This is a genomic window from Agromyces sp. NDB4Y10 (assembly GCF_001620055.1).
Lineage (GTDB): Bacteria > Actinomycetota > Actinomycetes > Actinomycetales > Microbacteriaceae > Agromyces > Agromyces indicus.
In genome coordinates, this window is sequence record NZ_LQGY01000002.1 from 1 (window position 1) to 57,671 (window position 57,671).

The following is a 57,671-nucleotide window of genomic DNA, read 5'->3' on the forward strand; positions in this document are numbered from 1 at the left end:
CGGGATCCTCGTGCTGCCGGGTCTCGCCGCCGGCGCCGCCGGCCCCGCCCGCCTACGGCGGAGGGTCGCCGTTCGACACCGGCGCCGCCGAGTCGCCCGCCGCCGCCGCAGCGTACGACGGGACCCCGCAGTCCGCCTACGGCGCCGCGCCGAGCGCGGCCTACGGCTCCGCGCCGGGCGCCCCGGACGCGGGATACGGCGCCGGGTACGGCTCCGCGCCCTACCAGCCGGCCCCGGCCAAGCCCACCGCGGTGTTCAGCATCATCTCGCTGATCGCGGGCATCATCGGCATCATCGGCTCCGGCATCGTGATCATCCCCTTCGTCGGCGGCATCCTGCAGCTGATCGTGCCCGCCGCGGCCGTCGTGCTGGGCTTCATCGGCCGCCGCAAGGAGCCGTGGGCCAAGGGCATGTGGCTGACCGGCATCGTGCTCGGCTTCGTCGGGATCGCGATCGCGCTCATCTCGATCGTCGCCTGGGCGGCGCTCTTCGCGGTCAGCGACACCTCGTACACGTACTGAGGACGGCGCGGGTGAGCGACGAGCGGATGCCCCGCGGCGACGAGCGCGCCGCGCCGGGCGGATCGCCGTCGCCACCCGAGCCCGACGCGCTCCGCGGGATCGACACGTCCCCGCCGGCGCCCCAGCGGGAATTCGACGTGCCGTACGACACGGGCGAGCTGCACGGGCTCCCCACGGGGCAGCTCCTCGCGCTCGGGCGCCCGGCCCCCGAGCCCGAGTACGTCGAAGAGGAGGAGCAGCGTCGGTTCTGGAGCCGGCTCTCGGCGGGGCTCGGCATCCCGGGCGCCGTCGCATCGCTGTTCGTCGGCTGGATGCTCCCGCTGTCGATCGCGGCGATCGTGTTCGGGGTGATGGGCCTCCGTCGCGAGGAGGGCGCGCGCGTCCCGGCCTTCATCGGCATCGGCACCGGCATCGCGGGGCTCGTCTTCTCGGGCGTGTGGATCGGCTACTACGCCATCGTCTTCGGCGCGCTGCCGCGCTGAGTCGTCCCGGCGGATGCCGCGGGCGATCCGCGCCGGTCAGAGCCGCTCGACGAGCAGGGCGACGTGGCGACCCTCCTCGCGCGTCAGCACGACGGTCGCCGCGGTGTCGCCCTTCAGCTTCAGGCGCGTGCGGAGTGCCGCCGGGTCGACGTCGACGCCGCGCTTCTTGATCTCGAGCGTGCCGACGCCGCGGGAGTGCAGCGCCTGGCGGAGGTGCCGTTCATCGGCGGGCAGTCGCTCGATCACGCGGAATCCGCGGGCGAACGGGCTGTCGAACTCGCGATCGGCCGTGAGGTAGGCGATGCCCTCGCTGAGCATCCACCCGCCGTTGGCCCGGGCGAGGTCGCCGATCAGCCGCGCTCGGATGACCGCGCCGTCGGGCTCGTACAGGTAGTCGCCGAGCGGGCCCACGGGCGCGTCCTCGCTGTCGGCCGGGGCGACGAGCTCGTGCGCCGCGTCCCCGCGGATGACGAGGGCGGCGCGTCCGACGCCCGGCCGGGCCAGCGGCCCGGTCCAGACCGCGAGCTCGACCACGTCGCCGTCGACCGACACCCACTGCGCCTCGGTGCCGGCGGGGACGAGGTCGCGGTCGGTGCCGGGCCCGAGCTTCACGCCGACCGGCATCCGCTCGGCCAGGCCGAACGCGAAGTCGAGCGACGGCGAGTAGTCGGCGGCATCCGCGATCCGCTTGGTCGTGCCGCCCGCGGTGGTGCGTCGCGCCGGGTCGAGCCACGCGGCGTCGATGCCGCCGAGGGGCACGTCCTCTGCCGCGGAGTGCAGCACCTGCGCACGCGGGAACGGCGTCAGGTTGAACGCGGCGATCGCCGCGGTCACCTCGTCCGCGTCGGCGGCGGTCACCTCCAGGTCCATCGCGGCGAACGCCAGCGCGTCGCCGCCGATGCCGCAGCCGAGGTCGGCGACGTGGCGGAGGCCGGCCCGCGCGTACCGGCCGGCGTGGAGGGCGGCGACGCGGAGCCGGGTGGCCTGCTCGAGCCCGGGCTCGGTGAAGAGCATGCGATCGGCGAACTCGCCGAACTTCGCGCGCGCCCTGGCCCGCAGACGCGACTGCGTCAGGACGGCGGCGACGAGGCCGGGGGAGTGCCCCCTGCGTCGCAGGTCGGCGACCGTCTTCACGACGTCCTCGCGGCCGGTCCAGGCGGGCAGGGAGTCGAGCAGGTCGAGCCCTTCGGGTGAGAGCAGTTCGACGAGCTCGGCGCGTTCCACGCGGACACGCTAGCACCGCGGCATCCGCTGGCACTCACGTTGCACGAGTGCCAGAACCGCCCTAGACTCCTGTTAGCACTCTCATTCAGAGGCTGCTAACCCCAGTCTTCGTCAAGAAAGAGGTCAACCGTGTCGGTTTCCATCAAGCCGCTCGAGGATCGCATCGTCATCAAGCAGGTCGAGGCCGAGCAGACCACCGCGTCGGGTCTGGTCATCCCCGACACCGCCAAGGAGAAGCCCCAGGAGGGCGAGGTCGTGGCCGTGGGCCCGGGCCGCATCGACGACAACGGCAACCGGATCCCGCTCGACGTGGCCGTCGGCGACAAGGTCATCTACTCCAAGTACGGCGGCACCGAGGTGAAGTTCGGCGGCGACGAGTTCCTCGTCCTCTCGGCCCGCGACGTGCTCGCGGTCGTCGTCCGCTAGTCGGTCCGACAACCTCCGCGGCCCGGATGCCACACGGCATCCGGGCCGCGTCGTCGTCTCCGGCGGGGGATCGTCCCCGGGGCGACCGGGCGGGAGCGCCTGCGGCGGGATGTCGACGAATTCCGGCAGTCCCGCAGCGTCGGTCGTGTCGGCCGCCGAGCGTAGGCTTTCCCGGTGAGCACCGCACCCACCGTCGCCGACGCCCGCCCCTCGCCCGCGGGCGTGAGCCGGAGCGGGCTCGTCTATGCCGTCGCGGCCTACGGGCTCTGGGGATTCCTGCCGATCTACTTCATCGCCCTGGCGCCTACGGGGCCGGTCGAGATCGTCGCCTGGCGCATCCTGCTCTCGCTCGTGTTCTGCGCCCTTCTCATCGCCGCCACGAGGTCCTGGCGGGCCTTCCGCGCGCTGCTGCGCGACCGCCGCGTCGTGCTGACGATGGGGGCCGCCGGCGCGCTCATCTTCGTCAACTGGCTCACCTACGTCTTCGCCACGCTCAACGGGCAGGTCGTCGAGGCCGCGCTCGGCTACTTCATCAACCCGATCGTCACCGTCTTCCTCGGGGTGATCGTCCTGCGCGAGCGCCTCAACGCGACGCAGTGGACCGCCGTCGGAATCTCGATCGTCGCGGTCGTCGTCCTCGCCGTCGGCTACGGGCAGCTGCCGTGGATCGCGCTGGTGCTCGCCTTCAGCTTCGGCTTCTACGGGCTCATCAAGAAGCGCGTGGGCCACCGCGTCGACGCCGTGTCGGGACTGACGCTCGAGACCGCGTGGCTCGCCCCGTTCGCCGCCGTGCTGCTCGTGGTCGTGGGCGCGACCGGCGCCATGACGATGGGAACTGCGGGGGTGTGGCACACGGTGCTGCTGCTCGCCGCGGGGGCCGTGACCGCGATCCCGCTCCTGCTGTTCGCCGCCGCATCGCGCCGGCTGCCGCTGACCTACATGGGTTTCATCCAGTACTTCGCGCCATTCATCCAGTTCCTGGTCGGCGTGGTCGTGCTGCGCGAGCCGATGCCGCTCGAACGGTGGATCGGGTTCGGACTGGTCTGGGTCGCCCTCGCGGTGCTCACGTTCGATCTCCTGCGGGGGGCTCGCGCCCGTCGTGCGGCGGCCGTCGAGCCCGTCTGACCCGCCCCCGATCGGGGGGTCCGAGCGCGGCTGCGGGCCGGATTCCGCTTTGCCGGAAGCGTGCGCGAACCGGCTGGTCGACGCGGGTTTCGTGCGCAGAACGACGCATGCGCGGCGATGTCGTCGCGAAGCGGTGGGTGTTACCGGGTTGTGATCCGATGTCCTTGTTTCCGCATTGGCCGGGCAATACTGTCAAAACCATCGGTGTCGCAAGGCACCGGGAAGTGTCCCAATCCTTCAGTCCCAAGGAGCAACATGAGCGTATTCGCGAAGGCACGGGCCTCGCGCTCGGGTCGCGCAGCTTGGACGGGCATCGCCATCGCCGGCGTCAGTGCCCTCCTCCTGACCGCGTGCAGCACGGGCGGCACCAGCGAGCCCGAGGAGTCCGAGGCGCCCGCCGAGACCGGCGACGCCCAGCCCATCGAGGCGGGCGAGCGCGACCTCACCCTCAAGGTCGGCACGATCCTCCCGCAGTCGGGTGCGCTCGCGTTCCTCGGCCCGCCCGAGGAGGCCGGCGTGGCGCTCGCCGCGCAGGACATCAACGACGCCGACCTGGGCCTCCAGGTCGAGGTCGTCTACCGCGACTCCGGCGACACCACGACCGACACCGCGACCGTCTCGGTCACCGACCTCCTCTCGCAGGACGTGTCGGCGATCATCGGCGCCGCCTCGTCGGGTGTGTCGAAGACCGTCATCGACCAGATCGTCGCCGCGGGCGTGGTGCAGTTCTCGCCCGCCAACACGTCGGCCGACTTCACCAACTACGACGACAACAACCTGTACTGGCGCACGGCTCCGTCCGACGTCCTGCAGGGCGAGGTGCTCGGCAACCTCATCGCCGAGGACGGCAACGCCACGCTCGGCATGATCGTCCTGAACGACGCCTACGGCACGGGCCTCGCGCAGTTCACGCGCGACGCGTTCGAGGCCGCGGGCGGCGAGGTCGTCGCCGAGGCGCTCTTCAACGAGGGCGACTCGAGCTTCGACGCGCAGATCTCCGAGGTCACGGCGGCCAACCCCGACGCGATCGCGCTGATCACGTTCGACCAGGCGAAGATCATCACGCCGGCCCTCGTCGGCAGCGGCTACCCCGGCGACAAGCTGTACTTCGTCGACGGCAACCTGTCCGACTACAGCGCGGACTTCGCGCCCGGCCTCGTCGCCGGCTCGAAGGGCACGCTGCCCGGTCTCGACGTGGGCACCCTCGGTGACTTCACCGACCGCCTGCTCGAGGTCGACCCGGCCCTGCAGGACTACAGCTACGCGGCTGAGTCCTACGACGCGCTGGTCCTCATCGCGCTCGCGGCCTACGCGGCCAACAGCGTCGAGGGCACCGACATCGCGTCGTACCTGCGCCAGGTCTCGGGCGGTTCGGGCGAGGGCGAGAAGGTCGACACCTTCGCCGCCGGCGCCGAGGCGCTCGCCGAGGGCAACCAGATCGACTACGACGGCCCGTCCGGCCCGGTCACGTTCGACGAGAACGGCGACCCGACCGAGGCGACCATCGGTATCTTCCAGTACCTGGACGACAACACGTACGAGCGCATCGGCGACGGCTGATCCACTCGCACACGAAGGGCCCCGGCTTCGGCCGGGGCCCTTCGGCGTGTCCGGGGGTCGGTGGCCGGAGACCGCATCGGGAACCCTGACGCGGGGCGGGCAGCACCCGACGCATGGGTGACCGGGCGCAGCTCGGCAGCCGTCAGCGGGGCGTCGGCGCGGTGCGCGATGGCGCCCCGCAGATGGGCGCACGCAGCCGCATGCGCCCGTACGCAGCCGTAACGCGTACATGCGGCCGTACGCGCCCGTACGCGCCCGTACGCGGCCGCCCACGGACGCCCAGGACGAAGACCGCTCGTCCCCGTCGACGCGCTCAGCGCCCGCTGGCGGGCGCGTGAGTCCCCGGCGGGTCCTCGCAGCCTGCCACGCCGCCTCGGCCCCGACGTCGGTCCGTGCGGCCGCCACGGCGGCCCCGCGGCCTCGGGGTGCAGACAGACGAACGGGGCGGAGGATGCCGCAGCATCCCCCGCCCCGTCGTGTGCGAGTACGGTCCTACTCGTCCGTCCCGAGCGTGCCCAGGTAGAGCCCGATCACCTTGGGATCGTTGAGGAGGTCGCGACCGGTGCCCGTGTAGGCGTCGCGGCCCTGGTCGAGCACGTAGCCGCGGTCGCAGATCTGCAGGCAGCGGCGCGCGTTCTGCTCGACCATGATGGTCGTCACTCCCGCGCGGTTGATCTCCTTGACCCGGAGGAACGCCTCGTCCTGACGCACCGGCGAGAGGCCGGCGCTCGGCTCGTCGAGCAGCAGCACGTGCGGGCCCATCATGAGCGCCCGCGACATCGCGACCATCTGGCGCTCGCCGCCCGAGAGCGAACCGGCGCGCTGGCCGAGTCGCTTCTTGAGGTCCGGGAAGATCTCGGTCACGAACTCGAGCCGGTGCTTGAGGTCCTTGGGCTTCTGGAAGACGCCCATCTCGAGGTTCTCCTGGATGGAGAGCGAGGGGAACACGTTGTTCGTCTGCGGGACGAACCCGACCCCCTTGGCGACCAGCTTGTTCGCCTTGAGGTTGGTGATCTCCTCGCCCTGCAGGAAGATGCCGCCCTCGCGGACCTTCACGAGACCGAAGATCGACTTCAGCAGCGTCGACTTGCCGGCGCCGTTCGGGCCGATGATGCCGATGAGCTCGCCCTCGCGGGCGGTCAGCGAGCAGCTGTTGAGGATGTTGACGCCCGGCAGGTAGCCGGCCGTGACGTCCCGCACCTCGACGACCATGTCGCCCGTGGGCTCGAGCACCGGGCTCGCGGTGGGTTCACTGTTCGTCATCGATGAGCTCCTTGATCGCCTCGACGTGGCCGGTGTCGGTCGAGCCGAGGTCCGTGTCGTGGTGGGCGCCGAGGTAGGCGTCGATCACGGCCTGGTCCTGCATGACCTCGTGCGGGTCGCCCTCGGCGACCACGCGGCCCTCGGCCATCACGATCACCCAGTCGGCGATGTGACGGACCATGTGCATGTCGTGCTCGACGAACAGCACGGTCATGCCCTGGGCCTTGAGGTCGAGGATGTGGTCGAGCAGCGACTGGGTCAGCGCCGGGTTGACGCCGGCCATCGGCTCGTCGAGCATCACGAGGGTCGGGTCGCTCATGAGCGCCCGCGCCATCTCGAGGAGCTTGCGCTGTCCGCCGGAGAGGCTCGCCGCGTAGTCGTCCTTCTTGGCGTCGAGCTTGAACCGCTTGAGCAGGTCCAGCGCCTTGTCCTCGATCTCGCGATCCTGCTTGCGCCAGAGCGACGGGATCAGTCCGCGGAAGATGTTCTCCCCGGTCTGGTCCTTGGCGCCGAGCTTCATGTTCTCCATGACGGAGAGCAGGCCCAGCGACTTCGTCAGCTGGAACGTGCGGATCAGGCCCATGCGCGCGACCCGGTAGGCCGGGATGTGCGCGAGCGAGCGGCCCTCGAAGGACCAGTCGCCCGTGTCGGGCTTGTCGAAGCCGGTCAGCAGGTTGAAGAAGGTCGTCTTGCCGGCACCGTTCGGCCCGATGAGCGCCGTGATGGCGTTGCGCGGGATCTCGACGTGCTCGACGTCGACGGCCGTGAGGCCGCCGAACGTGCGCTTGACGCCGTCGGCGATGAGGATCGGGTCGACCTTCTTGACGCCCGGGGCGGGGTCGCCGACGTGGAGCCCGGTCGACTTGACGGGCTTGGCCTTGGGTGTGATTTCACTTGACAAAAGCAAGCTCCTTCTTGTTGCCCAGGATGCCCTGTGGCATGAACACCACTATCAGCATGATCGCCACGCCGACCAGGATGAACCGGAGCTGACCGGCCTGCACCTGCGTCATGAACGGCAGCCACCCCGCCTCGACGGCTCGGGCGATGAAGCCCGAGAAGAACGAGAGCAGCACCCAGAAGACGATGGAGCCGAGGATGGGCCCCAGGATGGTCGCGGCCCCGCCCAGGAGGAGGATCGCGTAGATGAAGAACGTCAGCGTCGGCTGGAAGTAGCTCGGCACGACCGCGCGTGGCATCACGAAGATGATGCCGGCGACGGTGCCGAACAGGCCGCCGAGGATGAGGCTCTGCATCTTGTAGGAGTAGACGTTCTTGCCGAGCGCGCGCACGGCGTCCTCGTCCTCGCGGATGCCCTTGATGACGCGGCCCCAGGGGCTGCGCATCAGCAGCCACGTGAGCAGCGCCGCGAGGATCACGACGATCCATCCGAGGATGAGGAAGAACCACGCCCGGTCGCTGAACACCCACGGGCCGAAGCCGTAGCGTCCGTCGGGCAGCGGGTTCAGCGTGAGCAGGTCGCGCTGGTACTCCGAGAGGCCGTTCGCCGAGCCCGTGACGGGGGCGAACTCGTTGGTCGTGAACGTCAACCGCAGCACCTCGGCCGCGGCGATCGTCACGATCGCGAGGTAGTCGGCGCGCAGCCGCAGCGTCGGGATACCCAGGATGAGTGCGAAGATCACCGACGCCAGCAGCGACGTCAGGAGGCAGGCCCACCACGGCCAGCCGAGCTTCAGTGCCGGGATGGCGTACCCGTAGGCGCCGAGCAGCATGAAGCCCGCCTGTCCGAAGTTCAGCAGGCCCGTGAAACCGAAGTGGATCGCGAGACCCAGTGCGGCCAGTGCGTAGGCGGCGGTGGTCGGGCTGATCAGCTCGACGGCCGCGTTTCCGAAGATTGCTCCCCAGTCCATGTCGTCGCCCTCCTATCCGATTCGCTCTCGACGACCGAGGATGCCCTGCGGTCGGAACAGCAGCACCACGATCAGGATGACCAGGGCGCCCACGTACTTCATGTCGCTCGGCAGCCACAGCGTGGAGACCTCGACGAACAGGCCCACGATGAGCGAGCCGACGAGGGCGCCGAACGCCGTGCCCAGCCCGCCGAGCGTGACCGCGGCGAACACGAGCAGGAGGATCTGGAAGCCCATGTCCCAGCTGACGCCGGGGCGGAAATAGGCCCACAGGATGCCGGCGAGGCCGGCCAGCAGCGCGCCGAGCACCCAGACGATGCGGATGACGCGGTCGACGTCGATGCCGCTCGCCGAGGCGAGGGGCGCGTTGTCGGAGACCGCGCGCGTGGCCTTGCCGATCCGGGTGCGCAGGAGGAAGAACGCCACGGCGAGGAGCACCACGATGCTCACGCCCATGCTGACGAGGTCGACCCACGACAGCGCGACCGCGCCGAAGCGGATGTCGGACGGCAGCGTCGCGCCCGGGAGCTGGCTCGTCGAGCCGCCGTAGAAGAACTGGTACGTGTACCGGAGGGCGAGCGAGAGGCCGATGCTGACGATCATCAACTGGATCAGGCCGACCCCGCGCCGTCGCAACGGCTTCCACAGGGCGGCGTCGAGCGTCCAGCCGAGCGCCGCGCTGAGCACCAGCGCCACGATGATCGCGAGCCACAGCGGCCACGCCAGGTTGACGCCGAAGGTCAGCACCATCAACGCGCCGAAGGTGATGAGCTCCGCGTGCGCGAAGTTCGACAGCCCGGTCGTGCCGAAGATGAGCGAGAGGCCGATGGCCGCGAGCGCGAGCAGCAGGCCGAAGTTGAGGCCGCTCACCACGCGCTGGACCACCTGGTCGAAGTAGTTGACGGTGACCCGCTGGCCTTCGCCGAGGAAGAAGTTCACCGCCTTGCGCTTGGTCAGGCCGAACTCGGCGGTGACGGTGTCCTGCCCTTCGAGCACGACGACGCCCTCGGGGAGCGTGTCCTGGTCGAGGGTGACCTCGTACTCCGCCTTCTCCGGCACGCCGATCGTCCAGCGCCCATCGGCGTCGGTCTCGGTCTCGGCATCGAATCCGTTGCCCTCGACGGTGATGAGCACGCCCTCGAGCGCCTCACCCTCGAACTGCACGTTCCCGGTGAAGAAGTACTCGTACTCCTCCTCGGCGGCCGGATCGTCCGTACCCCCTTCGTCCGCCACCGCAGGGGACGCTGCGATGCCGGACAGAGTGAGTGCGGAGATCAGTATTCCGAGGAGGATGAGCCACCTCCCGCGAGAACGTGTGGGGACTGTTCGCGTGGGTTCCACTGCACCTCCAAAGGTCCCGACCGCGGGTGGGGTCGGGATCTGGCTTCCTGACGACGACGCCGTCGACAGTACGTGCCGATTATGTCCCAAGTGTTTCGCACGAGAGCACAAACGGCCCTCGATTGTTATCCGGGGAATGCCGACGGCGCAAACTCGCTTAACATCGATGTACCGCACCGACGCTCGGACCCGGCAGATCCGCCGGGTCGACGGCTCGTGCGCCCGACTCCACACACACGAAGGGGCGACATGGATCAGGCAGATCCGTTCGGTTTCACCGGGCTCACCTACGACGACGTCCTGCTCCTGCCGGGGCACACCGACGTGATCCCGAGCGAGGCCGACACGAGCTCTCGCCTGACCAAGCGGATCACCGTCGCGACGCCGCTGCTGTCCGCCGCGATGGACACGGTGACCGAGGCCCGGATGGCGATCGCCATGGCCCGCCAGGGCGGCATCGGCATCCTGCACCGCAACCTGTCGATCGCCGAGCAGGCCGAGATGGTCGACCGCGTGAAGCGCAGCGAGTCGGGTATGGTGTCGAACCCCGTGACGACGACCCCGGATGCCACCGTGGGCGAGGTCGACCAGCTGTGCGCGACCTACCGCGTCTCGGGCCTGCCCGTCGTCGACGCCGAGGGCATCCTCGTCGGCATCATCACGAACCGCGACATGCGGTTCGTCTCCGACTTCGAGAAGCCGACGACCAAGGTCGCCGACGTCATGACGCGGATGCCGCTCATCACCGGACGCGTCGGGATGGACCCCGACGAGGCGATCGCGATCTTCGCGCAGCACAAGGTGGAGAAGCTCCCGCTCGTCGACGAGCAGGGCCGGCTGACCGGCCTCATCACGGTGAAGGACTTCGACAAGTCCGAGCAGTACCCCAACGCCACGAAGGACGCCGAGGGCCGGCTGCGCGTCGGCGCGGCGATGGGCTTCTTCGGCGACGCGTGGGAGCGCGCCGAGGCGCTGCGCGACGCGGGCGTCGACGTGCTCGTCGTCGACACGGCGAACGGCGAGTCGGCGGGCGTGCTCGACATCATCCGTCGGATCAAGGCCGACCCCACGTTCGCCCACATCGACGTGATCGGCGGCAACGTCGCGACCCGCGAAGGCGCCCAGGCGCTGGTGGACGCGGGCGCGGACGCCGTGAAGGTCGGCGTCGGGCCGGGTTCGATCTGCACGACCCGCGTGGTCGCGGGCGTCGGCGTGCCCCAGGTCACGGCGGTCTACGAGGCCTCGAAGGCGACCAAGCCGGCCGGCGTGCCGCTGATCGCCGACGGCGGCCTCCAGTACTCGGGCGACATCGCCAAGGCGCTCGTCGCGGGCGCCGACACCGTCATGCTCGGTTCGCTGCTCGCCGGCACCGCCGAGAGCCCGGGCGAACTCGTCTTCCAGAACGGCAAGCAGTTCAAGACGTACCGCGGCATGGGCTCGCTCGGGGCGCTCCAGACGCGCGGCAAGAAGACGTCCTACTCGAAGGACCGCTACTTCCAGGCCGACGTGCCGAGCGACGAGAAGCTCATCCCCGAGGGCATCGAGGGCCAGGTGCCGTTCCGCGGCCCGGTGTCGGCGGTGGCGTACCAGCTCGTGGGCGGGCTCCGTCAGTCGATGTTCTACGTCGGCGCGCGAACGGTCGAGGAACTCAAGGCGAAGGGTCGCTTCGTGCGCATCACGCCGGCCGGGCTGAAGGAATCGCACCCGCACGACGTGCAGTTCGTCGTCGAGGCGCCGAACTACACGAGGTAGGTCTCGGTACGCGCCGGCCTGCGGCCGGTGCTCCTCGACCGCCGGGTCTCGGTACGCGCCGGCCTGCGGCCGGTGCTACTCGACCGCCGATCCCCGGGCCTCGGCGAGGCGCGTGATCGCCTCCGAGAGCACCTCGGGCGAGCACGCGAGGTTGAGCCGGGCGTGCCCGCGCCCCGCTTCGGCGCCGAACATCGGTCCGTTGGCGAGCGCGACGCGGGCCCGCTCGAGTGCGACGGCGGCGGGGTCGTCGCCCCAGCCGAGCGCCGAGAGGTCGAGCCACGCGAGGTAGGTGGCCTGCGGCATCCGGTACCGCACCCCGGGGAGCTCGTCGGCGAGGAGGTCGGCGAGCAGGCGCCGGTTGTCGTCGATCGAGCCGAGGACCCCGTCGAGCCAGCGGCCCCCGTGCCGGAACGCCGCGATCGACGCGATCGCACCGAACTGGCTCATCCGCCATTCCACCTCGTACGGGAACGCCGTGCGCACCGCGTCGCCGCGCTCGCTCGCGCTCAGCACCAGCGCCGCCTTGAGGCCGGCGATGTTGAACGCCTTCGTGGCCCCGGCGACCGTGACGCCGTGCTCGCGGGCGGCATCCGACACCGTCAGGAACGGCACGTACGGCGTCTCCGGCTGCGAGAGCGGCCCGTGCACCTCGTCGGACACGATCACGGCGTCGAAGCGCGCCGCGAGGTCCGCCAGCGCGGCCAGCTGCTCGCGCGGGTGCACGAGCCCCACCGGATTGTGCGGGTTGCACAGCACCATCGCGCGCGCACCCGCGGCGAACGCCGCCTCGATGCCGTCGAGGTCGAGCGCCCAGCCCTCGTCGATGCCGCCCGCGAGGGGCACCTCGATCACCGCGCCGCCCGCCTCGGTGACGAGGTCGAAGAACGGGGGGTAGATGGGCGGGTTCACGATCACGCCCTCGCCAGGGGAGATCACCTGCCGGAGCACCTCGACGATGCCCATGCTGACGTCGGCCGTGCAGGTCACGCGGGCCGGGTCCGGCTCCCACCCGAGACGCGCCGCCGCGAACTCGGCGAACGCGTCGGCGACGGGCCGACTGCCCGAGTTGTAGCCCGTGTCGGAGCGGCGCACGGCCGCGTGGAGCGCCTCGGCGATCGGCTCGGCGAGCGGGTAGTCCATCTCGGCGACCGGCAGCGGCAGCACGTCCGGGTCGTAGGAGCGCCACTTCGCGCTGGTGCGCGTGCGGAGCTGGTCGAGCGGGTCGGCGGCGACGCGATGCATGGCCCCCAGCCTGCCGCACCGGGTCGTGCGGCGACAGGGTGGTGGGAAGGCGTGCCGCGGCATCCGTCGCTGTGTATTCTGGTCGGCTGCCCGATCGGGCGCCGCGGCGGATGCCGCGTACCGAACGGATCGCACACCCATGGGCTTCATCGACGTCAACGGCGTCTCCTTCTCGCTGCCCGACGGCCGCCCCCTGCTGTCGGATCTCGCCTTCCGCGTCACGGAAGGGCGCACGACGGCCCTCATCGGCCAGAACGGGGCGGGCAAGACCACGCTCCTGCGCATCATCCGCGGTGACGTGCGGCCCGACGAGGGCAGCGTGCAGGTCGACGGGGGACTCGGGGTCATGGACCAGTTCGTCGGCCGCGGGGAGGTCGTCGACGGCGTGGACCGCACCGTGCACGGGTTGCTCGTGTCGGTCGCCCCGACGCGAGTGCGGGCGGCGGCCATCGAGCTCGAGCGTGCCGAGAACGCGCTCATCGAGACGGATGACACGGCCGCGCAGATGCGGTACGCATCGGCGCTCGCCGAGTACGCCGAAGCCGGCGGCTACGACCAGGAGGTGATCTGGGACCACTGCACCACGGCCGCGCTCGGCGTGCCCTTCGAGCGGGCAAGGTGGCGCGAGCTGTCGACCCTCTCTGGCGGCGAGCAGAAGCGGCTCGCGCTCGAGGCGCTGCTGCGCGGACCCGAGCAGGTGCTCATCCTCGACGAACCCGACAACTCGCTCGACGTGCCGGGCAAGCGGTGGCTCGAGCAGCAGCTGCGGGCCACCCCGAAGACGGTGCTGCTCGTGTCGCACGACCGGGAGCTGCTCGCGCGGGCGGCCGACCGGATCGTGACCCTCGAGGCGGGCGGTGCGGGCAGCACCGCGTGGGTCCACGGGGGTGGCTTCCGGGGCTACCACGAGGCTCGCGAGGAGCGGTTCGCGCGGCTCGACGAACTGCGCCGGCGATGGGACGAGCAGCACGCGCAGCTGAAGCAGCTGGTGCAGAACCTCAAGGTGAAGGCGACGTACAACGACGGCATGGCCTCCCGCTACCAGGCGGCGCTCACGCGGCTGCGGAAGTTCGAGGAGGCCGGTCCGCCCGAGGAGCGGCCGCCCGCGCAGGCCCTGTCGATGCGCCTGCGCGGATCCCGCACGGGCAAGCGCTCGGTCGTGTGCGAGCGGCTCGAGCTGACCGGCCTCATGAAGCCCTTCGACCTCGAGGTCTGGTACGGCGACCGCGTCGCGGTGCTCGGGTCGAACGGCTCGGGCAAGTCGCACTTCCTGCGCCTGCTCGCGGGCGGCGGCAGCGACCCCGACGCGGCCAAGGGCCATGTGACGGATGTCGGCGCCACGCTCGCCCGCGTGCCGCATACGGGTTCGGCGGTGCTCGGCGCCCGCGTCGTGCCGGGCTGGTTCGCGCAGGGCCACGAGCTGCCCGGGCTGCGCGGACGCACGCTCCTCGACATCCTGCACCGCGGCGACGCGAACCGCGCCGGCATGGCCCGCGAGGCGGCGAGTTCCGCACTCGATCGGTACGGGCTCGCGGCATCCGCCCAGCAGCGCTTCGACGACCTGTCGGGCGGCCAGCAGGCGCGGCTGCAGATCCTCCTGCTGGAGCTGTCGGGCGCGACCCTGCTGCTGCTCGACGAACCGACCGACAACCTCGACCTGGTCTCCGCTGAGGCGCTCGAGGACGCGCTGTCGCGGTTCGACGGCACCGTGCTCGCCGTCACCCACGACCGCTGGTTCACGCGCTCGTTCGACCGGTTCCTCGTGTTCCGCTCCGACGGCGAGGTCGTCGAGACGGATCAGCCGGTGTTCGACGAGGCGCGCGTCGCGCGCGCTCGCTGACGTCGGAGTCGATCACGGCGCCACGAGCCGGCGGATCGGCCGTGGGTCGGCGCCCGGCGCGGCGTCGATGGCAGAGGTCGAACCGGGCAGCACCTCGGCGGTCGACCCGGAGGTTCTCGAGACGCTCGGGTATCCCACCTTGGTACCGGTCACCTGCACGCTGATCTTCTTGCCCGCGTGGGCCCCGGTGGGGACCAGGGTCGCGCCGGTGGCGTTCGGGATGGTGACTCCGTCCGCGAACCATCGGTACGACAGGGTCGTTCCGGATGACCAGGAGCCGGGCCGGACGGTCAGGGTCGAGCCGATCGTCGGCGTGCCGTCGATCGTCGGGGTCGAGACGCGGAGCACAGGGGCCGTCGACACCGAGGTCCTCGAAACGGTCGCATAGCCCCACTTGGCCCCGGTCACCTGCACCGTGATCGGCTCGTCCTCCTCGGCGGCGCCGAGTGCGAGCGAGGTTCCGGTTGCGCCGACGATCGGCGTCCCACCGGCGAACCACTGATAGGTCAGCGTCGTCCCTCCGGTCCACGTCCCGGCGGACGCGGTGAGCGTCGCGCCGCTCACCGGAGCCCCGGTGATCGTCGGGACCGCAGCGTCCAGCGTGCCGGCGAACACCTGACTCGTTCTCGCCGACTCGCTCGACTGGGACGCGTACCCCGGCGCGGACGCCGTCACGCGAACCGAGATCCGGCGGCCGAGTGCCTCGGCGTCCAGCGTGAGTGTGGGCGCGGTCTGATCGATCATCGTGTTCCCGTCGGCCAGCCACTGGTAGGCGAGCGTCGCGCCCGGCGTCGTGGAGGCGGCCGTCGCACTCAGGGTCGAACCGACGGCCGCCGTGCCCGACACCTTCGGGATCGACAGGTTCGTCTGCGGCATCGCCGTGACGGCATCCGTCTGCGGCGATTCCTGGACCTGGGTGACGTAGCCGGGCATGGACGCGGTGACCGTGACGCTGATGCGGGCACCCAGGTGGTCATCGGTGAGACGGAGGGTCTGGCCGACCTGGCCGACGAGTTCGACGCCGTCGGCGAACCAGGCGTACGCGAGCTCGGCCTCGGGATCGGTGGTCGTCGTCGACGCGGTCAACGTCGATCCGACCGTGGCGGTGCCCAGGAGGGTCGGGGTCGACAGCGAGACCAGTCGCGTGAGGGTCGCATCGATGCCGGGGATCGCCTGGCCGGCGACCACGTCGACCGGGGTCGAATGCGACGAGTCGGTCTGGTCGTCCCACCACTCGCGGACGTACGGGGAGAGGGGCGGGGGTCGGAACTCGATCACGTAGGACCCGGTCATGAGGCTGAGCAGCGAATAGCGACCGTCGGCATCGGTGTACGCAGATCCGGAGGGTCGGTAGAGACCGCTCCCATCCTGCCGGTAGGACTGCACGAGGACGTTGAGCAGGGACTTGCCGTCGATGCCGACGACCTCGCCGACGATGGAACCCGCGCGCGCGAGAATGACGTCGCGACCGCCCGCGACGTCGCCGAGCGCCACCGAGATGGGGTCGGCGGAGGCCTTGTCCGGCTTGTCGTTCCAGCATTCGAAGAGCAGGTTCGCCGCGTTCGGTGGGGTGAAGCAGAGCACGTAGGCGCCGGCTCCGAGGCCGATGAACTCGTATCGTCCCTGCGCGTCGGTGCGGCCCTCGGTGAGGTATCTCCTCGCGTCATCCGCGTCGTACACGTAGACCCGCACGCTCCCGACCGGCTCGGCCCCCTCGTTGCGCACCTGACCCGAGATGGAGGCTCCGGCGAGGAGCTCGACGTCGATCCGCCTCTGCTCGAGCGCGTCGAGCACCATCGTGTCGGCTGCGTCGGCATCGACCTGGCCGTTCCACCACTGATCCGCGTACGGCGAGCCGAAGGGCGCCTCCACGCGGACGGTGTAGGGGCCCGGCTCCATCGCCATGAACGCGAAGGCGCCGGTCGCGTCCGATTCGGTGAAGCGCTCGAACACCGGCTCCCCGTCGACCATGGAGTGCAGTTCGACGCGGGCCCCGGACACGGGCTCACCGCCCGATCCCCGCACGTGGCCCGACAGGGAGGTCCGCAGCGGGAGCGCGAGATCGATGCCGGTGATGACCTCGTCCTTCCCCACGCGGATCACCTCCGCCGTCGCGCGTTCGACGGAATCGTTCCACCACTCGTCGGCGTACCACGACCGATCCGACACCGCCGTCCGCACGACGTAGTCCCCGCGGGGCAGGCGGGGGAACTGGAAGCCGCCGGTCGAGGAGTTCGAGATCGCACTCCCGACGCGGTGGTCGCCGTCAGCTCGGACCTCGTACAGCCAGACGTCCTCATGTGGAACCGGGGCGCCGGCCTCGTTGCGGACGGTGCCGGAGATCGACGCGCCGGGGTCGAGTTGCACGTCCAGGCCGCTGACGACGCCTCCGGTCTCGATCTCGATACGGTCGGCGAGGTCTCTTCGCGGCTGGTCGTTCCACCACTCCTCGGCGTAGGGCGTCGACGACCGCGGGACGACGTGGAACGTGTACGACCCGGCGAGCAGATGATCGAACCGGTACGTGCCGTCGGATCCGGCGTGCCACCGACCGCGGTAGGCGAGCTTGCCGTCGTCGCCGACGACATAGAGGTAGAGCTCCGTGAACAGCACGCTCGTCGTGCCGTCGCCGCGCACCACGCCGCTGATCGAGGCCTCCGGGCTCAGACGCACGTTCATCCCGGTCACCGTGGCCCCGGCGCCGACGTCGAACCGGGCGGCTGAGAAGGCGTCCGCCGTTCCGCCCCACCACTCCCAGGCGAAGGGACCCGTCGGGCGGAACTCCATCGTGTAGGTCCCTGCTTCGACTCCGGTGAACCGGTACGATCCGGCGCTGTCCGAAGAGGCCCACTTCGTGACATGCGTGGTGTCGTCCAGCCACGCGAGCCGCACCTCCACACCGGAGACCGGGCGGCCGTCCGGGTCGGTGACGGTACCGGTGATCTCCGCACCAGTGGCGGCATCGCCGACCGCGGCCTGGATGCCCGAGGCGCCGAGCACGACGGCGAGGAGAGCCGCGAGCACGGTGCGGACGAGGGTTCGGGCAGGGGAGCGGCGGGGGGCGCTGCCGGGCAATCGGGTCTCCAGGGCGTTCGGGTCGAAGAGGGCCCGCGTCGTGGAGTGGCGTCGAACGAGGGTGCCACGATCGAACCACAGATCCCCGGTGCGGTGGAAGTGACATCCGCTCGGCCCGCGGATGTCGGTTCGCCGACTTCGACGAGGCGCGCGTCGCGCGCGCTCGGTAGGGTTGAACGGTGACTCAGGAGATCGAGATCGGCCGCTCCAAGCGGGGCCGTCGCGTGTACGCGTTCGACGACATCGCCATCGTGCCGAGCCGGCGCACGCGCGACCCGGAGGACGTGTCGGTGTCGTGGAGCATCGACGCCTACCAGTTCGACATCCCCTTCCTCGCGGCGCCCATGGACTCCGTCGTCTCCCCGCAGACGGCGATCATGATGGGCCAGCTCGGCGGCATCGGCGTGCTCGACCTCGAGGGCCTCTGGACCCGCTACGAGGACCCGGAGCCCGTGCTCGCCGAGATCCGGAACCTGCCCGACGACCGGGCGACCGCGCGCATGCAGGAGCTGTACTCCGAGCCGATCAAGCCCGAGCTCGTGACCCAGCGCCTCGCCGAGGTGCGGGCGGCGGGCGTGACGGTCGCCGGGGCGCTCTCGCCGCAGCGCACGCAGGAGCTCTACGAGACGGTCGTCGCGGCGGGCGTCGACCTGTTCGTGATCCGCGGCACCACGGTGTCGGCCGAGCACGTCTCCAAGAACCAGGAGCCCCTGAACCTCAAGAAGTTCATCTACGAGCTCGACGTGCCCGTCATCGTGGGCGGCGCGGCCACCTACACGGCGGCGCTCCACCTCATGCGCACGGGCGCGGCCGGCGTCCTCGTCGGGTTCGGCGGCGGTGCGGCGTCCACGACGCGCACCGCGCTCGGCATCCACGCGCCGATGGCCACGGCGGTGGCGGATGTCGCGGGTGCGCGCCGCGACTACCTCGACGAGTCCGGCGGCCGGTACGTGCACGTCATCGCCGACGGCGGCGTCGGCGCGGCCGGCGACATCGTGAAGGCGATCGCGTGCGGTGCCGACGCGGTCATGCTCGGTGCGGCGCTCGCCCGGGCGACCGATGCACCCGGCGGCGGATGGCACTGGGGGCCCGAGGCGCACCACGCCAAGCTGCCGCGCGGCGAGCGCGTCCAGGTGGGCCAGGTCGCCCCGCTCGAGGAGATCCTGTACGGCCCGGCGCCCGGTGCCGACGGCACGGCGAACCTCGTCGGCGCGCTGCGCAAGTCGATGGCGACGACCGGCTACTCCGACCTGAAGGAGTTCCAGCGCGTCGAGGTCGTCGTCGCGCCCTACCACCACACGGTCTGACGGCGCACCCCCAGCGGATTCCATGGTGCCCGCGCGACCGGCTCGGGTAGCGTGGGGGACGACGGGCGGCACCGCCGCGGTCCGCCCGGGATGGGGAGCGACGATGGCGAGACTGAAGTCGGTGACGCGTTCGAACAAGCTCGGACCCGAGGAGCGCGAGGCGGCGATCGCCCGGCTGAAGGACAAGGAACTCGACATCCTCGTCGTCGGCGGCGGCATCGTGGGCACGGGCGCCGCGCTCGACGCGGTGACCCGCGGCCTGTCCACGGGGCTCCTCGAGGCGCGCGACTGGGCCTCGGGCACGTCGAGCCGGTCGTCCAAGCTCGTGCACGGCGGCATCCGCTACCTCGAGCAGCTCGACTTCCGGCTCGTCCGCGAGGCGCTCATCGAGCGAGGGCTGCTGTTGCAGCGCATCGCCCCGCACCTGGTCAAGCCGGTGCGGTTCCTCTACCCGCTGAAGCAGCGGCTCTTCGAGCGCCTGTACATCGGCGCCGGCATGCTGCTCTACGACATCTTCAGCTACTCCGGCGGCGGGCACCCGGGTGTGCCGCACCACCGCCACCTCACCAAGCGGCAGGTCCTGCGCGCCGCGCCGTCGATCGCCCCGAGCGCCCTCATCGGCGGTCTCACGTACTACGACGCACAGGTCGACGACGCCCGCTACGTGGCATCCCTCGCCCGCACCGCGTCGTTCTACGGCGCGCACGTCGCGAGCCGCGTCAAGGTCGAGGGCTTCGTCAAGGTCGGCGAGCGGGTCGTCGGCGTGAAGGCGCACGACCTCCAGACCGACGAGCACTTCGAGATCCGCGCCAAGCAGGTCGTGAACGCGACCGGCGTGTGGACCGACGACACCCAGCGCATGGTGGGGGAGCGCGGCACGTTCAAGGTGCGCGCCTCGAAGGGCATCCACCTGGTCGTCCCGCGCGACCGGTTCCAGTCGAACATGGGCCTGCTGCTGCGCACCGAGAAGAGCGTGCTGTTCGTCATCCCGTGGGGTCGTCACTGGCTCATCGGCACGACCGACACCGACTGGAACCTCGACAAGGCCCACCCGGCCGCGACGGCCGCCGACATCGACTACCTCCTCGAGCGGGTCAACGAGGTCCTCAACGTGCCGCTCACCCGGGAGGACGTGGAGGGCGTGTTCGCGGGCCTCCGCCCGCTCCTGGCGGGCGAGAGCGACGAGACGTCGAAGCTGTCGCGGGAGCACATCGTGGCGCACACGGTCCCGGGACTCGTCGTCGTGGCGGGCGGCAAGTGGACCACGTACCGGGTGATGGCGAAGGACGCCATCGACGCCGCGGCCGACGCCCTCGACGGCAAGGTGCCGCCCTCGACCACGCAGCGCATCCCGCTGCTCGGTGCCGAGGGCTACCAGGCGGCCTGGAACAAGCGCGGCAAGATCGCCCGGGCGTTCGGGGTGCACAAGGTGCGCATCGAGCACCTCCTCAACCGCTACGGCACGATGACCGACGACCTGCTCGACCTGATCCGCGAGCGGCCGGAACTCGGCGAGCCCCTGCCGGGCGCCGACGACTACCTCCGCGCCGAGGTCGTGTACGCGGCATCCCACGAGGGAGCGCTGCACCTCGACGACGTGCTCGCGCGACGCACGCGCATCTCCATCGAGGCCTGGGACCGCGGGGTCTCGGCCGCGCCGGTCGCCGCGAGGCTCATGGCGGAGGTGCTCGGCTGGGATGCGGCTCGCGAGGCGCTCGAGGTCGAGCGGTACGAGCAGCGGGTGCAGGCCGAGATCGCGTCGCAGCAGCAGCCCGACGACGAGTCGGCCGACCGGGTGCGGCTCGAGGCGCCCGACATCGTCCAGGTCGACTGACCCGCGGGCGGTCGAGGAGCACCGAGGGCGCGTACCGAGGCCCCGCTCGCAGGGAGCGCGCATCCGGCGCCGATAGAATCGCGCACGACATGCTCCGGATGATGCTGCGCCCGCGGTGGGTGCTCGCCCTGCTCGCCGCCCTCGGCATCGCGGCGGCGTTCGCGATCCTCGCGCAGTGGCAGGTGAGCCGCGCGGTCGAGGAGGCCAAGGTCGTCGAGCGCCCCACCGAGCAGGTCCGGCCGCTCGCGGAGGTCGTGGTGCCGGACGCCCCGACCGAACAGGCGGCCACCGGCCAGCGCGTCTCGGTCCGGGGCACGCTCGTCGCCGGCGACACCGTCCTCGTGCAGGGCCGCGTCAACGACGGCGCCACCGGCTGGTGGGTGGTCGCCCACCTCGAGGTGACGGATGCCGCGCCCGGTGGCCTCCCGGTCGCGCTCGGGTGGACGCCCGACGAGGCGACGGCTCGCGAGGCGCTCGCCGAGGTCGACGCGGCCGCGCGCTCGGGCGGGGACGTCGAGGTCGTCGGCCGGTTCCTGCCGAGCGAGGCGCCCATCCAGCCCGAGGACGACGAGGACCCGCAGGTCATGCGGACCGTGGCGGTCGCGCATCTGATCAACCTGTGGGCGGACTACGACGAGCGGCCCGTGTACTTCGGCTACGTCACGGCCGCCGAGCCGGTCGCCGGTCTCGAGGCGATCTCGTCGCCGCCGCCCGAGCAGCAGGCCGAGCTGAACTGGCTCAACGTCTTCTACGCCATCGAGTGGATCGTCTTCGGCGGGTTCGCCGTCTACCTCTGGTATCGGCTCGTGCGCGACGCGGTCGAGCGCGAGCGCGAGGAGGCCGCCGAGGCGGCGGCGGCGAGCGAGGCGGCGGCGCGGGACTGAGCGGCGTTCCGCCTGCGGCGAACTCCGGCAGCGGCATCCGCTCACGGGGTGAGGATGCCGGTGTGAGCGATGACGACCGCACCCGGCTCGACGGGACCCCGGATGGCGAGTCCGCGCACGAGCACGACGAGGACCCCCTCGACGCGTACTCGCGGGTCGTGACGCGCGTGGCACGCGAGCTGCTTCCGAGCATCGCGAGCCTCGCCGTCCGATCGGGGCGCGGCCAGGGCACCGGCAGCGCGAGCGTGGTGTCGGCCGACGGGGTGCTGCTCACGAGCGCGCACGTCGTCGCCGGCGCCGACCGGGCCGAGGCCGCCTTCGGCGACGGCACCGCCGTGACCGCCGACGTGATCGGCCGGGACCCGCTCTCCGATCTCGCGGTGCTGCGGGCGCGCGGTCCCGTGCCGCCTCCGGTGCCGTTCGGCGACGCCCGAGAGCTGCGGGTCGGCCAGCTCGTCGTCGCCGTGGGCACGCCGTTGGGGCTCGCCGGCAGCGTCACCGCAGGCATCGTGTCGAACCTCGGGCGTTCGCTGCCGACGGCCGCCGGCCGGGTGGTCGACGAGGTGATCCAGACGGATGCCGCGCTGAATCCCGGCAACAGCGGGGGAGCGCTCGCCGACGGCCGTGGTCGCATGGTCGGCGTGAGCACGGCCGTCGCGGGCGTCGGGCTCGGCCTCGCGGTCCCCGTCAATCCGGCGACCCGGGCGATCATCGACGCCCTCGTCAGCCGCGGGCGCGTGCGCCGCGCGTGGCTGGGCATCGCCGGAGCCCAGGTCCGGTTGGCGCCGGAGCTCGCCGAGCGGGTGGGCTCGCCCACGGGCCTGCAGGTGACCGCGGTGGTGGCCGGGAGCCCGGCCGAGGCCGCCGGCATCCGGCCCGGCGACATCGCGGTCACCCTCGACGGCACCGGCATCGTGACGGCGACCTCGATCCAGCGGCTCATGGTCGAGGACGCGATCGACCGCGAGGTCGAGATGACGCTGTGGCGCGGCGGCGCGCTCGTCGACGTCTTCGTGGTGCCGCGCGAACTCGTGGGCGCCTGACCGCGTCGGCGGCCGACCCCTCAGGCGTCGCGGCCGAACGCGGCGAGGAACTCGGGGGCGGGTTCGATCTCGGTGATCACGTCGACGAGCACGCCGCCGGGGTCGCGCACGATCACGTGGCGCTGCCCGAACGGCTCGCTGCGGAGCGGCTGGACCACGGGGACGCCGGCTGCCTCGAGTCGCGCCGCGACGGCATCGACGTCATCGAGCTCCAGGTTCACCAGGACCCCGCGGGCGGGCGTGCCGTACCCCGACGGGACCGACTCGTGCGCCGGATCGAGCAGTGCGAGCTCGGTGGCGGAGTCGGGGTGCCGGAGGCTCACGTACCAGTCCGACTCGAACGTCGACTCGAACCCGAAGTGCTCGCGGTAGAACCGCGAACTCGCTTCGACGTGCTCGGAGCACAGGACGGGGTAGGTCGATCGGAGCATCGCTTCCTCCTTTGATACATACAGTGTGTATGTGTCTCAGCGTGACTGACATACAGTGTGTATGTCAAGACGCGGGAGGACGGGGCATGGCGACCAAGGCCGAGCAGCGCGAGCGCACGCGCGAGGAGATCCTGCGCATCGCCACGCGCCGGTTCGCCGAGTCGGGCTACGCCGGGGTCGCGCTCGAGGACCTCGTCGCCGAGGCGGGCCTGACCCGTGGCGCCCTGTACCACCACTTCGGCAGCAAGCAGGGCCTGTTCGCCGCCGTCGTCGAGCGGGCGCAGTTCGCCGTCGCCGAGGCCGTAGAACGCGCGGCGGCCGCCGACGTCGCCCCCCTCGAGGCGTTCCTCGCGGGATGCCGCGCGTTCCTCGAGGCGAGCCTCGCGCCCGAGGTGCGGCGAATCCTCCTCGTCGACGGGCCCGCGGTGCTCGGCTGGGGCGACTGGCGGGAGGGCGACCTGGAGTCGAGCGCCCGACTGCTCGACGCCGGCGTGGCGGAACTCGCCGAAGCCGGGGTCATCGGATCCGCCTCGCTCGGCACCGTCACGACCATGATCTCCGGGGCGCTCAACGAGGTCGCCATCGCCAACGCGACCGCCGCCGAACCCGAGCGCGGCATCGACGACGCCGTGACGACCCTCGCCCGCATGATCGCGGGCCTCGCGCCCGCGGCCGACCCGGGATTCGCCCAGCCGCCCGGCCCGTAGACTGGAGGGCATGCCCCTCGAGCCCAAACCGGCTGATTTCCCGCGCATCCGCGGGGCGTTGAAGTTCTACATGATCGCCTCGGTCATCACCGGCACCATGCTGCTGCTGCTCTGCGCCGAGATGCTGCTCAAGTACGTGTGGTTCCTCGAGCTCTACGCGTTCGGCCCCAACGGCCTGCTCTCGCTCGAGCCGGTCGTCGAGACCCCCGAGGGCCTCGAGTCCACCGGCGTCGGCGTGAACCTCTCGACCGGCATCCTGATCGCCCACGGCTGGTTCTACGTCGTGTACCTGTTCAGCAACTTCCGGCTCTGGAGCCTCATGCGCTGGCCGTTCTGGAAGCTGCTCCTGCTCGCCTCGGGCGGCATCGTGCCGTTCCTGTCGTTCATCCTCGAGGCCCGGATCGGGCGCGAGGTCCGCGAGTACATCGCGAAGCGCGAAGCGGATGCCGCGGCCGCGCGTGCATCGTCCGACCCCGACTCCGAGCCCGTGGAGGCCGCCCAGTGAGCGAGACCCAGCAACGTCCCGTCCTCGTCGTCGACTTCGGTGCGCAGTACGCGCAGCTGATCGCCAGGCGCGTGCGCGAGGCATCCGTCTACTCGGAGATCGTGCCGCACACGATCACCGCCGACGAGGTGCGCGCGATGGACCCGATCGGGATCGTCCTGTCGGGCGGCCCGTCCTCGGTCTACGAGGAGGGCGCGCCGGCGCTCGACCCGGGCGTGCTGCAGCTCGGGGTGCCGACGCTCGGCATCTGCTACGGCTTCCAGGTCATGGCGCAGCAGCTCGGCGGCGAGGTCGCCCACACGGGCCGCCGCGAGTACGGGGCGACCGCCGCGACGGTGCGCACCGACGACGGCAACGCCCTGCTCGGCGGGCAGCCCGAGCACCAGACGGTGTGGATGAGCCATGGCGACTCGGTCGCCGTCGCGCCCGACGGGTTCGAGGTGCTCGCCTCGACCGCCGACACCCCCGTCGCCGCCTTCGCCAACGACGAGCAGGGCTTCTACGGCGTGCAGTGGCACCCCGAGGTCAAGCACTCGCCGTTCGGTCAGGCGGTCATCGAGAACTTCCTGCACCGGGCGGCGGGCATCCCCGCCGACTGGAACTCGGGCAACGTCATCGCCGAGCAGGTCGCGCGCATCCGCGAGCAGGTCGGGTCAGCCCGGGTCATCGCGGGCCTGTCCGGCGGCGTCGACTCCGCCGTCGCGGCCGCGCTCGTGCACGAGGCCGTCGGCGACCAGCTCGTCTGCGTCTTCGTCGATCACGGGCTCCTCCGCAAGGACGAGCGCAAGCAGGTCGAGGTCGACTACGTGGCCGCCACCGGCATCCGTCTCGTCACGGTCGATGCGGCCGACACGTTCCTCGCCGCCCTCGCCGGGGTCACCGACCCGGAGGAGAAGCGCAAGATCATCGGCCGCGAGTTCATCCGCGCGTTCGAGCGCGCCGAGCGCGACCTCGTCGCCGAGGCGGCGGCCGACGGCGAGCCCATCCGCTTCCTGGTGCAGGGCACGCTGTACCCCGACGTGGTCGAGTCGGGCGGCGGCGCCGGCACGGCGAACATCAAGAGCCACCACAACGTCGGCGGCCTCCCGGAGGACCTGCAGTTCGAGCTCGTCGAGCCGCTGCGGACCCTGTTCAAGGACGAGGTGCGCGCGATCGGTCGCGAGCTCGGCCTGCCCGAGGCGATCGTGGCGCGGCAGCCGTTCCCCGGGCCGGGGCTCGGCATCCGCATCGTCGGCGAGGTCACCCGCGAGCGGCTCGAGGTGCTGCGCGAAGCGGATGCCATCGCCCGGGCGGAACTGACCGCCGCGGGCCTCGACCACGAGATCTGGCAGTGCCCCGTCGTGCTCCTCGCCGACGTGCGCTCGGTCGGCGTGCAGGGCGACGGCCGCACCTACGGCCACCCGATCGTCCTGCGCCCCGTGTCATCCGAGGATGCGATGACCGCCGACTGGACCCGACTGCCGTACGACGTGCTCGCGCGCATCTCGAACCGCATCACCAACGAGGTGCCCGACGTGAACCGCGTCGTGCTCGACGTCACGTCGAAGCCGCCGGGCACCATCGAGTGGGAGTAGCGCGCTAGCCTGACCCGCATGGGTGTGGTCGAGAACTCGAAGCTGACCGTCGTCGGAGCCGGGAGTGTGGGCGCGAGCCTCGCGTACGCGGCGCTCATCCGCGGGTCGGCGCGGCACGTGGCCCTGTACGACGTGAACACGGCGAAGGTCGACGCCGAGGTGCTCGACCTCGCGCACGGCACGCCGTTCGTCGGATCGAGCACCATCGCGGGCGGCGACGACCTCGCCGTCGTCGAGGGCTCGCACGTGGTCGTGATCACGGCCGGTGCCAAGCAGGAACCGGGCCAGTCCCGACTCGATCTCGCGGGCACCAACGTGCGGATCCTCGAGGACCTCCTGCCGAAGCTGCTCGAGCGCGCGCCCGACGCGATCTACATGCTCGTCACGAATCCCTGCGACGTGCTCACGGTCGCGGCGCAGAAGATCTCGGGCCTGCCGTCGAACCGGGTGTTCTCGTCGGGCACCGTGCTCGACACGGCTCGACTGCGGTGGTTGCTCGCGAAGCGCGCGGGCGTGGCGACGTCGAGCGTGCACGCCCACATCGTGGGCGAGCACGGCGACACCGAGTTCCCGCTCTGGTCGAGCGCGAACGTCGGCACCGTGCCGATCCTCGAGTGGGCGCACGGGCAGGGCTTCCGGCGCGAGGAGCTCGACCAGATCGCCGCCGAGGTGCGCGACGCCGCCTACCGGATCATCCAGGGCAAGGGCGCCACGAACCACGCGATCGGCCTGTCCGGCGCCCGCATCGTCGAGGCCCTGCTCGGCGACGAGTCGGCCGTGCTGCCCGTGAGCGCCGTGCTGGGCGGAGTGCACGGCGTCGACGGCGTCGCCCTCTCGGTGCCGAGCATCGTGAACTCCTCGGGCGTCACGCCCCTCGGCGAGACACCGTTCTCCGACGAGGAGCGCCGCAAGCTGCACGAGTCGGCCGACGCGCTTCGCGCCTCGATCGCGTCGCTCGGCATCTGAGATCTGAGGGCCCGGATGTCCCGGCTGATCCGCGTCGTCGCCATACTGGTCGCCGCAGCGTGGGCCGTCCTCGGGTTCGCACTCGCCGACCTGGCGGTCCTGCTGCTGTGGAACCCGGCATTCGTCTCGGTGTTCGCGCTCGAGGCGAGCTGGGGCGCGCTGCTGATGTTCTTCGTGGTGGTGCCGTGCATCCACGTCGCCATCCGCCCCGGCCGCTGGGCCGATGCGCTCGTGACGGGAGGCATCGCGCTCGCGTCGATCGTCGCCGGCTCGCTGCTGGCCGGCGACCCCGCGACCCTGATCCTCGCCGGGCTGCTCGCCGCCTCCCTCGCGGCCATCGCCGTGCCGGGCGTCATCCGGGCGCGCTCCGGCGCGGCGGACGCGGGCGTGCCGTGGCATCCGCGACTCGACGTCGCCCTGCTGGTCATCGCGCTGGCGGGCATGGTCCTGTGGGCGCCGTACCTCGTGAACGCGACCGTCGGAGCGGACGGGCTCCCGCGCGACATCACCATGGGGCTCGACCACTGGCCCGTCCACATCGCCGCCGGCATCGCGATCCCGCTCGGCGCACTCGTCGCGGCCGTGCTCGGGCGGGTGCGCACCCTGGCAGCCTGTGCGTCGGCGCTCTCGGCGGTCTCCATCGGCACCGCCATGGCGGTCTCGCAGGGCGCGCCGTCGGCGACGGAGTCCGCGCACTGGAGCGTGCTGGCCGTGACGTGGGGCACCCTCCTGCTTCTCGCGCTCGTGTGGTCGGGTCGTCGGAACGAGAAGATCGAGGACGACATCGTCGACCGTGTCGATCGGGCGGCTTCCCGTTCGACGTCATGAATGAGAGGGTCGAACAGCGACCCGGACACGCGAGGAGCGAACCACCATGGCGAAGTACATGCTGATCATGCGGGCCACCGACGAGGCCGTGCAGGCGTACCAGGACATCCCCTTCGAGCAGGTCATCGAGGCGATGGGCCGGTACAACGAGGAGCTCATGAAGGCGGGCGTGCTGCTGGCCGGCGAGGGCCTGTCCGACGCGAGCGAGGGCTTCGTCGTCGACTTCTCCGCCGAGCCGCCGCTCGTCACCGACGGCCCCTATGGCGAGACGAAGGAGCTGTTCAACGGCTTCTGGATCCTCGAGGTCGCCTCGAAGGAGGAGGCGGCGGAGTGGGCCAAGCGCTGCCCGCTCGGCCCCGGCTCGAAGCTCGAGGTGCGCCGCGTCACCGAGATCGAGGACTTCCCGCAGGACAACGAGTGGATCCAGAAGGAGGCCGGCTGGCGCGAGGAGCAGGCCCAGCGCGCAGCGCAGGCGTGACCGGCCGCACGACCGCGTGCCCGACGTGACCGACGAGACGGATGCCGCGACGGCCCGCCCGGCGGACCCCGTGTCCGCCCGGCGGGCCGTCGCCGCCGTCTGGCGCATCGAGTCCGCGCGCATCGTCGCGACGCTCACGCGCCTGGTCGGCGACTTCGCGCTCGCCGAGGACCTCGCCCAGGACGCGCTCGCCGAGGCGCTCGCGCAGTGGCCCGCCGGCGGCATCCCCTCGAACCCGGGGGCGTGGCTCACCGCGGTCGCCAAGCGTCGCGCGATCGACGGGTGGCGGCGCCGCGAGCGGTACGACGAGCGGCTCGCCGCGATCGCCCACGACCTCGAGCGCGAACGGGCTGAGGCGACGGATGCCGCGGGCGGCCTGCCGTACGACCCCGACGCGATCGACGACGACGTGTTGCGCCTCGTGTTCGTGTCGTGCCATCCGGTGCTCTCGCGGGAGGCACGCGTCGCGCTCACGTTGCGCGTCGTCGCGGGCCTCACGACCGAGGAGATCGCGCGGGCGTTCCTCGTGCCCGTCTCGACGGTGCAGCAGCGCATCGTCCGCGCGAAGAAGACCCTCGGCGACGCGGGCGTGCCGTTCGAGGTGCCGCCGCGGTCCGAGTTCCCCGAGCGACTCGGCACCGTGCTGGGCGTGCTGTACCTGATCTTCAACGAGGGGCACTCGGCGTCGGCCGGCGCCGACCTCATGCGCCCGGAGCTCAGCCGCGAGGCGCTGCGGCTCGCGCGCGTGCTCGCCGGACTCGTGCCGCGCGAGCCCGAGGCGCACGGGCTCGTCGCGCTCATGGAGCTGACCGCGGCGCGGTTCCCCGCCCGCCTCGACGCGAACGGCGACCCGGTGCTGCTCGCCGACCAGGACCGACGGCGGTGGGACCGCTCGGCGATCGCGCGGGGGCGCGCCGCGCTCGGCCGCGCCGATGCGCTCGGGCGCGGGCGCGGCCCCTACGCGCTGCAGGCCGCGATCGCGGAGCAGCACGACGTCGCGGCATCCGTCGACGACACCGACTGGGGTGCGATCGTCGCGCTCTACGAGGCGCTCGGGGCGGTCGCGCCCTCGCCCGTGGTGGAGCTCAACCGCGCCGTCGCGGTCGCCATGGCCGACGGTCCCGCCGCCGGACTCGCCATCGTCGACGAGCTCACGGCCGACCGCCGGCTCGCGACGTACCACCCGCTGCAGGCGGTGCGGGGCGAGCTGCTCGCACGGCTCGGGCGAACGGATGCCGCACGCGAGGCCTTCGCCGAGGCGGCCCGCCTCACCGCGAACGAGCGCGAGCGCGCGGTCCTGCTCGCGCGCGCGTCGCGTCCGACGTCGCGGTGAGGAGATGGGCGCGGGCGCCGTGGAACGCGGAACGGGCCGCCCCGAAGGGCGACCCGTTCACGTGCGAGGCATCCGCTGCTAGTCGCTGGACTGCATGATCGCGAGCATGCGCAGGATCTCGAGGTACAGCCAGATGACGGTGACCATGATGCCGAAGACACCGGTCCACGCGTACTTCTTCGGGGCGCGGTTGCGCACGCCCTGCTGGATGAAGTCGAAGTCGAGCACGAGCGAGTACGCCGCCATGATCACGACGAAGATGCCGAGGATCACGCCGAGCGGGATGCCCATGATCTCGGCGCTGCGAAGACCCCACGGGTCGTCGTTCACGCCGAAGATCATCAGGCCGAAGTTGACCAGCGAGAACACGAGGTAGCCCACCATGGCGATCAGGAAGATCTTGGTGGCCTTCTTCGATGCGCGGATCTTGCCCGACGCGAAGAGCGCGAGCGTGACGCCGACCACGACGAGCGTCGCGACGACGGCCGGGGCGACGACGCCCGGCCACATCACCTCGTAGAACGCGGAGATACCGCCGACGAACACACCCTGCACCGCCGAGTAGGCGAGCACCAGGCCGGGCGACGGCTCCTTCTTGAAGATGTTGACGAGCGCGAGGACGAAGCCCACGATGCCCGCGCCGATCCACAGGAACGGCAGCGACGGCATGGTGATCCAGCCGATGGCCGCACCGACGAGCAGCAGGCCGAACGCGGCGACCGACTTCTGGACGGTGTCCTCGATCGTCATGACCTCGCGGTCGGGAAGGGTGGCGGGCTGGTTGTAGATGTCCTGCAACTGCTGGGCGGACATGTCCTGCGCGACAGCCACCGCCCCCTGGTTGGAGAACGCCTCGTTACGTGAGAAGGCGGGGTTGTTGAGAGCCATTGCTGTGGTTCCTCTGCTTTCGGCTTTCCGTCGGGTGGAGGGGAATCGAGTGCACCCGGTGGTGCGGTCCTTCCAACCTACCGGGTCCACCAGTGTCAACGCCGAGAATCCGCGGTCCATTCCGCGGACCGCCGCGCGGGCGTGGCTACGCTGAGGGGATGCTGCCAGGGCCCGCCGAGCATCCGCTCGTCATCGGCCACCGCGGTGCGCCCGGCTACCGACCCGAGCACACCGAAGCCGCGTACCGCCTCGCGTTCGCGCTCGGCGCCGACGCGGTCGAGCCCGACCTGGTCGCCACGCGCGACGGCGTGCTCGTGCTCCGGCACGAGAACGAGATCTCCGGCACCACGGATGTCGCATCGCGCGCCGAGTTCGCGTCGCGCCGCACCACGCGCGAGATCGACGGCCGGGCGCTGACCGGCTGGTTCACGGAGGACTTCACGTGGGCGGAGCTGTCCACCCTCCGTGCGACCGAGCGGCTCGGCGGCATCCGCCCGCAGAGCGCCACGTTCGACGGCCGCTACCCGGTCATCCGGTTCCGCGACCTTCTGGTGCTGCTCGATGCCGCGACCGAGGAGTCGCGGCGCGACATCCGCCTCGTCGCCGAGTTCAAGCACGCCGCGTACTTCGCCTCGCTGGGGTTGCCGCTCGACGAGCTCTTCGCGGCCGAGCTCGCCGCCGCAGGGTGGGGTCGCGGCGACGACCGCCTCATCTCCGAGGCGTTCGAGCCGACGCTGCTCGACCGGCTCCGCGATGCCGGGATCGGCGGCACGCGCGTCCTGCTGCTCGAGGATCGCGGGGCGCCCTGGGACCTCGTGGCGGCCGACGGGGCGGCGGCGCGCACGTACGACGCGTTCGCGACCGCGTCGGGGCTCGCCGGGCTCGCGGGCGTCGTCGACGGGGTGAGCGTCGGCAAGGCGCGGCTCGTGGGCGGGCCGACCTCGTCGACGGATGTCGCGGGCGCGGCCCGCCGAGTCCGGCCCGATGCGCCGCTGCGCGGGTCGGCGCTCGTCGACGCGGCGCACGCGGCCGGGCTCGTGGTCTACACGTGGACCCTGCGTCCGGAGAACCGGTTCCTCGCCCCGCCGTTCCGCCGCGGTGCGGCACGCTCCGCCTGGGGCGACTGGCTCGGCGAGTTCACGCGCATCCTGCGGACGGGCGTCGACGGCGTCTTCCTCGACCACCCGGACCTCGGCATCGAGGCGCGGCGCGCGCTCGCCGAGGCGTGACGCGCCCCGCGTGCCGGCGCCGGACGCGAATCGTCGCTCCGCGCCCGCCCGAGCGACGATCTGCGTCCGCCGTGCGGCGGGCGCCGGCGGGCAGGCGGGCAGTGCGCCGGGAGCGCTGTCGGATGGCGCGCCTAGACTTGACGGGACATGACGCTGATCCTCGACCCCGACGACCCGACCGGCTGGCGCGAGGCGCCCGTCTCGGCCACCGACGAACGCAGCGGGGCCGCGCACGGCGCCGGCCACGCGGCATCCGATCGACTGACGGCCGGGCTGAACCCGCAGCAGCGCGAGGCGGTCGAGTACCGCGGCCCCGCGCTGCTCATCGTCGCGGGCGCGGGGTCGGGCAAGACGCGCGTGCTCACCCACCGCATCGCGAGCCTCATCGACGGTCGCGAGGCGTGGCCCAGCCAGATCCTCGCGATCACGTTCACGAACAAGGCGGCGGCCGAGATGCGCGAGCGCGTCGAGGCGCTGCTCGGCGAGGCGGCCGGCGGCATGTGGATCTCGACGTTCCACTCGGCGTGCGTGCGCATCCTGCGACGCGAGGCCGAGGCGATCGGGCTGTCGAGCACGTTCACGATCTACGACTCCGCCGACCAGCGCACCATCCTCAAGCGGATCATCAAGGAACTCGACGCCGACACGCTCGGCTTCACGCCCGCGAGCGCGCAGGCGAAGATCTCGAAGCTCAAGAACGAGCTCTCCGACGTCGAGACGTTCGCGCGCAACGTGAACACGAACGACCCGAACGAGGTGATGTTCCTCGAGATCTTCCGGCAGTACACGCGCCGGCTGCGCGACGCGAGCGCGCTCGACTTCGACGACCTCATCAGCGAGACCGTCTACCTGTTCCGCGCCTTCCCCAAGGTCGCCGCGCTGTACCAGCGGCGGTTCCGGCACATCCTCGTCGACGAGTACCAGGACACCAACCACGCGCAGTACGCGCTCATCCGCGAGCTGACCCGGCCCGTCGAACCCGACGTCGTCGCCGAGCTCGACGCGCACGGCGTGCTTGTGCGGGGCATGACGGATGCCTCGGGGCGCATCCCCGGCGCGAGCCTCACCGTCGTCGGCGACTCCGACCAGTCGATCTACGCCTTCCGCGGCGCCGACATCCGCAACATCGTCGAGTTCGAGCGCGACTTCCCGGGCGCCAAGGTCGTGCTGCTCGAGCAGAACTACCGGTCGACCCAGAACATCCTGTCGGCGGCGAACGCGGTGATCTCGAACAACTTCGACCGGAAGGACAAGAAGCTCTGGACCGCCGACGGCGACGGCGACAAGATCACCGGGTACACCGGGTACACCGCGCACGACGAGGCGCAGTTCGTCGTCGACGAGATCGAGGCGCTGCACCGAGCGGGCGTCGCGTACCGCGACATGGCCGTGTTCTACCGCACCAACGCGCAGACGCGTGCGCTGGAGGAGATCTTCGTCCGCTCGGCCGTGCCGTACCGCGTCGTCGGCGGCACGAAGTTCTACGAGCGCGCCGAGATCAAGGACGCGATGGCGTACCTCATCGCCGTCGCCAACCCGCTCGACGAGCTCGCCCTGCGCCGCATCCTGAACACGCCCAAGCGCGGCATCGGCCCCGCGACCGAGACCAGCCTCGCGAGCTTCGCCGAGCAGAACGACCTGTCGTTCCGCCAGGCGATGCGCGCGGCCGACGGGCTGGGGCTCGGCCCCAAGGTGACGAAGGCGATCACCGACCTCGCGAACGTGCTCGACGAGGCGGCGGCGATGCTCGTGCCGTCGCAGAAGGGCATCGACGAGGGCACGAACGAGGGCGCCGCGAAGGTCTCCGACGTGCTCGCGTTCCTCCTCGACCGCTCCGGACTCGTCGCCGCCCTCCGCGGCAGCCGCGACCCGCAGGACGAGACCCGGGCGGAGAACGTCGAGGAGCTCCTCGCGCAGACGAAGGACTTCGACCGCGAGAACCCGGGCGCCACGCTGGTCGACTTCCTCACCCAGGTGTCGCTGGTCGCCGCCGCCGACGAGCTCGACGACGCATCCGGCACCGTCTCGCTCATGACCCTGCACACGGCCAAGGGCCTCGAGTACCACGCCGTGTTCCTCACCGGGCTCGAGGAGGGACTGCTGCCGCACCAGATGTCGGCCTCCGAACCGGGCGGCCCTGCCGAGGAGCGACGCCTGTTCTACGTGGGCATCACGCGCGCCCGCAAGCGGCTCTTCCTCTCGCTCGCGATGAGCCGGGCCCAGTTCGGCGAGGTGTCGGTGGCGATGCCGAGCCGGTACCTGCAGGAGATCCCCGACGAGCTCGTCGACTGGAAGCAGTCGCCCGGCATGGCCAACAGTCGAGGGGGCAGCCAGCCCCGCGCGCTCAACGCGCGCCGCGGCGGCTACGGCGGCGGCGGCGGTGCCTGGGGCACGCGCGACCGCGACCTCGAGCGGTTCAGCGTCACCAAGTCGGCCGCGACAAAGACCGAGTGGGCGAACCGGGTCACGGGCACCGTCCGCGACAACGGCGACCTCACGCTCGAGGCGGGCGACCGCATCCGGCACACCGACTTCGGCGAAGGCACCGTGCGGCAGGTCACCGGCGAGGGCAGCAAGCGCATCGCGCACGTCGCCTTCGACGCCGCCGGGCAGAAGAAGCTCCTCATCAAGATCGCCCCGATCGAGAAGCTCTGACGGCGGCCGAGCGGCGCCTGCCGGAGTGACTCCGGCGGTCGTCCGATCAGCGCCCCGACGCGGCCCGGAGCCGCTGGCGCAGCTCGTCGAGCGCGCGATGGTACGCCGGAGTGCGCGAGTACCAGCGGTGCGTGTCGACGACGCCGACGTAGCCGCTGAGGTCGATCTCCTCCGTGTACCGGTCGCGGTCGTTCCCGACCGACCCAACCGAGCGCGCGGGGAAGCCGAGGTAGTCCGTCAATCGCCACAGGCTCAGCCAGGCCGACGCCGGGAACCCGCCCGGAACCGTCGAGGCCGTCGAACCGAGGTCGGCGCGTGCCCAGGGGTCCCTGGCCCACGGGCTCGGGCGCCCGCAGGGCACCGCGCCGATCACCCCCGGACCGAGCACCTCGGGGAAGAACCGACCGAAGAAGGGCCGCAGCTGCACGCCGAAGGTGAGCAGGGCGATGCGGTCGCGGTACGACGCCCACGCCGGATCGTTTCGCAGCGCGTAGAGCGCGGCGACGGCCACGACCGCGCCCATGCTGTGGGCGGCGAGGATCACCGAGCGCGGCTCGGGCGTCCCGTCGTGGTCGACGGGCGGCAGGTCGAGCCACCAGCGCACGCGACGCGCGACCTCGGGGACGGCTCGCTCGGCGTAGCAGGGCGCGCCGAAGGGGTGTCCGGCGCGGGGGAGGAAGCACGCGAGGTCCCACACGAGCGCGAGCGGGCGCGACGATCGGCGCCCGCCGAGGACCAGTCCGGCCGTCACGGCGAGGCCGATCACGACCCAGACGATGAGCGAGGCGTCGATCCACCGCGCGAACGCCGCCGCGACGGCCGCGGCGGTCCCCGACGGGAGCACGGCACCGAGGAGGCCCGGATACGCGGCCAGCGCGACCGCGAGCACGGTCGCCGCGAAGAAGGCGATCGCGAGGGCGCCGACCATCGGCTCGGCCAGGTGCAGGCGTGCGGCGAGCGCGCGCTTCTGCGCGATCTCGCGGCCCAGCAGCTCCGTGAGCGCCGTGCGGGCCGACGCGTCATCCGTCGCCGACGCCGCGTGCGGTGCCCGGGCGCCCACGTCGCGCGGGCGGATCATCATGGCGCCCACGACCACCGCGGCCACCACGATCGCCAGGAGCGTCAGGCCGAGGAACGGCGCGAAGAACGGGCCGATCGTCATCTCCCCGGGCAGGCAGTCCTCGCCCGAGCAGTCCGGGTAGGGCTGGTCGAGCCGGTTCGCGGCGGCGGGGCCGTTCAACCAGTCGCCCGCGAGGACGTTGAGCAGCGAGCCGAGCAGGAGCTCGATGGCGAGTCCGAGCGTGAGGAACACCGCGGCCCCGCGGCCACGCCAGGCCCGCCGCTCGCGCTCGCGGGCCGGCAGCGCCCACACGACGACGATGAGCAGCAGCGCCGCGGCGACGACGACGAGCAGGATCCGGTCCGACGCCTGTCCCATGATGCGAGGCTCGAGACGGATGTCGCCGTGGAACCCGAGCACGACCGCCGGGGCCGCGTAGAGCACGGAGGCCGCGGCGAGCAGCGCACCGGAAATCCGGCGATCGGCGCGCGTGAGCTCGTACGGCGTGGAGTCCGTCGTGGCGACGAGCGCCGCGCACACGACCACCACGAGGATGGACGCGCCGGCGAGGAACGGGGTGACGCCGGTGGTGTCGCTCGCGAACGCGAAGCTCGTCACGAGCGCGACGGTGGCGATGCCCGCCGCGAGGTGCAGCGTCGCGAGTCGGTCGGTCTCGGTGCGGGTGAGCCAGAAGCGGGGTTCGGCCAGCAGCGGGCGCTCGCCGTCGTCGGTCCCCGCGCCGCCGAGGATCCGGCCCGCGACGTTGTACCGGAGGATCGACAGCCTCGCGACGAGGAAGACGGCGACGAGGGCGAGGACTGGCAGGAGCGAGAACAGGGCGACGCGTCGCTCGTCCTTCCACGCGGCGAACGTCGCGCCGGCGTCGCCGAGGGGCGCGCACACGGTCTGTCCGCCCCGGAAGCACTGCAGCGCGAACAGGTCGATCGCCACCGAGGCGAGGGAGAGCGCGAGCACGAGCGTCAGCGTCAGGCACGCGGTGCGCACGACGGCCGCGCCGAGTCGGATGCGACGGCCGGCGGCCGGCGACGGCAGCTGCCATGCCCAGATCGCGGCGTTCGCGATGCTGAAGGGCAGCAGCAGCGTCCAGGCGGCGCGGGCGAGCACGGCGAGCACGATCCCGCCGAGACCCGACTCCGGCGGCGCGGTCCGCACCATGCCGCCCCACGAGTACGTCTCCCGGTGGATCCCGTGCGGCACGCGCCCGCGCGGCGGTTCGTCGGGATCGACGACACCGCGGGACGTCTCGCCGTGCACCCGGTCGATCCGGCCGCGGTCGACGGCGTCGGGCGTCGGATGCCAGAAGCTGCCGAGGTCGTCGCCGAACGCGAGTTCGACGTCGCCGGGCGGCAGGTCGAGCATCTCGTGCGGCGGCGTGTTGTTGACCCCGTGGATGCGGAGCTCGAGCACGGGTTCCGATTGCGATGTCGACATCGTGCGTACCGCCTCTCTGCGGCGTGCGGGCGTCAGCCCCCGACGCGCGACATGCTAGTCCCGCGATGGCCGCCGGGCGTCAGGGATCGCCCGGAGCCGGCGCCGCAGCCGCCGCAGACGATGACGCCGGCCGCGGCAGGCGCGCGATGAGGCCCATCGCGTCGTACGGCGCACGCACCTTGATGTCGTTGTCGAAGTACAGGTAGGCGTCGCGCCCGGCCTCGAGGTGCGCGCGGGTCCACTCCGCCCAGCGGTCGAGCGACGGATCGTCGTAGCCGGAGGCGTACAGCTCCTCCTCGCCGTGGAGGCGCGCGTACGCGAAGTCCGCGGTGGTGCGGTCGAGCCGCGGGTACTTGCCGGCCGTGTCGGCGGTCACCGACGCCACGCCGTGACGTGTGAGCAGGGCCGACCACTCGTCGGCGGCCTCCTCGAACGACGGATGCCGCACCTCGACGGCGTACCGGATGGGGGTCTCGCCCGTGGCTCCGGCCGCGGCCGCCGGAAACGAGGCCCGACCCGACATGCGGTCGTCGTGGCGGGCGGCGAGCGCCGCGGCATCCGCTCGGGTTCGCGGCAGTCGGGCGAGGAACGCGTCGAGCAGGCCCTCGTCGTAGCGGAGCGTCGGCGGCAGCTGCCAGAGCACGGGACCGAGCTTGGCCCCGAGATCGAGCACGCCCGACGCGAAGAAGTTCGCCAGCGGCGCGTCGACGTCGCCGAGGCGCTTGACGTGCGTGATGAAGCGCGGACCCTTCACGGCGAAGACGAAGCCGTCGGGCGTGCCGTCGCGCCAGCGCAACCAGCTCGCCGGTCGCTGCAGGGAGTAGAAGGAGCCGTTGAGCTCGATCGAGGTCATGCGCTCGGCCGCGTAGGCGAGTTCGTCGGCCTGCCGGAGGCCCTTGGGGTAGAACACGCCACGCCACGGCCGGTACCGCCAGCCGGAGATGCCGATGCGCGCCTCGACCATGTCCACGCGCCTAGGCGACCGCGCCGCCGAGCAGCGCGCCGATCGCCCACGTCACCGCGAGCGCCAGGGCGCCCCCGACGACCACGCGCGCGACGGCGCGGCCGCGCGGCGCGCCGCCGATCCACGCGGACAGCCAGCCCGTGATGGCGAGCGCCGTGAGCACGGCCGCGAACGTGGTGACGACCCGCCACTCGGGCGGCGGGAGGAGGATGGCGACCATCGGCAGGATCGCGCCGGCGAGGAACGAGGCGGCCGACGCCCACGCGGCGTGCCACGGGTTCACCACGTCGGCCTCGGCGATGTGCAGCTCCGCCTCGAGGTGGGCGCCGAGCGCGTCGTGCGCGGTGAGCTCCTCGGCGACGCGCGCCGCCGTCGCCTCCGACAGGCCCTTGCCACGGTAGATCTCGGCCAGCTCGGCCAGCTCCTGGTCGGGCATCGTGGCGAGTTCCGCGCGCTCCTTGGCGATGAGCGCGCGCTCGGTGTCGCGCTGGCTCGACACCGACACGTACTCGCCGAGGCCCATCGAGATCGCGCCCGCGGCGACGGATGCCACGCCCGCGACGAGGATCGCGCCGAGGTCGGTGGTGGCCGCGGCGACGCCGACCACGAGTGCGGCGACCGAGACGATGCCGTCGTTCGCCCCGAGCACGGCGGCGCGGAGCCAGTTCAGCTTCTCGTGCACCTTGCCGTCGTGCGGATCGGTGCGGTGCAGGGGTTCGGCAGCGGCATCCGTCATGGGGGCAGTCTCGCAGCGCCGAGGGGCGGATGCCACCGGCCGGAGGTCCCGTGACGCGGGGCGCCCGACGTGCGAGGATCGGCCGGTTCGGGCGCGCCGCGGGGGAGGGGTACCATGGTCGCGGCCCGTTTATCTCGACATCGAGGTATCTCGATGTCGAGAGGTCACCCGGGCCCCCTCACCCACCATCCCTACGCGCGAACCGCGGAACGATTGGAAGCAGAGCGTGGATCTTTACGAGTACCAGGCCAGAGACCTCTTCGAGAAGTACGGAGTGCCGGTGCTCCCGGGCATCGTCGCCGACACGCCCGAAGAGGTGCGCGCGGCGGCCGAGAAGCTGGGCGGCGTCGTGGTCGTCAAGGCGCAGGTGAAGACCGGCGGCCGCGGCAAGGCCGGCGGCGTGAAGGTCGCGAAGAACGCCGACGAGGCGGAGGAGGCCGCGAAGGCGATCCTCGGGCTCGACATCAAGGGCCACGTCGTCAAGCGCGTCATGGTCGCCGCGGGCGCGAAGATCGCCCAGGAGTTCTACTTCTCGGTGCTGCTCGACCGCGCCAACCGCTCGTACCTCTCGCTGACCAGCGTCGAGGGCGGCATGGAGATCGAGCAGCTCGCCGTCGAGAAGCCCGAGGCGCTCGCGCGCGTCGACGTCGACCCGATCGCGGGCATCACCCCCGAGAAGGCGCGCGAGATCGCGACCGCCGCGAACTTCCCCGCCGAGCTCGTCGACCAGGTCGCCGACGTCTTCGTCAAGCTCTACGAGGTGTACGAGAAGGAGGACGCGACCCTCGTCGAGGTGAACCCGCTCATCCTCGACGAGGACGGCAAGGTCATCGCGCTCGACGGCAAGGTCACGCTCGACGAGAACGCCGAGTTCCGTCACGCCGGCCACGCGCTCCTGGAGGACAAGGCCGCGACCGACCCGCTCGAGGCGAAGGCCAAGGAGCTCGACCTCAACTACGTCAAGCTCGACGGCGAGGTCGGCATCATCGGCAACGGCGCGGGCCTCGTCATGTCGACGCTCGACGTCGTCGCCTACGCCGGCGAGAACCACGGCGGCGTGAAGCCCGCCAACTTCCTCGACATCGGCGGCGGCGCGTCTGCCGAGGTCATGGCCAACGGCCTGTCGATCATCCTCGGCGACCCGCAGGTGAAGGCCGTGTTCGTCAACGTCTTCGGCGGCATCACCGCCTGCGACCAGGTCGCCAAGGGCATCGTCGGCGCGCTCGCCGAGCTCGGCTCGACCGCGAACAAGCCGCTCGTCGTGCGACTCGACGGCAACAACGTCGCCGAGGGCCGCCGCATCCTCGAGGAGGCGGCGCACCCGCTCGTCACCCTCGCCGAGAACATGGACCAGGGCGCCGACAAGGCCGCCGAGCTGGCGAACGCCGCGTAGTAAGGATTCGAGAGCAATGACCATCTTTCTGAACAAGGACTCCAAGGTCATCGTCCAGGGCATCACCGGCGGCGAGGGCTCGAAGCACACCGCGCGCATGCTCGCCGCGGGCACCCAGGTCGTCGGCGGCGTCAACGCCCGCAAGGCCGGCACGACGGTGCTGCACAAGGACGCCGACGGCAACCCCGTCGAGCTGCCCGTCTTCGCGACCGTGCAGGAGGCGATCGAGCAGACCGGCGCCGACGTGTCGATCGCGTTCGTGCCGCCCGCCTACACGAAGGACGCCGTCGTCGAGGCCATCGACGCCGAGATCCCGCTCCTCGTCATCATCACCGAGGGCGTCCCGGTGCAGGACTCGGCCGAGTTCTGGGCCTACGCCAAGCAGAAGGGCGAGAAGACCCGCATCATCGGGCCGAACTGCCCGGGCATCATCAGCCCCGGTGAGTCGCTCGTCGGCATCACCCCGGCGAACATCACGGGCAAGGGCCCGATCGGCCTCGTCTCGAAGTCGGGCACGCTGACCTACCAGATGATGTACGAGCTGCGCGACCTCGGCTTCTCGACCGCGATCGGCATCGGCGGCGACCCCATCATCGGCACCACGCACATCGACGCGCTCGCCGCGTTCGAGGCCGACCCCGAGACCAAGGCGATCGTCATGATCGGCGAGATCGGCGGCGATGCCGAGGAGCGGGCTGCCGACTTCATCAAGGCCAACGTCACGAAGCCGGTCGTCGGCTACGTCGCGGGCTTCACCGCGCCCGAGGGCAAGACCATGGGCCACGCGGGCGCGATCGTGTCCGGCTCGGCCGGCACGGCGCAGGCGAAGAAGGAGGCCCTCGAGGCTGCCGGCGTGAAGGTCGGCAAGACGCCGTCCGAGACCGCGCGCCTGCTGCGCGAGGTGTACGAGGCGCTGAACGCGTAGCGAGCGGATGCCGCGGCCGGGCGGGATCGCCCGGCTCGCGCACCCCACCTGACGGCCCCGTCGGCGATGCCGGCGGGGCCGTCGGCGTGGCAGCATGGTGCCATGACCGAGCCCCGCGGCGCCGTGCACCTCCTGCGGGCGAGCTTCGTCACCGAGGAGTCGGTGTACGGCGTCCTCCTCGTGTCGGGCATGATCGTCGTCGCGGGGGGCCATCGCGACAGCTCGTGGACGACGTTCGTCACCGTCGTCGTCACCGTGCTGGTCTTCTGGGCGGCGCACGTGTACGCCGGGACGGTCGCGCACCACGGCATGGACGACCACCGCATGGTCGGGCTGCGCGAGGCGTTCCGCATCTCGTTCCGACGCTCGCTGGGGCTGCTCGTCTCGGCGCTGATCCCGTCGGTGATCCTGCTGCTGGGGGCGACGCGGGCCGTTCCTGATGCGGTCGCGCTGTGGGCGGCGCTGTGGGCGGGCGTGGTCGTGCTCGCGGTGCTCGGCTTCGTCGCGTTCCGCCGCCGCGGCGCCAGTCCGCTCATGCAGGTGGCCGGGTCGCTCGCCACGGCCGGGTTCGGGCTGGCGATGATGCTGCTGAAGGCGTTCGTGCACTGAGCGCCGGCGCGGCATCCGAATCACGGGACCATCGTCCCCTCGCGCACGGGACCGGCCGGTAGCGTCGGCGCCAGGGGACGCATGACGGGAGCACGCGATGAGCGACGCGACGGCCGCTGACGACGACCTGAGGGCGCAGATCGCCCGCCTCGAGGCTGAGAACGCACGGCTGAGGGCGGCGGCGCCGACGGATGCCGCGCCGCCGGGCGGCGCACCGCCGGTCCGTCCCAGGCGTCGACGGGGGCGCACCGTCGCCGCGGTCGCACTCGTCCTCCTCGGGCTGCTGCTGGCGCCCGTCGCGGTGGTCAGCGCGTGGGCGAGGCTGCAACTGGTCGACACCGACCGCTTCGTCGCCACGTTCGCGCCGCTCGGCGAGGACCCCGCCGTGCAGGCCTTCATCGGCGATCAGGTGGTCGACGCGATCGAGGAGCAGGTCGACATCCCGCAGCTCACCGCCGACGTGTTCGACGGCATCCGGTCGCTCGACCTGCCGCCGCGCGCCGAGGAGGCGCTCGGCCTGCTCGAGGGTCCGGCCGCCCAGGGCCTCAGCTCGCTGCTCCGGCAGACCGTCGACCGGGTGGTGACCTCCGAGGCGTTCGAGGACGTCTGGACGGCCGCCCTGCGCGGCAGCCACCGGCAGTTCATCGCGGCGCTGCAGGGCGATCCGGATGCCGCGCTCGCGATCGGCGACGACGGCAGCCTGTCGGTGCAGCTCGGTCCCATCATCGAGGAGGTGAAGTCGCGGCTGGCGGACCGCGGCGTCGACTTCGCCTCGGCGATCCCCGTCATCGAGCGGAGCGTCGTGGTGGCGAAGGTGGACTCGCTCGTGCTCGTCCAGACCGTGTACGCGCTGGCCGTCGCGGTCGGCACGTGGCTGCCGGTGCTGGCGCTGGTGCTCCTCGCCGCGGGCGTCCTCGTCGCCAAGCGGCGCAGCGCCGCCCTCGTCTGGACCGCGGCGGGCCTGGCCGTCGCGATGCTGCTCACCCTCGCGGGCTTCGGCACGGGACGGCTGTTCTTCGTCGCGACCGTGAGTCCGTCGATCATGCCCGCCGGTGCCGCCGAGGCGATCTACGGCGGGCTCACGGAGCTCATGGTCTCGACGCTCGTCGCGCTCGCCGTGCTGGCCATCGCGATCGCGCTCATCGCGTGGTTGTCGGGCCCGTGGCGCCCGGCCCGGACGGCGCGCGGCATGGCCGACGACGCGTTCGGCGCCGTGCGGCGGGCCGGCGAACGGCGCGGGGTCACGACGGGACGGTTCGGGGTCGCGCTGCACCGGTATCGCGTGGGGGCCTACGTCGTGATCGCGGTGGTGGCCTCGCTCGTCCTGCTGTTCAACCGCCCGATCCAGGTGTCGACCGTGGTGTGGACGGTCGTGCTCGCCCTGCTGGCCGTCGCGCTCGTCGAGCTGCTGCGCCGACCGCCGGCGGGGGAGGCGGACGACGCCGTCGCCGAGGCCGCGAGCACCGGCGATCCGGACGGCGAGGCGATCGCCGAGACCGACGCCGACGCCCGGGTGGCCCTGGGTCGCATCGATTCCGCACGTCCTGCGGGCTGATCCCGTCGCAGCGCATTAAGGTCGAGTGCGATGAGACGCACGACGATCGCCCTGCTGGCCGCCCTCGAGGCGTCGGTGTCGACGCTCATCGGGTACGGCGTTGCCCTCGTGCCGCTCATGCTCCTCTGGGCGATCGCGTTCGAGCTCGCCGCGCCCATCGACGTGTTCTTCCGCGTCGCCGGCGACCTGTGGCTGCTCGGGCACGGCGTCGACGTCACGGTCCGGCTCGATGCGGTGACCGCCGCGACCGTCGGGCTGCCCGGCGCCGACGAGGCGTTCACCGTGACGCTGCCGCTACTCGGGTTCGCGGTGCTCACGTTCGCCTTCGCGCTCCGCATCGGTCGGCGGGCGACGCAGGGCGGCAACCCCGTCGTGGGTGCCGCCGCGGCCGTCGTGACCGTCGGGATCCTCGGCGGGGTGATGGGTGCGCTCGCCGCCACCGAGGCCGCGGTGCCGTCCCCCTGGCAGTCGGCGGTGCTGCCGGCCCTCGTCATGGCGGCCGGGACGCTCGTCGGCATCGCCCGCGCGTTCGCCCGCCTCGGGTGGGCGACGGATGCCACGACCAGCGTCGTCCGCGGCTGGGTGGACCGGTTGCCGCGGGTCGCGGTCGACGGCGTGCGCACCGCCGTCCGGGTCGGGGTCGGCGCGGCGTTCGGCGTCATCGCGGTCGCCGCGCTCCTGGTGGTCGTCCGGATCGTGCTCGACCACGCCACCATCGTCGGGCTCTACCAGACGCTCGGCGCGGGCGTCGACGGCGATGCGACGATCACCATGGTCCAGCTCGCCCTCGTGCCGAACCTCGTGATGTGGGCCGCGGCCTGGATCCTCGGCCCCGGCTTCGCGCTCGGCGCCGGCACCACCGTGTCGCCCGCCGTCACGCTCATCGGTCCGGTCCCCGGCCTGCCCCTGCTCGGGGCGCTGCCGCCCGAGGGCGCCCCGCTCGGGGTGCTGTGGCTCGCGCTGCCCGTGCTGCTCGGGTTCGCGGGCGCGATCGCCGTCGCAGCATCCGTCCCGGTGCACGAGGAGGCGCCCTGGTGGACGACCCTCGTCGTCGGGCTCGGTTCGGGCGTGGTCGCGGGGGCGCTGCTCGGGGTGTTCGCGGCGTGGTCCGGTGGGGCCGCCGGTCCGGGCCGGCTCGCCGAGGTCGGACCGGACGCGCTGCTCGTGGCCGCGTCGGCGGCGGCGAGCGTGGGCGTCGGGGCGCTCGCAGGGGTGTTCGCTGCGCGGGCACGCGCCCGGAACGCGATGGTCGACGCCCCGCGCGAGCCGTGGGTCGAGGACCCGTCGCCCGTCGGGTAGGTGCACGGGCGCCGGCGCGGCGGTCACGTGGCCGAGGGCGGCGTCCGCCGACCGGTACCCTCGTAGGGTGCTGAAGCTCGTCGTGCTGATCTCGGGCACGGGATCGAACCTCCGCGCGCTGCTCGAGGCGTCGGAGGACGCCGAGTTCCCCGCTCGCGTCGTCGCCATCGGCGCCGACCGCGACTGCGAGGGGCTGGGGCTGGGCGAGGAGTTCGGGATCCCGGCCTTCACCGTGCCGTTCACCGCCTACGACTCCCGTGACGAGTGGGGCGAGGCCCTCATCGAGCAGGTGCGGCGCTGGCAGCCCGATCTGGTCATCCTCTCCGGGCTCATGCGGCTCGTGCCGCCCGCCGTGGTCGACGCGTTCAGCCCGCACCTCATCAACACGCATCCCGCCTACCTGCCCGAGTTCCCCGGGGCGCACGGCGTGCGCGACGCGCTCGCCGCGGGCGTGACCGAGACCGGTGCGAGCCTCATCGTGGTCGACAACTCCGTCGACGGCGGGCCGATCATCGCGCAGGAGCGCGTGCCCGTGCTGCCGGGCGACACCGAGACCACCCTCCACGACCGCATCAAGCCCGTCGAGCGCCGCCTGCTGATCCAGACCGTGCTCGACATCGCCAACTCGCACCTCGACCTGAAGGAGCTCGCCCGATGAGCGGAGCCAGCATCGACCCGAGCCTGTACCGCGAACGCGACCTCGTCCCGGTGCGGCGTGCGCTCATCGCCGTGAGCGACAAGGCGGGCCTCGTCGACCTCGCCGCGGCGCTCGTCGAGGCGGGCGTCGAGATCGTCTCCACCGGCGGCACGTCGAAGGCCATCGCCGACGCGGGCCTGCCGGTCACGCAGGTGGCCGAGGTCACCGGCTACCCGGAGCACCTCGACGGGCGCGTCCGCACGCTGCACCCGGGCGTCCACTCGGGCCTGCTCGCCGACCTCCGACTCGAGAGCCACGAGCGCGAACTCGCCGAACTGGCCATCAAGCCGTTCGAGCTCGTCGTCGTGAACCTCTACCCGTTCGTCGAGACGGTCGCGTCGGGAGCCGAGCCCGACGCCGTGGTCGAGCAGATCGACATCGGCGGCCCGGCCATGGTGCGCGCGTCGGCGAAGAACCACGCCAACGTCGCCGTCGTGGTCTCGCCCGATCGCTACGACGAGGTCCTCTCGGCCGTCCGCGCCGGCGGCACCACCCTCGCCCAGCGGCGCGACCTGGCGCGCGAGGCGTTCCGCCATACCGCGAGTTACGACATCGCCGTCGCGTCGTGGATGGGCAGCGTCGTCGCACCCGACCAGGCGGTCGACGAGTCGCCGTTCCCGGCCTGGGTGGGCGCGGCCTGGACCAAGGACGCCGACCTCCGGTACGGCGAGAACTCCCACCAGAAGGCGGCGCGCTACTCCGCGGTCGGCGGCCGGCCGGGCATCGCCCAGGCCGTGCAGCACCACGGCAAGGAGATGTCGTACAACAACTACGTCGACGCGGATGCCGCGGTGCGGGCCGCGTACGACTTCGAGGCGCCCGCCGTGGCGATCATCAAGCACGCCAACCCGTGCGGCATCGCCGTCGCGTCATCCGAGGCAGCCGACGCCATCGCCGATGCGCATCGCCGCGCGCACGAGTGCGACCCGGTCTCGGCGTTCGGCGGCGTCATCGCCGCGAACCGCCCGGTGACGCGCGAGATGGCCGAGACGGTGGCGGGGATCTTCACCGAGGTGCTCGTCGCGCCCGGCTTCGAGCCCGCGGCGCTCGACGTGCTCACGCAGAAGAAGAACCTCCGGCTGCTCGAGCTGCCCGCCGGCTTCGAACCGCCCGCGGTCGAGATCCGTCAGGTGTCGGGCGGCCTGCTGCTGCAGCAGGCCGACCGGGCCTTCGCGGATGCCGGCGACTGGACCCTCGTCGCCGGCGAGCCCGCCGACGAGGCCACGCTCGCCGACCTCGCCTTCGCGTGGCGCGCGTGCCGCGCCGTGAAGTCCAACGCGATCCTGCTCGCCTCCGGCGGCGCCTCGGTGGGCGTCGGCATGGGGCAGGTCAACCGCGTCGACTCGTGCAAGCTCGCGGTCGAGCGGGCGGGGGAGCGCGCGGCCGGCTCCGTCGCGGCATCCGACGCCTTCTTCCCGTTCGCCGACGGGCTGCAGATCCTCCTCGACGCCGGCGTGAAGGCCGTCGTCCAGCCCGGCGGATCGGTGCGCGACGAGGAGGTCGTCGCCGCCGCGACGGCCGCCGGCGTGACCATGTACTTCACCGGCGAACGGCACTTCTTCCACTGACGTCCCGCCGCGTCAAGGGTGCCCGGAGCGGCATCCGCTCGGGAGTACCCTTGGGGTGAAGGGCGCCCACGAAGCGCCCGCACCGCCGCGCCCACAAGGCGATGAACAAGGAGAACGATCGATGACGATCACGCACGACCCGGCACCCTCCGCAGAGGTCCACGCCGCACTTCCCCTCGACGCACCCGACCACGAGCGCGTGCTCATCACGCGCGGTCCGCGCTCGGGCCTCACCATCATCGTCGCGGTGCACTCGACCGCCCTCGGCCAGGCCCTCGGCGGCGCCCGCGTCTGGCACTACGAGCACTGGACCGACGCGCTCGCCGACGCCCTCCGCCTCTCGCAGGCGATGACCCTCAAGAACGCCGCCGCAGGCCTCGCCCGTGGCGGCGGCAAGTCCGTCGTGTGCATCCCCGCCGGAGTCACGCTCGACGAGGCCCGTCGCCACGACGCCATGCTCGACCTCGGCGACGCCGTCGAGTCGCTCGGCGGCGCCTACATGACCGCCGAGGACGTCGGCACGAGCGCCGAGCTCATGGCCGTCGTCCACGAGCGCACGGAGCACGTGTGCGGCCTGCCGGCCGAGCAGGGCGGCGTCGGCGAGCCCGCCGACGCCACGGCCGCGGGCGTCCACGCCGGCATCCTCGCGACCCTCGACCACGTGTTCGGATCCCGCGAGGTCGCGGGGCGCCACTTCGTCGTCGCCGGCCTCGGCCAGGTCGGCGGCCGGCTGGCTCGCGCGCTGGCCGCGGGCGGCGCACGGCTCACGGTGACGGATGTCGCGGAGTCCAAGCGCGCGCTCGCGGAGGAGCTCGGGGCCGACTGGGTGGCGCCGGGCGAGGCGCATCGCGTCGAGGCCGACGTGTTCGTGCCGTGCGGACTCGGCGGCGTGCTCACCGGCCGGGTCGTCGAGGAGCTGCGGGTGCGCGCCGTCGTCGGCGCCGCGAACAACCAGCTCGCCGAGCGCGACGTCGCCCGCAGCCTTCGGGCCCGGGGGATCGCATGGGCGCCCGACTTCGTCGTGAACGCCGGCGGCGTCGTCTACCTCGACCTCGCGTCCACGCCGGGCATCGGCCAGGACGAGCTCGACCAGCGCATCGCCGGCATCGGCGACGTCGTCGCCGCCGTCCTCCGCGACGCGGACGCGGCGGGCATCACGACGCTCGAGGCCGCGGAGCGCATCGCCGCGGCACGCCTGGCCGCCGCGCGCTGAGCCGGACCCCGCCTGCCGGGGCGTCGTCGTGCGACGGCGCCCCGGCATCCGGGTCCCCCCGCCACCGATAGGCTGGCGCCATGACGACGCCCCCCGCGATCCGCCTCCCCGCCGTCCCGGACCGTTCCCCGTCGCAGACGTCGGTGGCGCGCCGGAGCATCGCGGCGATCGCGTCCGCGGCGGCCGTGGCGGTCGTGGCGTTCGTCTCCGGCGTGCTCGCGACCTCGCTCGCGCAGGGGCAGAACCCCGCCGTGTTCGGGCAGGCCTTCGGATACTTCTCGCTCGCCGCGGTCGTGCTCTGGGCGCTCCTGTGCGTCGCGAACGCCGCGGGTGCGCTGCGCGCGTGGTTCCTCGCCGCGCTCGCGGGGCTCACGTCGGCGGTGCTGGCCGCGCTCCTGGCCGCGAGCACGAACGTCCTCTCGCGCGGCATCGAGGTGACCGGGCAGGTCTTCTCGGTCCTCCTCGGCTCGCTCGCGGGCATCAACCTCGTCTTCATCGTCGCGGCGGTGCTCGCCGAGATCTTCCTCGCGCCTCGCGTCGAGCGGGCGGTCCTGCACCACCGGCCCCGGCGCCAGCAGCGCCGCGTGGCCCTCGTGCGCATCCCCGCCTCGAACCTCGGCGAGGGCGAGTTGACGCACCTCGAGCGGCGAGCGGTCGACACCGCGAAGGCCGACGAGCAGTGGGACGACTACTGCGCGGCGCTCGTCGCGGAGGGCTGGGACACCGTCGAGGTCGACGCGGCCCCCGACCTGCCCGACTCGGTCTTCATCGAGGACACCGTCGTGTTCTTCGGCGACCTCGCGGTCCTGGCGAACCCGGGCGCCGACTCGCGCAAGCCCGAGGTCGAGGCGGTCGAGCGCGCCGTCCGCGCGATCCCGGGCATCTCGATCGCCCGCATCACCGCGCCCGGCACGCTCGACGGCGGCGACGTCCTCAAGGTCGGCGGCACGGTCTACGTCGGCGCGTCGAGCCGCACCAACGCGGAGGGCATCCGGCAGCTGCGCGGCATCCTCGCGGCACGTGGGTACACCGTCGTCGCGGTGCCGATGACGAAGGCGCTGCACCTGAAGAGCGGTGCGACCGCGTTGCCCGACGGCACGGTGATCGGGCACCCCGACCTCCTCGAGACGACCTCGCTGTTCCCGCGGTTCCTCGCGGTGCCCGAGCCGGAGGGCGTCGCGGTCGTGCTGCTCTCCGACGAGACGCTGCTCATGTCGGCGTCCGCGCCGCGCACGGCCGAGCTGCTGTCGAACCTCGGCTACCGCGTCGTGACGGTCGACATCAGCGAGTTCGAGAAGCTCGAGGGCTGCGTCACGTGCCTGTCGGTCCGGGTGCGCTGACCACGCCGCCGGTCCGTTCGGAGGTCGCGAACTCGCTCTTGCGCGCCGACGGCGGATGCCCATAGCCTGAAGGGCTGGCCGTGCGGGGAACCATCCGCCGGCCATGGGGTTCGTTGACCACGACGCAGGAGGACGACATGCAGATCACCGACACTCTCGCCCGCACGGTCGCGGCGTTCGGTCCTGCCGTCCCGGTGTCCGCCCCGACCCAGGCCGGCTAGCTCCGACCGGGTCCACGTGCCGGCGAGTCGCCGGCTGCCCACGACCGCGGGAACGATTCCCGCCGTTCGCGCGCCCACGCGCGCGCCTCCACGTCTCCATTCGACGAGGTCCTCGCTGAGCGACCCGTCGCGCTTTCCCGGAAGGATCCGGCGTGACCGCCACCCATCCCCAGCTCCACCCTCCGCATGACCGGCGCCCCGGCACCGTGCGCGCGCTCCTGCGCCTCCGTGCCTACGCCCGCCCCGCCATCCCGTGGATCCTCGCGGGCATGGGCGCGTCGCTGACCGCCCAGCTCGTCGCCCTGTCGATCCCGCAGGTACTGCAGGCGATCGTCGACGGGCCGCTCAGCGACGGCGACGCGGCATCCGTCGTGCCCCTGGCGCTGCTCGTGCTCGGGCTCGGCGTGCTCGAGGCGCTGCTCGTCGCGCTTCGGCGGTGGTTCGTCCTGAAGCCCGGCACGCGCGTCGAGGCGTCGATGCGCAACACGCTGTACGCGAAGCTGCAGGACCTTCCCGTGAGCTTCCACGACCGCTGGCCGAGCGGGCAGCTGCTCTCGCGCGCGGTGAGCGACCTGAACCTCATCCGCCGTTGGATGTCGTTCGGCCTCGTGCTGCTCACGGTGAACCTCATCGTGATCCTCGTCGGCATCGGCATCCTCGTGTCGATGAACTGGATGCTCGGGCTCGCGTTCCTCGTCGCGTCGCTGCCGCTCTGGGTCGTCGGCTACCGCTTCGAGGGCCGCTACTCGGAGGTCTCGCGGCGCAGCCAGGACCAGCAGGGCGACCTCGCGACCGCCGTCGAGGAGTCGGTGCACGGCATCCGGGTGCTGAAGGCGTTCGGCCGCGGCAAGCACGCACTCACGACGTTCCGCGCGCAGGCCGAGACGCTGCGCTCGACCGAGCTCGAGAAGGGGCGCCTCGAAGCGGCCATCTGGTTCTGGCTCATCGTGATCCCCGCGATCGCCCTCGCGGGCTGCCTCGTGCTCGGCGTGTGGCTCGCCGCGCAGGGCACGCTCACGGTGGGCGAGCTCGTCGCGTTCTTCGCCACCGCGGGCGTGCTCGCGTGGCCGATCGAGTCGATCGGGTTCCTGCTCGCGTTCACGCTCGACGCGCGCGCGGCGACCGACCGCTACTTCGACATCATCGACAGCCGGAACGACATCGTCGACCCCGAGCGTCCCGTGTCGATCGAGCGGCCGCGCGGCGAGCTCGCGTTCCGCGACGTGCACTTCCGCTACCAGGACTCGCCCGAGCGGTTCGGCGACCTGCTCGACGGCGTCGACCTCGTGGTGCGACCCGGGGAGACCATGGCGCTCGTCGGCCTGACCGGCTCGGGCAAGACCACGATGACCGCGCTCGCGACCCGCCTGTACGACGTCACCGCCGGCGCGGTCGAGCTCGACGGCGTCGACGTGCGCGCGCTCAGCCGCGAGGAACTGCGCCGCCACATCGCGATGGCCTTCGAGGACGCCACGCTGTTCTCGGCGTCGGTGCGCGACAACGTGCTGCTCGGCCGGCCCGAGCTCACGGGCGACGCGGCAGCCGACCCCGCCGTCGCCGCCGAGGCCGAGCGCGTGCTCGAGGAGGCGCTGCGCATCGCGCAGGCCGGCTTCGCCCACGGCCTGCCGGACGGGCTCGACACGAAGGTCGGCGAGGAGGGCATGAGCCTCTCGGGCGGTCAGCGACAGCGCCTCGCGCTCGCTCGCGCCATCGCGGCGAACCCCGCCGTGCTCGTGCTCGACGACCCGCTGTCGGCGCTCGACGTCGCGACCGAGGCCAAGGTGGAGGCCGAGCTGCGCCGCGTGCTGGCCGACACCACCGCGCTCATCGTGGCGCACCGGCCGTCGACCGTGATGCTCGCCGACCGCGTCGCCCTCCTCGAGGACGGGCGCATCACGGCGGTCGGCACGCACTCCGAGCTGCTCGCCACGAGCGAGCACTACCGCTTCGTCATCTCGAGCCTCGAGGACGAGGAGCGGGGCCGCCAGGCCGAGTCGACCGACCGCATCGAGGACGCGGCCGACGAACTGGACGAACGAGAGGAGGTGGCGCGATGACCGTCACCGGTGTCGCCGGCGAGGAACGCCACGACTTCACCAAGGCCGAGTCGAAGCAGATCCGGCAGCGGTCGCTGCGCCTGCTGCGCTCGCTGCTGCACCCCGTGCGGGGAACGCTGTGGCTCACCATGGCGGTCGTGCTCGTCTCGACCCTCGCCCAGGTCGCCGGACCCGCCCTCATCGCGTACGGCATCGACCGCGGCCTGCCCGCCCTCGTCGAGGGCGAGTGGATGCCGGTGGCCTTCGCCGGGTTCGCGTACCTGTTCACGGGCGTCGTCGGCGCGTTCCTCATCGCCTGGTACATCCGCCTCGCGGCGCGCATCAGCCAAGCGGTGCTCATCGACCTGCGCACGCGCATCTTCCTGCACACGCAGAAGCTGTCGCTCGAGTTCCACGAGTCGTACACGTCCGGGCGCATCATCTCCCGGCAGACGAGCGACCTCGACGCGATTCGCGAGCTCCTCGACGAGGGCGTGAACGCGCTCGTGCGCGGCACGCTGTACATGGGGTTCACGGGTATCGCGCTGGTGCTGCTCGATCCCGTGTCGGGCCTCGTGCTCGCCGGGTCGATCCTGCCGCTCGCGCTGCTCACGCGGTGGTTCCAGCAGCGGTCGCAGCGGCTGTTCCGCCGGTCGCGGACGGCGTCGGCGAACCTCATCGTGCAGTTCGTCGAGACCATGACGGGCATCCGCGCGGTGCAGGCGTTCCGCACCGAGCGCCGCAACCGGAAGGAGTTCGGCCGGCTGGTCGAGGACTACCGCGACGTCAACGCGCGCGTCATCCAGCTGTTCGGCATCTACGACCCCGGGCTGATCCTGATCGGCAACGTCACGGTCGCCGTCGTGCTGCTCGTGGGCGGCCTCCGGGTCATCGACGGACAGCTCGAGATCGGCGTCCTGCTCGCGGCGCTGCTGTACACGCGCCGGTTCTTCGACCCGCTCGAGGACATGGCGATGTTCTACAACGGCTACCAGTCCGCGGCATCCGCGCTCGAGAAGATCTCGGGCGTGCTCGAGGAGGACCCGAGCGTGCCCGACCCGCGCGACCCGGTCGACCTGTGGAAGGCCGACGGTCGCGTGCGGTTCGAGGGCGTCGAGTTCGCGTACACCCCCGAGCGGATGGTGCTGCCGAGGTTCGACCTCGACGTCCCCGCCGGGCAGACCATCGCGCTGGTGGGTTCCACGGGTGCCGGCAAGTCGACGCTCGCGAAGCTCATCGCCCGGTTCTACGACCCGAGCGACGGCGTGGTGGAGCTCGACGGCGTCGACCTCCGGCGACTGCACCCGAAGGACCTGCGCCGCGCGATCGTGATGGTCACGCAGGAGGCGTACCTGTTCTCCGGTTCGGTGGCCGACAACATCCGGCTGGGCAAGCCGGATGCCACGCCGGAGGAGATCATCGCCGCGGCGAAGGCGGTCGGCGCGCACGAGTTCATCGAGGGCCTGCCGAACGGGTACGACACCGACGTGAACAAGCGCGGCGGGCGCGTCTCGGCGGGCCAGCGCCAGCTCATCTCGTTCGCGCGCGCGTTCCTCGCCGACCCGGCGGTGCTGATCCTCGACGAGGCGACCTCGTCGCTCGACATCCCGTCGGAGCGCGCCGTGCAGGAGGGCCTGCAGACCCTGCTCGCCGACCGCACCGCGGTGATCATCGCGCACCGCCTGTCGACCGTCGCGATCGCCGATCGCGTGCTCGTCATGGAGCACGGCCGGATCGTCGAGGACGGCGCGCCGGCCGAGCTCATCGGCGGGTCGGGTCGCTTCGCGAAGCTGCACGCCGCCTGGCGCGACTCGCTCGTGTGACGGTGACGGATGCCGCGGGCCCCGGCTCGCGGCATCCGCTCGTCACCCCTCGGGGAGGACCACGACCGGGGTCGGGGCGATGCCGTTGAAGCCGGTCGCGGTGGCCCACGTGTAGGCGCCCATCATGGGGGAGACCAGGAGGTCGCCGTCGGCGAGGGGCGGCAGCGGCAGCCGGCGTGCGATCACGTCGACGCTGTCGCAGGTGGGACCGGCGAGCGTGACGGGCACCCGCCGGCGCGCGGGGCGGCGGGCGGCGAGGGCATCGGCGGCGCCGACCGGCCGGTCCGGCTCCACGCCGAGCTCCGCGGCGGCGAACACGAGCGCGTGCACGTCCTCGGCGGGGATGTTCGAGTACGCGCCGTACAGTCCCTCGTCGAGGTAGTGCCAGCGTCCGTCGGCGCGGTCGCTCGTGCCGATGACCCGTGTGACGAGCGTCATGGCGGGCGCGGCGATGAAGCGGCCCGGCTCGACGACGACCCGCACGTGCGGCGGCACGGCCGCGAGCGCCGAGCGGATGCCGCGGGCCAGCTCGCCGAGCGACGGGACGGGCTCGTCGTACGCGACGGGGAAGCCGCCGCCGAGGTCGAGCAGCTCGAACCGGATGCCGTGCCGTGCCTCCAGCGTGCGCATGAGCCGCAGGGTGGCGTCGATCGCCCGGCGCCACGGCTCCGCCGACGTGGTCTGGCTGCCGACGTGGAACGTGAACCCGCGGACGCGCAGTCGTGCGGCGAGGCATCGCTCCACGAGCGCGGCGGCGTGCTCGGGCGCCACGCCGAACTTCGACGACAGGTCGGACTTGGCGCCGGGGTTCGGGAACGACAGTCGCACGAGGACGCCGACGTCGCAGCACGGGAGCCCGGCGAACTTGCCGATCTCCGACGGGCTGTCGACGACGAACGTGCGGATGCCGCGGAGGTACGCGCCCGTGATGTCGGCCACCGTCTTCACGGGGTGCGTGTGGAGGCAGGCCCCGATGGGGACGCCGTGACGTTCGAGCAGGTCGACCTCGCCGCGCGAGGCGACCTCGAACGAGGCGCCGGACGCGTGCACCGCGTCGATGACGGCCGGATGCGGCAGCGACTTCGTCGCGAAGTGGATGCCGGTGCGGGGCAGCTCGCGGCGGAGCTCGTCGACCTGCGCGGCGACGCGGGCCGGGTCGAGCACGAAGAGCGGCGAGCCGTGGGTGCGGACGAGGTCGTCGAGCCCGACGCGGCGAGCGTAGGCGGCCAGGTCGCGGCGGACGAGCTCCCGGTGCGAGGGGCGCCCGCGCGGCGGGCGGGCATCGGTGCGTCCGTGGCGGCGGTGGGAGCGCTCGGCGGGATCGCCCGTCACGCGAGGAGTCGGGCCCGTGCGGGTGAGCAGGCTCATCGGGTCACCGCCTCGAGTTCGGCCGCGGCGGACCCGGCGGTGCGCGTGCGGCGGGTGGCCGCGGCATCCGCTCGACCGTCGGGGAGGATGACCCGGCGGCCGAGTTCGAACGACGCGATGGCGATGACGTAGAAGACGGCGTCGGCGGCGAGCTTGCCCACGAGCCACGACGTCGGGCTCGGGCCGAGCCAGGACGCGGCGGCGATGAGCAGCGCCGGACGGGTGATGAACGTGTCGAGCACCTCGGCGGGGCCGAACTCGGCCAGCATGCCGCGGAGCGTCAGTGCGATGGCGAACCCGGCGCGGCGGCCGCGGCCGTCCAGGCGCGTGACGCGCGCCGAGGCGAGGTGGCCGCGGATGCCGCGGACGACGACGAGCGCGTAGTAGCCGACGGTCTCTGCGACGGTGCCGGCCACCGCAGCGACGACGATCGAGCCGCTCGCCTCGTACGCCGCCCACGAGCCCGCCACCGCGGCGATCGTGCCGAGCACCTCGAGCGGCAGGTAGCGCGCGACCCACTGCGCGACGCGACCGCGGTGCGTTCGAGGGAGGCGAGCGGGATCCGACATGCCCCGAGCCTCCCAACGGCGCCGGTGCGACGGATCCGGATCCGCCCCTCGGATGCGTCGGGGGGACCCCTGAGATCGCCGGCCGCGCCGGGGCGGCTAGGTGAGCGACGCCCGCTGGACCCGGTCCTCGACGGGCGGCGTCTCGCGGACGAGCTCCGGCATCCACCACACGACCCCCGCCCAGGCGAGGACGAACACGCCCGCGGCGATCGTGTCGGCGAGCAGTTCGACGCCGCCGCCGGTCGCGTACTCGCTGGCGAGCCAGGACGCCAGCGCCGCCACCGCGACGGCGACCACGGTCACCGACGCCCAGTTGACGCCTCGGGTCGCCGCGATCTCCCTCCGGTTCCGGCCGATCCGGAGCCAGCCCACCGTCAGCGTGAGCGTCGCGGCGATCGCGGCGACGCTCAGGACGAGCAGGTTCCAGCGCTCGTCGGGCGCGAGCCATTCCGGGAGTGCGTCGGCGAGGTCGAGCACGTACTGGGTGAGGGGCAGCACCCCGCCGAGCAGCCCGAACACGACGACCATCGCGATCGTCCGGCGGTCACGTCCCGGGATCGCGCTGCGGCGCGCCGAACCCGCGAGACGCCGGGCGACGGCGCCGAGCACCGCCGTGACGCCGACGCAGAGGACGATGAGGAGGAGGTTGCCCTGCAGCAGCGCGATCACGAGCGGGACCACGCTCGCGGTGGCGACCCCCGCCATCACGAGCGCCCGGCGGCGCGCCATGACGCGCGCCGTCTCGGCCTCGTCGCCGAGCGGACCGCCGAGCGCCACGGCGATCGCACGCCATCGGCGCTGCACTGCCGTCACCGCGGCCCAGATCGAGGCCACGGCGACCACGGCGACGGCCGCGACGACGATCACCCAGCCGACCGAGGGGGGCGTGATCTCCGACCACGTCAGCGGCCACGCGGCGGCCGCCACGAACCCGGCGAGCAGGGCCAGGCGCGGCGGATCGACGACCGCCGGCACGGCGACGAGGAGCGGCCGCAGCAGCGTCAGCACGGCCTGGGCCAGGACGCGCCCGGCCGTGCTCGCCGGCTGCACGAGCACGCGCACGAGCAGGCGCACGGTGCGCGACGCGATGGCGAAGCGGTACGCCGGCGCGAGGTTCAGGACGGTGTCGGTGCCCGCGCGGAAACGGGTGCGCCGGGCCCGGGCGTCGTCGCCCGGCGAGCCGGCGTCGGGCGACACCGGCTCGAGCGGTGACAGCCTCGTGGGCTCGGCGACCGCCCCGGCAGCGGACGTGGCGACCGCCCCGGCGACGGGGGCGACGTCGGCGTCCGACGCGTCCGGCTCGCGCCGTTCCTCGCGGTCGGCCTCGTCGGCCTGGGCGAGCACGGCGTCCTGCAGCAGTCGCACCGCGGCATCCGTTCGCACCGTCTCGGGCTTCAGCGACGCGAAGAACCGCGCGATGCCGGCCGACGCGTCGAGGCGCCCCCACCACCAGTCGTTGACCCGCCACTCGCGCGCGAGGAACCCGAAGAAGTTGCCGAACCCGTACCCGGCGAGCTTGGTCTGCCGGTCGACGACGGGATGCTCGGCCGCCGCTCGGACCTCGGCCGCGACCTGCGCGACGGGACGGCCCGCGGCGCGCACGCCCCGGCCGAGGATGCCGACCCGCCGCTCGGCGACGAGCGTCGCGAAGCCGCCCGGATCGGCCGGCTCCTCGTCGACCCCGATCGCCCAGTAGCGCACGTGCGACAGCGCGGCCGGGATGCCGGCGGAGTGGTAGAGCGGCGGCAGGTCCACGGCCGACAGGGTCGTCGACGCGAGCGGACGCCACGCCGACGCGACCCATGCCGGCGAGAGCGTGCGCTTGCCTGCCCGCGCCTCCGCCTCGACGCTGAGGCTCGCGATCCGCAGGAGCGCCACGGCGGTGTCGAGCTCCTCCCACTGCGCGGCGGTCTCGGCCACCCGGCCGGACGCGAGCCAGACGTCGATCCACCGGTCGATCTCGGCGGCGTCGGGCGTGGTCCCGCGCACCGCCGTCCGCTCCGTCGCCTCGAGGACCCGCGCGGTGCGCACGTCGCGCAGGCGGATGGCCTCGGTCAGGGCCGTGTACGCCTTCGTGCGCACGGCTGCCAGCTGGAGCGCCTGGCGCCCGCCCTCCCGCTCCGGCATGGTCTCGAGCGCGCGCGCCCACCCGAGCACGCAGTTGGCGGCGTCGGCCAGGGCGAGGGGCGACTTGGCGACCTTGGCCGTGTCGGCGACGCCGAGCGTCGAGAACCGGCGCCGCAGTGCGGGGCCGAGCGCGGCGAGCCGCCCGCGCGGGATGGGTCGGTACCGGCGACGGGTGGGCAGCGACGACCCCAGCTGCCACAGGCTCGGCGTCGAGATCGTCGTCGACAGGTGGTCGGCCAGGTCGGCGCCGAGCGCCTGCACGTACGCCGCCTGGCGCTCCCGCACGGCGGTCGGGGTCCACTCGGCCGATGCGATGAGCGGGGCGGCCCCGT

Annotated in this window: 46 protein-coding genes (1 of these 46 running past the window's edge); 31 read left to right on the forward strand and 15 right to left on the reverse strand. The window is 72.4% G+C overall.

All coding sequences use genetic code 11. The annotated features are described in order from the left end of the window. Together AVP42_RS16525 and AVP42_RS00320 are read left to right on the forward strand one after the other, a co-directional pair. The coding region (locus AVP42_RS16525; protein ID WP_067944986.1) for a DUF4190 domain-containing protein at positions 1–521 on the forward strand (521 nt) is incomplete at its 5' end. 11 nt (positions 522–532) lie between these two features. Continuing rightward, entirely contained in the window at positions 533–1,003 is a 471-nt protein-coding gene (locus tag AVP42_RS00320; protein WP_067944988.1) for a hypothetical protein, read from the forward strand. Positions 1,004–1,039: 36 nt separating this feature from the next. On the opposite strand, the gene AVP42_RS00325 is transcribed toward AVP42_RS00320, so the two are convergent. After that, positions 1,040–2,227, reverse strand: a complete 1,188-nt coding sequence (locus tag AVP42_RS00325; protein WP_067944990.1) for a class I SAM-dependent methyltransferase — start codon at positions 2,225–2,227, stop codon at positions 1,040–1,042. A gap of 129 nt (positions 2,228–2,356) precedes the next feature. On the opposite strand from AVP42_RS00325, the gene groES reads away from it, so the two are divergent. The 3 genes from groES (at position 2,357) to AVP42_RS00340 (ending at position 5,338) form a co-directional block, all read left to right on the forward strand. Next, on the forward strand, positions 2,357–2,653 hold the full coding sequence (gene groES / locus AVP42_RS00330; RefSeq protein ID WP_067944992.1) for a co-chaperone GroES: 297 nt from the start codon (positions 2,357–2,359) through the stop codon (positions 2,651–2,653). 174 nt (positions 2,654–2,827) lie between these two features. Further along, on the forward strand, positions 2,828–3,778 hold the full coding sequence (gene rarD / locus AVP42_RS00335; protein WP_082846864.1) for an EamA family transporter RarD: 951 nt from the start codon (positions 2,828–2,830) through the stop codon (positions 3,776–3,778). 255 nt (positions 3,779–4,033) lie between these two features. Beyond that, complete coding sequence (locus AVP42_RS00340; protein WP_067944994.1) at positions 4,034–5,338, forward strand: ABC transporter substrate-binding protein; 1,305 nt, start codon at positions 4,034–4,036, stop codon at positions 5,336–5,338. Positions 5,339–5,830: 492 nt separating this feature from the next. Here AVP42_RS00340 and AVP42_RS00345 read toward each other — a convergent pair whose 3' ends face one another. The 4 genes from AVP42_RS00345 to AVP42_RS00360 are packed head-to-tail and all read right to left on the reverse strand — an operon-like array spanning position 5,831 to position 9,765. Further along, complete coding sequence (locus AVP42_RS00345) at positions 5,831–6,601, reverse strand: ABC transporter ATP-binding protein (RefSeq protein WP_067944996.1); 771 nt, start codon at positions 6,599–6,601, stop codon at positions 5,831–5,833. Further along, positions 6,588–7,502, reverse strand: a complete 915-nt coding sequence (locus tag AVP42_RS00350) for an ABC transporter ATP-binding protein (protein ID WP_067944998.1) — start codon at positions 7,500–7,502, stop codon at positions 6,588–6,590. Before AVP42_RS00350 ends, AVP42_RS00345 begins: the two co-directional genes overlap by 14 nt. Further along, positions 7,492–8,472 (reverse strand): branched-chain amino acid ABC transporter permease, encoded by a 981-nt coding sequence (locus AVP42_RS00355; protein WP_067944999.1) that lies wholly within the window; start codon positions 8,470–8,472, stop codon positions 7,492–7,494. The genes AVP42_RS00350 and AVP42_RS00355 overlap by 11 nt, the downstream gene beginning before the upstream one ends. A gap of 12 nt (positions 8,473–8,484) precedes the next feature. Next, on the reverse strand, positions 8,485–9,765 hold the full coding sequence (locus tag AVP42_RS00360) for a branched-chain amino acid ABC transporter permease (RefSeq protein ID WP_067945098.1): 1,281 nt from the start codon (positions 9,763–9,765) through the stop codon (positions 8,485–8,487). Positions 9,766–10,062: 297 nt separating this feature from the next. On the opposite strand from AVP42_RS00360, the gene guaB reads away from it, so the two are divergent. Then, positions 10,063–11,565 (forward strand): IMP dehydrogenase, encoded by a 1,503-nt coding sequence (gene guaB, locus AVP42_RS00365; RefSeq protein ID WP_067945001.1) that lies wholly within the window; start codon positions 10,063–10,065, stop codon positions 11,563–11,565. Between the two features lie 75 nt (positions 11,566–11,640). Here guaB and AVP42_RS00370 read toward each other — a convergent pair whose 3' ends face one another. After that, positions 11,641–12,807: a MalY/PatB family protein gene (locus AVP42_RS00370; RefSeq protein ID WP_067945003.1), complete on the reverse strand. Its 1,167-nt coding sequence runs from the start codon at positions 12,805–12,807 to the stop codon at positions 11,641–11,643. A gap of 139 nt (positions 12,808–12,946) precedes the next feature. Here AVP42_RS00370 and AVP42_RS00375 point away from each other — a divergent pair, with 139 nt between their 5' ends. Beyond that, positions 12,947–14,647 carry an ABC-F family ATP-binding cassette domain-containing protein gene (locus AVP42_RS00375; RefSeq protein ID WP_067945005.1) on the forward strand — a complete coding sequence of 567 codons (1,701 nt, stop codon included), beginning with the start codon at positions 12,947–12,949 and terminating at the stop codon, positions 14,645–14,647. A gap of 12 nt (positions 14,648–14,659) precedes the next feature. On the opposite strand, the gene AVP42_RS00380 is transcribed toward AVP42_RS00375, so the two are convergent. After that, on the reverse strand, positions 14,660–17,671 hold the full coding sequence (locus AVP42_RS00380; protein WP_067945006.1) for a carboxypeptidase regulatory-like domain-containing protein: 3,012 nt from the start codon (positions 17,669–17,671) through the stop codon (positions 14,660–14,662). 230 nt (positions 17,672–17,901) lie between these two features. Between AVP42_RS00380 and AVP42_RS00385 the strand changes: the two genes are divergently transcribed. From AVP42_RS00385 to AVP42_RS00400, 4 genes are all read left to right on the forward strand, one after another. Then, positions 17,902–19,029, forward strand: coding sequence for a GuaB3 family IMP dehydrogenase-related protein (locus tag AVP42_RS00385; protein WP_067945008.1), 1,128 nt, complete (start codon positions 17,902–17,904; stop codon positions 19,027–19,029). Between the two features lie 103 nt (positions 19,030–19,132). Next, the gene (locus tag AVP42_RS00390) at positions 19,133–20,863 is read left to right on the forward strand and encodes a glycerol-3-phosphate dehydrogenase/oxidase (protein ID WP_067945011.1); all 1,731 of its coding nucleotides are present in this window, start codon (positions 19,133–19,135) and stop codon (positions 20,861–20,863) included. Positions 20,864–20,952: 89 nt separating this feature from the next. Further along, positions 20,953–21,747, forward strand: a complete 795-nt coding sequence (locus tag AVP42_RS00395) for an SURF1 family protein (RefSeq protein WP_231878483.1) — start codon at positions 20,953–20,955, stop codon at positions 21,745–21,747. A gap of 158 nt (positions 21,748–21,905) precedes the next feature. Further along, on the forward strand, positions 21,906–22,790 hold the full coding sequence (locus AVP42_RS00400; protein WP_067945102.1) for a trypsin-like peptidase domain-containing protein: 885 nt from the start codon (positions 21,906–21,908) through the stop codon (positions 22,788–22,790). A gap of 20 nt (positions 22,791–22,810) precedes the next feature. On the opposite strand, the gene AVP42_RS00405 is transcribed toward AVP42_RS00400, so the two are convergent. Beyond that, entirely contained in the window at positions 22,811–23,221 is a 411-nt protein-coding gene (locus AVP42_RS00405; RefSeq protein WP_067945012.1) for a VOC family protein, read from the reverse strand. An 86-nt stretch (positions 23,222–23,307) separates the two neighbouring features. Between AVP42_RS00405 and AVP42_RS00410 the strand changes: the two genes are divergently transcribed. Genes AVP42_RS00410 through AVP42_RS00440 form a run of 7 tightly spaced genes read left to right on the forward strand, consistent with a single transcriptional unit; the run spans position 23,308 to position 29,612 of the window. After that, on the forward strand, positions 23,308–23,928 hold the full coding sequence (locus AVP42_RS00410) for a TetR/AcrR family transcriptional regulator (protein ID WP_067945015.1): 621 nt from the start codon (positions 23,308–23,310) through the stop codon (positions 23,926–23,928). 10 nt (positions 23,929–23,938) lie between these two features. Next, positions 23,939–24,433: a DUF3817 domain-containing protein gene (locus AVP42_RS00415; RefSeq protein WP_067945017.1), complete on the forward strand. Its 495-nt coding sequence runs from the start codon at positions 23,939–23,941 to the stop codon at positions 24,431–24,433. Next, positions 24,430–26,007 carry a glutamine-hydrolyzing GMP synthase gene (gene guaA / locus AVP42_RS00420; RefSeq protein ID WP_067945020.1) on the forward strand — a complete coding sequence of 526 codons (1,578 nt, stop codon included), beginning with the start codon at positions 24,430–24,432 and terminating at the stop codon, positions 26,005–26,007. The genes AVP42_RS00415 and guaA overlap by 4 nt, the downstream gene beginning before the upstream one ends. 18 nt (positions 26,008–26,025) lie before the next feature. Then, a complete protein-coding gene (locus AVP42_RS00425) occupies positions 26,026–26,973 on the forward strand; it encodes an L-lactate dehydrogenase (protein WP_067945022.1) in 948 nt (315 codons plus the stop codon). Positions 26,974–26,988: 15 nt separating this feature from the next. Beyond that, the gene (locus tag AVP42_RS00430) at positions 26,989–27,801 is read left to right on the forward strand and encodes a hypothetical protein (protein WP_067945024.1); all 813 of its coding nucleotides are present in this window, start codon (positions 26,989–26,991) and stop codon (positions 27,799–27,801) included. Positions 27,802–27,847: 46 nt separating this feature from the next. Further along, positions 27,848–28,279, forward strand: coding sequence for a YciI family protein (locus tag AVP42_RS00435; protein WP_067945026.1), 432 nt, complete (start codon positions 27,848–27,850; stop codon positions 28,277–28,279). A gap of 25 nt (positions 28,280–28,304) precedes the next feature. Then, positions 28,305–29,612, forward strand: coding sequence for an RNA polymerase sigma factor (locus AVP42_RS00440; protein ID WP_157356661.1), 1,308 nt, complete (start codon positions 28,305–28,307; stop codon positions 29,610–29,612). Between the two features lie 78 nt (positions 29,613–29,690). On the opposite strand, the gene AVP42_RS00445 is transcribed toward AVP42_RS00440, so the two are convergent. Further along, complete coding sequence (locus AVP42_RS00445; RefSeq protein ID WP_067945030.1) at positions 29,691–30,500, reverse strand: Bax inhibitor-1/YccA family protein; 810 nt, start codon at positions 30,498–30,500, stop codon at positions 29,691–29,693. Positions 30,501–30,658: 158 nt separating this feature from the next. Between AVP42_RS00445 and AVP42_RS00450 the strand changes: the two genes are divergently transcribed. Both AVP42_RS00450 and AVP42_RS00455 read left to right on the forward strand, forming a co-directional pair. After that, positions 30,659–31,729 (forward strand): glycerophosphodiester phosphodiesterase family protein, encoded by a 1,071-nt coding sequence (locus tag AVP42_RS00450; RefSeq protein WP_067945031.1) that lies wholly within the window; start codon positions 30,659–30,661, stop codon positions 31,727–31,729. Positions 31,730–31,876: 147 nt separating this feature from the next. Then, entirely contained in the window at positions 31,877–34,384 is a 2,508-nt protein-coding gene (locus AVP42_RS00455; protein WP_082846868.1) for an ATP-dependent helicase, read from the forward strand. 46 nt (positions 34,385–34,430) lie between these two features. On the opposite strand, the gene AVP42_RS00460 is transcribed toward AVP42_RS00455, so the two are convergent. From AVP42_RS00460 to AVP42_RS00470, 3 genes are all read right to left on the reverse strand, one after another. Continuing rightward, positions 34,431–36,896, reverse strand: a complete 2,466-nt coding sequence (locus AVP42_RS00460; RefSeq protein ID WP_157356658.1) for a hypothetical protein — start codon at positions 36,894–36,896, stop codon at positions 34,431–34,433. 79 nt (positions 36,897–36,975) lie between these two features. Further along, complete coding sequence (locus tag AVP42_RS00465) at positions 36,976–37,860, reverse strand: DUF72 domain-containing protein (protein ID WP_067945035.1); 885 nt, start codon at positions 37,858–37,860, stop codon at positions 36,976–36,978. A gap of 10 nt (positions 37,861–37,870) precedes the next feature. Continuing rightward, positions 37,871–38,596: a VIT family protein gene (locus tag AVP42_RS00470; RefSeq protein ID WP_067945037.1), complete on the reverse strand. Its 726-nt coding sequence runs from the start codon at positions 38,594–38,596 to the stop codon at positions 37,871–37,873. 226 nt (positions 38,597–38,822) lie between these two features. On the opposite strand from AVP42_RS00470, the gene sucC reads away from it, so the two are divergent. From sucC to AVP42_RS00525, 11 genes are all read left to right on the forward strand, one after another. Continuing rightward, positions 38,823–39,989 carry an ADP-forming succinate--CoA ligase subunit beta gene (gene sucC, locus AVP42_RS00475; RefSeq protein WP_067945039.1) on the forward strand — a complete coding sequence of 389 codons (1,167 nt, stop codon included), beginning with the start codon at positions 38,823–38,825 and terminating at the stop codon, positions 39,987–39,989. Between the two features lie 16 nt (positions 39,990–40,005). After that, complete coding sequence (sucD, locus tag AVP42_RS00480; RefSeq protein ID WP_067945041.1) at positions 40,006–40,914, forward strand: succinate--CoA ligase subunit alpha; 909 nt, start codon at positions 40,006–40,008, stop codon at positions 40,912–40,914. A gap of 102 nt (positions 40,915–41,016) precedes the next feature. Further along, positions 41,017–41,523 carry a hypothetical protein gene (locus AVP42_RS00485; RefSeq protein WP_067945043.1) on the forward strand — a complete coding sequence of 169 codons (507 nt, stop codon included), beginning with the start codon at positions 41,017–41,019 and terminating at the stop codon, positions 41,521–41,523. Between the two features lie 97 nt (positions 41,524–41,620). Further along, positions 41,621–43,078 carry a hypothetical protein gene (locus tag AVP42_RS00490; RefSeq protein ID WP_067945045.1) on the forward strand — a complete coding sequence of 486 codons (1,458 nt, stop codon included), beginning with the start codon at positions 41,621–41,623 and terminating at the stop codon, positions 43,076–43,078. A 30-nt stretch (positions 43,079–43,108) separates the two neighbouring features. Continuing rightward, positions 43,109–44,377 (forward strand): DUF6350 family protein, encoded by a 1,269-nt coding sequence (locus AVP42_RS00495; RefSeq protein ID WP_067945047.1) that lies wholly within the window; start codon positions 43,109–43,111, stop codon positions 44,375–44,377. Positions 44,378–44,444: 67 nt separating this feature from the next. After that, positions 44,445–45,035, forward strand: coding sequence for a phosphoribosylglycinamide formyltransferase (gene purN / locus AVP42_RS00500; RefSeq protein WP_067945049.1), 591 nt, complete (start codon positions 44,445–44,447; stop codon positions 45,033–45,035). Then, positions 45,032–46,642 (forward strand): bifunctional phosphoribosylaminoimidazolecarboxamide formyltransferase/IMP cyclohydrolase, encoded by a 1,611-nt coding sequence (purH, locus tag AVP42_RS00505; protein WP_067945051.1) that lies wholly within the window; start codon positions 45,032–45,034, stop codon positions 46,640–46,642. Before purN ends, purH begins: the two co-directional genes overlap by 4 nt. 121 nt (positions 46,643–46,763) lie before the next feature. Then, positions 46,764–47,855 (forward strand): Glu/Leu/Phe/Val dehydrogenase dimerization domain-containing protein, encoded by a 1,092-nt coding sequence (locus tag AVP42_RS00510; RefSeq protein ID WP_067945053.1) that lies wholly within the window; start codon positions 46,764–46,766, stop codon positions 47,853–47,855. 80 nt (positions 47,856–47,935) lie between these two features. Further along, positions 47,936–49,195 carry a dimethylargininase gene (gene ddaH / locus AVP42_RS17015; RefSeq protein WP_067945055.1) on the forward strand — a complete coding sequence of 420 codons (1,260 nt, stop codon included), beginning with the start codon at positions 47,936–47,938 and terminating at the stop codon, positions 49,193–49,195. Positions 49,196–49,568: 373 nt separating this feature from the next. Continuing rightward, positions 49,569–51,473 carry an ABC transporter ATP-binding protein gene (locus tag AVP42_RS00520; RefSeq protein ID WP_067945057.1) on the forward strand — a complete coding sequence of 635 codons (1,905 nt, stop codon included), beginning with the start codon at positions 49,569–49,571 and terminating at the stop codon, positions 51,471–51,473. Next, positions 51,470–53,275 (forward strand): ABC transporter ATP-binding protein, encoded by a 1,806-nt coding sequence (locus AVP42_RS00525; RefSeq protein WP_067945059.1) that lies wholly within the window; start codon positions 51,470–51,472, stop codon positions 53,273–53,275. The genes AVP42_RS00520 and AVP42_RS00525 overlap by 4 nt, the downstream gene beginning before the upstream one ends. Positions 53,276–53,317: 42 nt before the next feature. Here the strand turns inward: AVP42_RS00525 and AVP42_RS00530 are convergent, their stop codons facing one another. From AVP42_RS00530 to AVP42_RS00540, 3 genes are all read right to left on the reverse strand, one after another. Beyond that, entirely contained in the window at positions 53,318–54,643 is a 1,326-nt protein-coding gene (locus AVP42_RS00530) for a type III PLP-dependent enzyme (protein WP_082846869.1), read from the reverse strand. After that, positions 54,640–55,212 carry a hypothetical protein gene (locus tag AVP42_RS00535; protein ID WP_067945061.1) on the reverse strand — a complete coding sequence of 191 codons (573 nt, stop codon included), beginning with the start codon at positions 55,210–55,212 and terminating at the stop codon, positions 54,640–54,642. The genes AVP42_RS00530 and AVP42_RS00535 overlap by 4 nt, the downstream gene beginning before the upstream one ends. A gap of 96 nt (positions 55,213–55,308) precedes the next feature. After that, positions 55,309–57,671: the 3' portion of a DUF3376 domain-containing protein gene (locus tag AVP42_RS00540; protein ID WP_067945063.1), read on the reverse strand. It continues 1,252 nt past the right edge of the window; the window shows 2,363 of its 3,615 coding nt (coding positions 1,253–3,615); its start codon lies off the right edge, out of view; its stop codon occupies positions 55,309–55,311.

Bases quoted from the DNA above. Each gene is read 5' to 3' on its own strand.
- AVP42_RS00455 (WP_082846868.1), top strand. From the start codon at position 31,877: ATGACGCTGATCCTCGACCCCGACGACCCGACCGGCTGGCGCGAGGCG.
- AVP42_RS00485 (WP_067945043.1), top strand. From the start codon at position 41,017: ATGACCGAGCCCCGCGGCGCCGTGCACCTCCTGCGGGCGAGCTTCGTC.
- AVP42_RS00415 (WP_067945017.1), top strand. From the start codon at position 23,939: ATGCCCCTCGAGCCCAAACCGGCTGATTTCCCGCGCATCCGCGGGGCG.
- AVP42_RS00390 (WP_067945011.1), top strand. From the start codon at position 19,133: ATGGCGAGACTGAAGTCGGTGACGCGTTCGAACAAGCTCGGACCCGAG.
- AVP42_RS00345 (WP_067944996.1), bottom strand. From the start codon at position 6,601: ATGACGAACAGTGAACCCACCGCGAGCCCGGTGCTCGAGCCCACGGGC.
- AVP42_RS00470 (WP_067945037.1), bottom strand. From the start codon at position 38,596: ATGACGGATGCCGCTGCCGAACCCCTGCACCGCACCGATCCGCACGAC.
- guaB (WP_067945001.1), top strand. From the start codon at position 10,063: ATGGATCAGGCAGATCCGTTCGGTTTCACCGGGCTCACCTACGACGAC.
- purH (WP_067945051.1), top strand. From the start codon at position 45,032: ATGAGCGGAGCCAGCATCGACCCGAGCCTGTACCGCGAACGCGACCTC.
- AVP42_RS00530 (WP_082846869.1), bottom strand. From the start codon at position 54,643: ATGAGCCTGCTCACCCGCACGGGCCCGACTCCTCGCGTGACGGGCGAT.
- AVP42_RS00340 (WP_067944994.1), top strand. From the start codon at position 4,034: ATGAGCGTATTCGCGAAGGCACGGGCCTCGCGCTCGGGTCGCGCAGCT.
- AVP42_RS00525 (WP_067945059.1), top strand. From the start codon at position 51,470: ATGACCGTCACCGGTGTCGCCGGCGAGGAACGCCACGACTTCACCAAG.
- AVP42_RS00395 (WP_231878483.1), top strand. From the start codon at position 20,953: ATGCTCCGGATGATGCTGCGCCCGCGGTGGGTGCTCGCCCTGCTCGCC.
- AVP42_RS00410 (WP_067945015.1), top strand. From the start codon at position 23,308: ATGGCGACCAAGGCCGAGCAGCGCGAGCGCACGCGCGAGGAGATCCTG.
- AVP42_RS00495 (WP_067945047.1), top strand. From the start codon at position 43,109: ATGAGACGCACGACGATCGCCCTGCTGGCCGCCCTCGAGGCGTCGGTG.
- AVP42_RS00425 (WP_067945022.1), top strand. From the start codon at position 26,026: ATGGGTGTGGTCGAGAACTCGAAGCTGACCGTCGTCGGAGCCGGGAGT.
- AVP42_RS00435 (WP_067945026.1), top strand. From the start codon at position 27,848: ATGGCGAAGTACATGCTGATCATGCGGGCCACCGACGAGGCCGTGCAG.
- AVP42_RS00405 (WP_067945012.1), bottom strand. From the start codon at position 23,221: ATGCTCCGATCGACCTACCCCGTCCTGTGCTCCGAGCACGTCGAAGCG.
- AVP42_RS00355 (WP_067944999.1), bottom strand. From the start codon at position 8,472: ATGGACTGGGGAGCAATCTTCGGAAACGCGGCCGTCGAGCTGATCAGC.
- AVP42_RS00490 (WP_067945045.1), top strand. From the start codon at position 41,621: ATGAGCGACGCGACGGCCGCTGACGACGACCTGAGGGCGCAGATCGCC.
- AVP42_RS00450 (WP_067945031.1), top strand. From the start codon at position 30,659: ATGCTGCCAGGGCCCGCCGAGCATCCGCTCGTCATCGGCCACCGCGGT.
- AVP42_RS00430 (WP_067945024.1), top strand. From the start codon at position 26,989: ATGTCCCGGCTGATCCGCGTCGTCGCCATACTGGTCGCCGCAGCGTGG.
- sucD (WP_067945041.1), top strand. From the start codon at position 40,006: ATGACCATCTTTCTGAACAAGGACTCCAAGGTCATCGTCCAGGGCATC.
- AVP42_RS00375 (WP_067945005.1), top strand. From the start codon at position 12,947: ATGGGCTTCATCGACGTCAACGGCGTCTCCTTCTCGCTGCCCGACGGC.
- AVP42_RS00535 (WP_067945061.1), bottom strand. From the start codon at position 55,212: ATGTCGGATCCCGCTCGCCTCCCTCGAACGCACCGCGGTCGCGTCGCG.
- AVP42_RS00510 (WP_067945053.1), top strand. From the start codon at position 46,764: ATGACGATCACGCACGACCCGGCACCCTCCGCAGAGGTCCACGCCGCA.
- AVP42_RS00370 (WP_067945003.1), bottom strand. From the start codon at position 12,807: ATGCATCGCGTCGCCGCCGACCCGCTCGACCAGCTCCGCACGCGCACC.
- ddaH (WP_067945055.1), top strand. From the start codon at position 47,936: ATGACGACGCCCCCCGCGATCCGCCTCCCCGCCGTCCCGGACCGTTCC.
- AVP42_RS00460 (WP_157356658.1), bottom strand. From the start codon at position 36,896: ATGTCGACATCGCAATCGGAACCCGTGCTCGAGCTCCGCATCCACGGG.
- AVP42_RS00445 (WP_067945030.1), bottom strand. From the start codon at position 30,500: ATGGCTCTCAACAACCCCGCCTTCTCACGTAACGAGGCGTTCTCCAAC.
- AVP42_RS00465 (WP_067945035.1), bottom strand. From the start codon at position 37,860: ATGGTCGAGGCGCGCATCGGCATCTCCGGCTGGCGGTACCGGCCGTGG.